The sequence below is a fragment of the Pseudoalteromonas rubra genome (genome assembly GCF_005887115.1).
Taxonomy (GTDB): Bacteria; Pseudomonadota; Gammaproteobacteria; order Enterobacterales; family Alteromonadaceae; genus Pseudoalteromonas; species Pseudoalteromonas rubra_F.
Window position 1 is genome coordinate 57,672 of record NZ_PNCJ01000030.1, and the last position, 46,373, is coordinate 104,044.

Genomic DNA, 46,373 nt, shown 5'->3' on the forward strand with positions numbered 1-46,373 from the left:
TACGTGTTTCAAAGTGATCCGTCAGTACATCGAAATCCCCTGCCACTAAAGCAAAAAGATAAGAAGGCTTTTTAAAGGGATCTTCCCAGCACACATAATGACGGCCATCTGATAATTCGCCACTGTCTACCTTGTTACCGTTTGATAGAAGATACGGCATTTGTTTAGGGCCAATTATTTTTACATTGTAGGTCGTCAGTACGTCAGGACGATCCAGGAAGTAAGTTATCTTACGAAACCCCTCAGCCTCACATTGCGTGCAATAAGCGCCATCTGACAGATACAAACCTTCCAGTGATGTGTTTGCTCCCGGTGAAATGGTATTAACAATTTCAATTTCAGCGCGCTTACCCAGCCCGAATAACTCCAGGCCCGTATCGTGTAACCTATAATTGGTGTGCACTTGTCCATCTACATGCACTGAGTTTAATGTCAATTCAACGCCATCTAGCATTACAGAGCTAGCGTCGCCCTGTGCATTTAGTATAAACCGGGCAGTTACCTTAGTATGCTGCGGATCCAGTTCAAACGTTAGGGAGAGGTTTTCAACTGCATGTGTGGGCGGCTGATAATCATGCAGGTATTTGGCCTGAGGTTTTGAGGTCATGACAATTCCTATTATCAATTTACATTTGCTACAGTGCGTGTGGCGCGGCGAGGCAAAATGAAAAAATGAGTACAAATCAATATCTTTATTGTAGAACGGCCTGCGCTGAGGGCAAAGGGATTTATGAATTACAGACGCGCAAAAACGCCTCAAATTAAGTGAGGCGTTTTGTTTAACGTTGTGTATTGCTAATTACGACGCGTTAGCTGGGGTTTCGGCCTGCTGCATTGACTTTGGCTTAATTTTCAAAATCTTAATACCCAGATATGCATAGACTATTGCCAGGAATGGGTTGATCAAGTTGAAGAATGCATAGACGGCATAATCCAGAGGGTTAATCAACAGTACACTTTGCATATAAGCACCACAGGTATTCCAAGGGATAAGTGGACTTGTAATCGTTCCACCATCCTCAAGGGTTCTGGACAGATTGACACTGCGCAGGCCCCGCTGCTTGTATTCTTCTTTAAACATGCGTCCCGGGACTACGATTGCAATGTATTGGTCAGCTGCCACCAGATTAGTACCAAAACACGTTGCGACGGTTGAAGCGATTAATGAACCTGTGCTTTTCGCAACCTTAAGTATGCTCTTAACAAACAGCTCAAGTAGCCCCGTTTTCTCCATGATAGCGCCAAACATCAAAGCCGTCATGACCAGCCAGGTTGTCGTCAACATGCTTGACATGCCGCCGCCACTAAGCAGATCGTCCATTTTAGCATTACCTGTTTCCAGGCTGAATCCATCAAAGAAAGTAGCCCAAATCAGTTTGAAGTGACTGACCAGCACACCTTCATCAGGGTTGACCTGACTCGCGATTAAATCTCCCTGAAATAATAGCGCCCAGATTGCACCAATCACAGCACCGATAGAGATGGCAGGAAAAGCTGGCATTTTTTTAATCGCCAGTGCAAGTAGAATGATCAGGGGTACCAGATTCACCAGACCAATATTAAAGTTTGTTTCAAGAATTGCAGCGATCTCATCGATTTTGCCGGATTCGCTCGATACATCGGCATTGAAACCCATGATGATAAAGATAATCAGGGCAATGACAAAGCTTGGTACTGTGGTCCACAACATATGCTGAATATGCTCGAACAAGTCACTACCAGCTACCGCAGGCGCCAAATTGGTTGTTTCTGAAAGCGGTGATAATTTGTCACCGAAATAAGCACCGGAGATCACGGCACCGGCGGTAACCACCGGATCAAGTCCAAGACCATTGGCGACACCGAGTAACGCCACACCTATCGTTGCAGCTGTGGTCCAGGAGCTTCCGATGCTCATTGCCACAATGCCGCAGATCAAACAACCCGCAGCATAAAACCAGGAGGGGTGGATTATTTGCAAACCATAGTAGATCAAGGTTGGTACAGTGCCCGAAAGTAGCCAAGTGCCAATTAATGCACCTACCATGAGTAGAATAAGAATCGCACCTAAAGAGATGGTTATCCCTTTAATCATTGCCTCTTCGAGTGTTTTCCAGGTAAAACCATTCTTAAGACCTATCAGCGCGGCTGTAAAGGTAGCAAATAGCAGGGCTATCTGGTTTGGCCCCGAAGAAGAGTTATCGCCATACAGGTATACTGCAGCACCTAATAAGCTGACCAATACCACAATAGGAATAAAGGCATCTAAATAGGATGCTTGTTTTTGTTGTCTCAAACCAGAATACTCCTTCGCACTTAATGGAGTGCTTTATTATTATCTCTGTCGGGTCAGTTCAATGTTAAGCACAACACGTGAATCTGCGCCCAAGACAGCGCCAGGCATATTCCTGCCCGACTATTTTTAATATTGCAGCTGACAATAATAACAAATTTCCCACGCACTGGTAACGAAAAAAGGCGCTCAATGCGCCTTTTCATAGTTTAGCCTTCTGTACGTCTTATTTGCAACCAGAGACTCAGTCACTTGCCTCGTTTTTTGCCAGGCGACCATAGTTGATCATATCTTGTGTGATCAGTGCTGCTTCTTCCAGGTATGGGTCCAGCTCTGCGATGATATCTGGTACATCGTCCAGGTCTTTCACCGGCTCCTGACCTAAGCGCTTAAGGCGCTCATTGGTACGCTTCAGCGCACGCTCGTCACGCTCCTCACGCTCTTTCGTGCGCTCAGCTTCAACCAGAGAAATCGAGATATCGTCTTTTTGGGCTTTATATCGCGCAATGTCGTCGTAAACGTAAGCAAACTCTGGCTCTTTGGCTATTCGCAAACCATGGCGTTCATTCAAGTACGCAATGGTTGGATTTAAATCATCCAACTGTTGATACTTAGCCCTGACAATACTGTCCCAAGGCAGAGCATTATCTTCCTGGCTCTCGCCCCACTCTGCTGGTTCAACCGCAGACGGTAGTAAAATATCCGGAATTACGCCTTTGTTTTGTGTACTGCCGCCATCAATACGATAGAACTTGGCAATAGTATAGGTAATACTGCCTAGCGCGTTGTCGAACAGATCATAGGTTTTTCTGAGGCCTCTATGTTGCTGGACTGTGCCTTTACCAAAAGTCTGTTCGCCAATAACCACAGCACGCCCATAATCCTGCATCGCTGCTGCAAAGATTTCTGAAGCAGACGCACTGTAACGGTCAACCAGTACAGTTAATGGGCCGTTATAATAGGTTACTCCATCACTGTCTTTCTGCGCCTCAACACGGTTGTATGCGGTATGGATCTGGACTATCGGGCCTTTGTCTATAAATAAACCGGACAACTGAGTGGCCTCATACAGGGAGCCACCACCATTCTGTCTGAGGTCAACGATAATCCCATCAACATTTTGTTCTTTAAGCTTTTCAAGCTCTTTTTTCACATCTTTCGACAGATTATTGTAAAAGCTTGGGATCTCTATCACGCCTATTTTGCTGGTGAGATCTGAGTATTTAGCTTCGAATATTTCCGATTTTGCGGCTCTGTCCTCAAGGCGTATCTTATCTCGGACGATCTCAACCACCTTAGGTGCACCGTGAGTATCACTTCCCTTAAGGTACTGCAGCCTTACTTTGGTCCCTTTAGGTCCTTTGATGAGATCAACGACATCATCAAGACGCCAGCCAATCACATCAACAAATTCTTCGCCATCTTGTGCAACACCTACAATGCGGTCATCTGGCTTAATCTTTTCCGTCTTATCAGCTGGACCGCCAGGTACCAGGCTGCGGATGATGGTGTAATCTTCATCGTAACCAAGTACTGCACCGATACCTTCAAGTTCAAGCTCCATATCCATCTTAAACTGTTCGGCCCGACGAGGTGATAAATAAGAAGTGTGGGCTTCGATGCTACGTGCAAAAGCATTCATTACAATTTGAAATGCATCTTCATTGTTGGTCTGTACCAGACGTTTGATGGTATTTTTGTAACGCTTGGTCAGAACTTCTTTGATACCAGCCCAGTCTTTACCTGTCAGTTTTAAGCGCAGCGCATCAGATTTAACACGCTGTCGCCAGTACTCATCCAACTCGGCCTGAGTCGTGGCGAATTGCATGTCTTCTCTGTCAAATACAAATTCGTCTGGTTTATCAAACTTCATTTCTGTATCTAACAGAGAAATTGCATAATTAAAGCGCTCATAGCGACGTTGCATACTGTCGTTGAACATAGCAAAAGCAAAATCGAGCTTGCCCTTTTTTAAAGCGTCGTCGAATTGCTTTTTATAGCCTGAGTACTTGTCAATGTCAGACTGCAGGAAAAGAGACTTGTTGTAATCGAGGTTTTCGATATATCGGTCAAATATCTGCTCCGACAACGCATCGTCTAGCTTAAAGCGCTTATAGTGTTCACGAGTAAATTTACTGGTTACCCTTTTGGTTGCCGTCGCATGCTGGATTTCAGGTTCCAATATGGGAATATCTTTTTCCGTCACCGTCTGTGTTGCAGCTGAACACACGCCAGATACAAACAGTGCGATTACACCAACTAAAGGTAACTTATTACTCATACACGACTCCTTAAAGAATAAACAGGCTTTCTGCTTTGGTTTTAACTTGCATACCTGTCACTAACTCAACATGCACTTCATCTTTGTTGACTTCTGTGATGGTTGCATTGACCAAAGCCTGTCCCAACTTCACTTTAACCTTATTATTTACCTTGACCTCATTTGCTGGCAGAGGTTCAACTTTCCCTGAACTACGACGCTGTTGCTGCTCAGGCTTAGCATTAACTTTAGCGTTTTTATTCCCGTGGCGGTGCTTGTTATCACCACGTGATTTGTAAGATTTTGTGTCACCATCGCGACGACGCTCGCCACGACCATCCTGTCTGGGACGTTGAGGCTTTTTACGTTTAGCCATTTTTGCACGAGATTCTTCCAGTGCTTTTTGCGCATGCTCTACGTGCTCTTGCTCAACCTTTTCAGCATCGTTACCGTCCAAATCAACACGAAACTCATTGTTGATAACGGCTTCTAAATACCGCCAGGAAGAAGTGTACTTACGTAAAGCCTGTCGAACCTGAGTCTTACTGACCTTGTCAGACCCTTCGATTCTGGCAGCAATATCTTTAAATATGCCAACCTTGAGCGGTTTAATACCGTCTTTTTGTTTAAAACACTGAGGAAACTCGGCGTATAAAAAGTCGAGAACCTCTTTGATATCTTTTAGCTTGTTTGTGGTTTCCATGTCTAAACCTATAGTTCAATATTTTCATCAAGAGATGACTGAATGTAATGTGTAACCCAGTCGACGAGTTCATCATACTCGGCTTCGACAAGCGCCAGCTCGCCGCGCAGATGTTCCCATATTCCATTTATAATTAAATCGATTTTCTCACATTCCAGGTCATCGGGAAGCTGATCCCAGGCTACGTGGATAAGCTCATTCAGCGTCTCTGCAACTCGCTCTTCTTCCCCTTCCCAGTCTCCCACATCAAAATTGGAAAACAGGTAGTCCTGAACGTTGAGTAATTCTTTCATTTACAATGTACCTTCAAAGCATTTTACCAGTGCTTCCAGGCCAAGTTTATCTTCATCGTCAAACCTAGCCAAACTCGGGCTATCAATATCCAATACAGCAAACAATTCACCATTTCTCATCACAGGAATGACAATTTCAGAGTTTGATGCAGCATCACAGGCAATATGACCATCAAAACTGTGTACATCTTCGACAAGCTGGGTCGTTAACTCAGCGGCAGCTGTGCCACAGACGCCTTTGCCTAATGGGATTCGAATGCAGGCAGGATTGCCCTGGAAAGGACCTAATACGAGCTCATCTTTACCATCTAATAAGTAAAAGCCAGCCCAATTTATGTCTTCCATTGAGGTAAATAACAGGGCGCTGAGGTTTGCCATATTGGCGATGTAGTTGTGCTCATCGCCAATCAGGGCCTGAGCTTGTAGGCTGAGAGTATCGTAGAACTTTTTCTTCTGCATTGCGGTCATTCAACAAATTTACATAAGAAGTAAAGGTACTCTTTCGTGCAGCTAAATGAAACCTTTTAGACAGAAAAACTATTAAATTAGTGTAAAACAACACCACGCTGTACAAAAAGCCATCAGGCATTCTGAGCATTGCGCCGCAAACTGAACAAAAACAGCCCACCCCCCAGCGCCGCCATCACAGCATTGATTATAAAAACCATACCAGAGCTTGCAACAAACAAGTAGCTAAACAGTGCGCCTCCGAGCATACCCGCAGTCAAAATACCCGAGTAACTTAGTTTATTATGACGTAACAACATCATATAAGCTGGCAAAACAAAAAACGCCATAGACAGGCCAACGATGTGGGCATTGGCTACGGCCGTCATGAGTATTTGAAACAAAATCTTACTCTGGCCACTTATCAACGCATAATAGCCTCCGAGCAGTATGCCAACGATAAGCGGTGATAGTAACGAATATGCCACCGCTTTTGCCACTTGCCTTTTGATCATCTCTTTCACCTTTATAACTTTGCACAGAGATATTCAGTGTTGACGCGAAACACAAGTATCACAAGTCAACTTTGGTCGTATAAGCTTATCTTGCTGCTATCATCGCCCACAGCAGCATGCACAACAGTAATGCAAACAATACGCCCGGCGTCATCAAGGAACGTACGGCCGCCATCGCGAAACCAACTACACGCGCCTGGCGATAAACCACACGCTGAGGCAACTGCCAAGAGGTATTCTCAATTTCATCTTTTAACAATTTTAATCCCTGCGACAGGGTATCAGCACCAAGACGTACCAGGCTGCCCGCTTCCGAATAGGCAACATTGATATCTCCGGCCGGTAATGCTCCCATATTGTCAACAAATGCTCGTGTTATAAAATAAACCCCCAGACCAAGCAGTACAGGCCATGCACTACTCCAAAAGCTTGTCACAGTCAGTTGAGTAGCCCATGCGTCATTGGCTTGTGGTATCAAATAACTCAGCACTGTCACCAATACCAATAATGCGCCGTACGCACCTATCTGAAGTACATCAGGTTGGCCAGTCGCCGTTTTTGGTCGCTTTTGTGCAATCAACTGTAAAAATCGCATCATCAGCCAGGTGGTTCCTATTGCTGTCAGCGGTAGGACTGTTCCCATAAGCAAATCCCGCTCCACGACATCCTTTAGCGCGGCCTTGGCAACCGCACCACTGGTTAGTGGTAACCCGGCCAGTGCGGCGGCGGGTAATGCAGCAGCCAGCCAGCAAACCCAGCGATACTTGTGCCATGTTAACGTGCTATTTATGCCAGCAAAAAGAAACAGTGCAGACTTGGCCAGGCCATGATTGACGGCATACAACACAATTGCAGGCAGCAATAAGGACCACAACTCGGGATATTTCAGCCCAACGCCCACAGCCGCAATCAAAATGCCCATCTGGCTCATCGTTGAGTATGCCAGTAAGGCTTTAGGATTATCCTGTGTAACCCCTACCAGAACACCAAAAAATGCAGCAAACAACCCGAGCACCACGAGCACAGAACCAAAAGTTGCAAAGGCCACCTCACCAAAAGGAATAAATTTAAGCCACCCCAGCAGACCGGCTTTCACCATAACACCGCTTAGCAGTGCACTGGCTGCAACAGGTGCCACCGGGTGGGCCATTGGCAGCCATACGTGCAAGCCAAACAAGCCTGCCTTTACCCCAAACCCGGCAAGTAAAAACCCGATTGCCCAAGCCGGATAAGTTTGCTCCAGATTTCCAGCTGAGGACGGATCAATTGATCCAAATGCCAGACCTGCGAGTCCTGTAAAGAGCAACAGCTCTCCCAGTACAGCCCATTGCATGTATGATTTGCCCGCCTGATGGGCTTCATCCGTATCAAAGTGCACAACCAGGCCGTACGAAGCCAGACTCATCAGGGTGAAGAAGCTGATAAAGCCTGAAATATCCTGGGCCAGCACAAGCCCAAAATTACCGCACATGGCTAGCAGGAAAAACAGGCAGAACCTAACTTTGCGCTCATCAGCTTTGACAAAATTAACGGCAAAAACCGCAGCCAGCAGCCACAGGCAAGCAGCAAGCAGAAAGAAAGTCGATGTCGTATCGTTTAGCGTCAGTACACTGCCAAAAAATAACCAAGGCGTGGTGTTGGTACCTTGTCCAGAAATTGCATAGGCAAGCAGCGCGATACCTGCCGATAAAGGTAAAAACCAGTGTGCTACCTCCTGCATTTGCTTGCGCACCAGCAATAGCGCACACAATAACGGTGCACCAAGCGCCAGCCATATTGCAGGAATTTGTTGCGAACTGGCTGCCAGTATTGATACAAACTCACTGCCATATTCTCGGGCTGCTATCAGCTTCACCCAATTCAGCGGGCTAAACTGAGCATCAGCAAACAAGCCTGCACTGAGCGCCAGAAGTGCAGTCACTATGGGTGGTAGCATGAGCATCCAATGCGTTTCTAGCCGCCCTCTGGGTTTTTCTTTTGGCCAGGCCCCCTGCTGTGGTTTAAACCATGCCGCGTATAAAATAGGCAGAAAGTAGATAGCATTGAGCAAACTACTGATAATAAGTACCCCCAGTACCCAATAAAAGCCTGCCTCAAGTGCACCAGTGCCCAGGTACCATTTTGAAATAAAACCCGCAGCGGGCGGTATACCAATCATGCCCAGCACTGCCAGGCTAAACGCCAACATGGTTAACGGCATTCGTTTCCCGGCCCCATTGATCTGACTAACCTTAGTGACACCCAGTGTTTCTGCAATGCTACCGGCGCAGAAGAACATGGTGATTTTCATCAATCCTTGATGGACCAGGTGTGCAATCCCACCAATTGTCGCGATTGGTCCGGCAATGGCTGTACCGAGTGCAATATAGGAAACCTGACTGACCGTTGAATAAGCCAGCCTGCGTTTAAGATCATCCTGAAATACAGCCCGGGTAGAGCCATAAACAATGGTCACAGAAGCCAACACAGCCAGAATAATGGTCAACCCAAGCTCCTGAGCAAATTCAACTCCATAGACATCATAAACAACCCGCACTATGCCAAATGCACCCGCTTTAACCACGGCAACCGCGTGTAACAATGCACTCACAGGGGCTGGTGCAGCCATGGCAGAAGGTAACCAACCATGTAACGGGAACAATGCCGCTTTTACCCCCAAGCCTATAATTATGAGGGCAAAAATCACTTTCAGGTGCAGTGGGTCTAAATGGGGCATGGACGCGAGGATCCCTGTCGCAGTAAAGTCCAATGACCCAGCCAGAGCTTTTAACCAAACAACACCGGCAAGCAAACTGGCGCCACCGAGCATGGTATAGATCAGATATTTACGCCCTGCCGCCAGCGAGGCCTTATTCCCCTTATGGACTACCAAAGGATAAGTTGTCAGCGTCAGTAACTCATAGAAAATCAAAAAGGTGATTAAGTTACCAGCCAGCGCGACGCCTATGGTTGCGAACACACACAGGCTAAAGAACCCGAAAAAGCGGCTACGATTAGGTGATTGTTCCAGATAGCCAATGGCATAAATCGTCGTTAATAGCCACAAAAAACCGGATAGCGCAACAAACAGCAAAGACAAAGCATCAGCATGAAGAACCAGATCCATGTTGGGCAGCAAGGGCAAACGCGTTTCAAAAACCTGCCCCTGGTACACACCCGATATCATCACTAAGATCAGGCCTACACAGCTGCCGGCCCCAAGAAAGTTCAGGGTTTTTCTAAGTATTGGCTTGTTGTCGCTGACAAAAAATATCGCAACCCCGGATACCAGAGCGCTCAGTAAAATCAATAAAGGCAGAGTACTTTGCCACATCATTCGCCGCCTCCTATCGCTATCAGGTCAATAATCAGGTCAGCATTGAAACCCAGCGCCATAGTACACAGGGCCAACGCCAGGCCGCTGGCAGGCATAGCCACTGGCACCTTCTGCCAGTTATCAGGGGCAATGTAATCAGACGCCTGCTCCGGTTTAATAAATGCCAGGTCCAGCACTCTGAATATCGCCAATGCTGCCAGCAGGCCGCCCATAAGAATGATCACGACCCACCACCACTGGTTAGTATCAATGGCAACATTGAGCAATAACCATTTGGCGATAAAGCCTGCACTGGGTGGCAGACCGATTAAACTGCCTCCAGCTATCGCAAAAGTGAACAAGCTCAATGGCATATACTTTGCCATGCCCTGCAGCCTAGCAATGTCGTCATGGCCAAGCGAATGTATAATGTTGCCAGCAGCAATAAACATCGCAGCCTTGGCACAGGCGTGAGCGACAATAAAATAAGACACCGCGGCGAGCGCACTTTGATGCTGGGCAGCCAGTTGCGATCCTGAAGCCCCTTCGGTGCTCATCAAAAGTGGAAATAGCAAAAACAGATAACCAATTTGCGCGACGGTCGAGTATGCCACCATCAGTTTTAGACGCTTTGTTCTGAGTGCCTGCACACACCCCCACAGAATAGCTATCCCTCCTAATATGCCCAATAACATTAACGCTTCATTGGTAACGGCGGGTGCCAGGATCTCCATCCAAAATCGTACCAACAGATAAAACGACGCTTTGACAACCAAAGCGGACAAAATAGCACTGACTGGTGCCGGTGCACTGCCATGAGCATGAGGTAACCAAAAGTGCAATGGAACCAGGGCGGTTTTTAGCACCAAACCCACAGTGATTAACGCCAATGCTGCCCAGCTTAATGGATTGGATTCAGCTGTGGCCGCAAGCTGTGCAAAGTCTAAAGTACCATAGACGTGATACAACAAAGCCACGGCAAGCAGATAACAAAGAGACCCCAACAGACCCACTAATAAATAACGCAACGCTGCCGTCAGTCCCGCTTTATTGCCACTTAACGCGACCAGAGCAACCGCTGCTAATCCGATAATTTCGAGTGTCACATAGACATTGAAAATGTCAGCAGACAGGAATAACGCATTGATCCCCGCCACCAACAACCACCACAGAGGCCAAAAGCGCACACGCGCAGGTGATGCAGCGAAATAGTAAGCAGAATAAATGGTCAATACAGTGACCAAAAAAACGGTCAATGACAGTAACAGAGCTGAAAACCCATCCAGGCTTAGCGCAATACCCAAAGGAGCCTTCCAGCCTGCAAGGGCATACCTGATTGGTGTCGCGAACTCAGTGCCTCCAGAAGGCAAATTGGCCAGAATAATCGCCATTACACACACCAGGCTCGATGCGCTTAGCAATCCAACCAGCACTTGCGCATGTTTGGTACTCAACAATACCGAGAAAATAGCCCCAATCAGGGGGATCGCAATCAGCAGGGGTAGTAAAGAAGCAACGTCGAATACTGGCATTAAGCGTCTTCCTCAGGCTTTTCAAGTGCGTTGATCCGAACCACCAGAGACAACGCCATTGCCGTACCTGCGACCGCAACCACGATCCCTGTTAATACCATAGCGTGTGGCACAAAATCTGGTGTAGCGCCGGATGAGGCATTAGCTATAAACACCATAAACACCCCCACACCACAAATATTGATGGCGAGTATCTTCTTAACGACGTGGGTAATTGCCAAGACACCAAACAGACCAATACCGAACAGTGCAATACCAAATACACCATACAACAAAGCTTGCGTCATAAGTGCTTCTCCTTATCACCAAGATTTGGCTGTGGGCCCAAAGGCTCAATCTGCAACGCACAGAATAGTAAAACCAAGACCGCCGCTATGGTTAACGTCGCCGCCACTTCTATTACCAGAATTAAAATCCCAGACATGGCTACCGGATAGGCCAACGCGATGCCACTGGACAGGATGACTCCGGCACCGACCAATAAAAACATGGCTAAGCCAATCACTAACAACAGGCGCGCGGTTGGAGCATTGAAGTTAAAACTGTGATGACCGGCAAGTAGCAGCAAAATCCCCGCGCCTGCCAGCAATGCTCCCGCCTGAAACGCACCGCCTGGCAATGAAGCACCAGTCCAAAGTAAATATCCTGATGTAACGACTATCGCCGGTAACAACCACCGAAGGAAGGCTTCAAGTACCAGACTCCGCTCTCGAGGTTTAGATACTGTAATAAATGGCTGCTGGGCGTCTTGTAAGCCAGAAGGCATCACCGCCAGGGCAACAATCAACAGCACCGCAACTTCCAGCAAAGTATCATAACTGCGAAAGTTAAGTAGCACGGCCGTAACCGGGTTCTCTACCCCACTTTGCTCGAGGTTAGAGGCAACCAGTGTCACTAGTGGTTGGTCTGTCGGCTGAAACTCGACCAGGGACATAGCCAGAAACAGACAGACTGTGGCAACCACTAAACCAACAATGAACAAGACGCTGCTGGGCAGACCTCCTTCTTGTTGTGCACTGTCACTTAACGTCATGTTATTAAACATAAGTTACCTCTTTTGTTATTATTTAACGCAGTTTTATTGGTTGAGCTGTCGACGTGTGGCGATGAGCAATGCGCCAGTCAAACCCGCTCCAATCGCCGCCTCTGCGATGGCAACATCCCACGCACCCAGCCTGACCCAGGCAAGCGTGACTAGCAGGCCCATGCTGATAAACAACAAAATCGCCTGAAACAGGTCTTTAGCAGTGAGACACAATATTGCGGTTACTAAGGCCCCAATACCCAATAGCAGGTCGATAAATAATTCACCGCTTATCATGTACTTCCTCCTGCTCCCCCAGCCTACCTTGGCATTCTGACGGATGTTCTTCTTTCTCCAAATCTGAGTGACTGGCTAGTAAATAGCAAGAGACTGCACCAGCTAACATCACTGCGACCCAGATCAACAACAGCTGAATTGCATCTGCCACTTCTACAACCTGAGGTAACACCCCCAGTACGACAAACCCTAAGCCCAGATTGTCGGCCTTGGTCAGCGCATGCAGCCGGGATAACTCATCTGGAAAACGCCACAGACCAACGCCCCCAGCAATGAAAAAGAACACACCGAGCGTCACCATAACTACACTGTACCAGTCAAAAAGCGTCATGATTTAGTGTCTCCCATTTTGACTAAAATGACCGTTGCGGTCGGAGCCAGCAGGGCCAATACCAGCGCTACGTTGAATAAAGCACTTTGCTGATACACGACTGCTAGCAGCGCCAAAATCGCAACGCCTATAGTGCCAAACAATTGCAGAGACAGTATCCGATTGAGCTTTGACGGGCCTAGCCAGAGCCGCCACAGCCCGCCAAGGAGAACCAGCGTTAAAATTGTAATAACCAGGTTTAAATACTCACTCATAGTTGCTCCTTCAAAACCGGCACTACTTGCTTATCTATTTCTAAATCAAACAAATAGGCGATCTTTTGTTCACAGTCAATCACATCCCGATAATTGCTTTCATTTACTTCCAGCATGTGTACCAACAAGGAATCACCATTCAGTTGGGCACTCAACGTGCCTGGTAACAAGCTGATCAGGTGAATAAACCACAGCTGTGTATGGCCCGAAGGCAAACGTAGCGGATAGGAAACCGTCCCAGGGCGCATTTCAATGCGGTGAGCAAAAGCCAGCCGCGCTGTTTGTATCCCCCCTTTCAACGAGTTAAGCAAAAAATACGGCAGCAGGCGCAACAGACGACCATAATGCAGTTGCCCTGTTACAGAATGAACAGGCTCAGCTGCCGCGTTATGAAAAAGACGCATGCTCATCCAGACCGACACAGGCACAACGAAGATACCTATTGCCCAGGAGGACCAAACCCCTTTTGTGAGCAGCAGCCATAAAGCGCTGAATATCACAGCCCGGTTAACCAAGGTCCGTTTGTCTGAATTGTGAGAATGCGTCTTTTTATTCATACTGATTCACTCACTCTGTTGGTATTTGAATCTGAGGTTGGCTGTGGTTCTTTGTTGCGACTGCGCAGGTGCTTTTCAGCTCCGACAATCAGGGAGATCAACCAACCACAGGCGATAACTCGTAACCAGGCCTCAAGTGAGATAGGCGCACTCTGGAACCAGTCGTTCATCAAGGGCAGGTAAGTAAACAGCAACTGTAATGCCATCATCAGTGCGATGCCTATCCAGATCCAGCGGTTTGAAAACAAGCCAACCGAAAATACCGACCGATCCAACGAGCGACAGTTGAACAGGTAAAATGCTTCACCGACCACGAACATAGCGACTGCGACGGTTCTGGCTTGCGCTTCAGTCGCGCCCCACATTAATTCAAGCTCGTATAAGCCGAAGGCCGTGATACACAATAAAGAGGACACCAACAAAATTCGCCACATTAAGATCCTGTCAATGATAGGTGTATCTGGGTCGTAGGGTGGACGTTCCATAATGCCCTTTTCTCTGGGCTCAAACGCCAGCATCAAACCGAGTAAAATGGCAGTGGTCATGTTGACCCATAGAATATGTACCGGCAATAGAGGCAATGACACGCCAAGTAACACCGCAAGCAAAATCACCAGGCCTTCACCACCGTTGGTTGGTAAGGTCCAGACAATAAACTTCTTCAGATTGTCAAAGACACCCCGACCTTCCTCAACAGCAGCCCGCACAGTGGCAAAGTTATCATCGGTCAGCATCATATCCGACGCATCTCTGGCCACTTCAGTGCCATTGAGTGCCATTGCAACACCAATGTCGGCCCGTCTGAGCGCGGGCGCATCATTCACACCATCCCCCGTCATGGCCACAACATGGCCTTCAGCCTGTAACGATTTCACCAGTTGAAGTTTATTTTCAGGGCTGACCCGTGCAAACACATCATTATTACTGGCAATATCTCTGAACTCATGCTCCGATAGGTCACCGAGCTGATAGCCCGTAACGGTTTTTCCTGCGCTTTGTGGTTGAATAATCCCGAGCTGCTTGGCAATACTGGTGGCAGTCAGCGCATGATCTCCGGTGATCATCTTGACCCGGATCCCGGCTCTGTGACAGGCAGCAACAGCTTCAATGGCCTCAGGGCGAGGCGGATCTATCATTGCCTGTAGCCCCAGAAATACCAACTCCTGAGCAACATCGTCATGACTCAGGCTCGTTTGCTCCAGACTTGTCGCTTTGCTGGCAAAAGCCAGTACGCGCAAGCCTTTAGCAGCCAAGCGTTCGGCTTGTTGCTCTACCACCCCCTGTTCAAGAGGAATTGAGGCGCCCTGCTCATTAAGCATAAACCGACATTTAGGCAGAATACTCTCGATAGATCCCTTCATATGGATTATACGCGTGTCGTCGACGTCATCCAGGGTGGCCATATACTGGTATTCTGATTGAAACGGTATGCAATCAACTCGTTTGGCATTCAGGCTTTCTGAGGCCATATTGGCTTTACGTGCAGACACCAGTAATGCTGCCTCGGTCGGATCACCACTGATACGCCACTGTGCATTTCCGGTATCCGGTGCCAAGAGTTGCGCATCATTGCACAGCGCACCAGCTCTGAGTGTTGCATAAAGACCAGGCTGGGTATTGGCCTCAACTGTGGCTGACTGTAACTCAGACTGCGGCATGTGAGTTTGGATCTCACCTGCGGGATCATACCCATTGCCAGATACTGCATAGAGCTGCCCGCCACTGTAGATCTGCTCTACGGTCATCTCGTTTTTGGTCAAAGTACCTGTCTTGTCGGAGCAGATAATGGTAGTACTGCCCAGCGTTTCAACCGCGGGTAGATTACGAATAACGGCTTTACGTTTAGCCATACGGGAAACGCCAATGGCCAGCATAATCGTGACTGCTGCAGGCAATCCTTCCGGAATAGCCCCCACAGCCAAAGCAACCGCCGCCATAAAGGAATCAAGCAGTGGTTGTCCGTGCAAATACCCTATCAGCAAAGTAATCGCTGCAAGACCGACAATCGCATATAACAAGACATGACTAAATTGCTTGATGCGTTTGGTCAACGGTGTGTCCAGCGTTGGCGTCGTCGCGATCAGCTCGGAGATTTTACCTATTTCGGTGTTATCACCAGTTTCAGTTACTACCCCAACGCCGGTACCATAAACCACCAGCGTCGATGAAAACGCCATATTCTGGCGGTCTCCCAGCAACGCTTCTTTGGCAAGCACCTCGAGGTTTTTCTCAACAGGCACGGATTCTCCGGTCAGTGCCGACTCATCCACCTGTAAATCTCTGACCTTCACCAGGCGCATATCCGCGGTTACTTTATCACCGGCCTGCAGCAGTACAATGTCGCCAGGCACCAGCTGTTGAGCAGCAATGGTCGTTTTTACCCCGTCACGGATCACGTTTGCGGTTGATTTGATACTGCCAGACAAGGCATTGATGGCATTGATTGCTTTGGACTCTTGCACAAAGCCAATGATGGCGTTAAGTAGCACCACCGCAAAAATGACGATGGCGTCGACCCACTCCTGAAGTGCCAGCGTCACCACCACGGCCGAAAGCAAGATGTAAACCAATGGCTGATGGAATTGCAGGGCAAACCGTTTGATCGGTCCGTCTCCATCGTGTTTAGTAATGGCATTTGGCCCAAACTCTGCCTGCTGCCTGTCGACCTGTTGCGAAGATAACCCTCGCTCCGGGTCGGCCTCGAACTGCTTGAGTACTTCTTCTGAGTGTTGACTGTGCCAGTCTTTCAGATCTTGCATAAAACACCTCGGGAGCTAGTTGTATTAACTTCATACTAGGGTGCAGCAATGCTATGTAAAACTCGAATTATTAAATTTAAAGCGTCGAAAAATACGAACTGTAATTTTGGCACAAGCTTGATCTTTTGCCACTTTGATCACGTAAGTTATATGAATAAAGACGATTTGGCTGCATTGAATATCGCAGCGATAGCCGGGTGCCGGATTTTTCGCTCTGCTGAAATCGCATAAAACTTTTGTTTTATGTTTGGCAGCTCACCCACCGGGCGAACATGGAACGCATCACACACATTTTGAGCAATGGTGCTGGGCATAAAAAACAGCCCCAAACCAGACTGACCAAACGATTTCATTAACGCACTGTCGTCAAACTGCGCCACAATATTGGGGTGAATATTTTGATCGCTTAGCCAAAAATCAAACTCTTTACGGATCTCATGTTGCTGTGTCGGCAGTAATAAAGGTGCATTATTAAGCGACATAGGAAAATTCTTGGCGTATTGCCTGGCAAGTGCAGGGGCCGCTAAAAAGGTAATACTGCTTTCTCCCAGCAAATGGTTATACGCCTTAACACTGAACGCCCCTGTAACAGGCACATCACTCAACACTAAGTCAACTTTATGAACCGCCAAGTCAGCAAGCATACTGTCTACAGGCCCTTCCAGGCTGGTTAGGCGAATATCCTGTTCGATATGCATAGCAGGCTCAATAATCTTATGGACTATGGTTTTGGGCAGTACGCTGGAGGCGCCGACAATAAACTCTGCCGGGCCCACAGCACTGTTGCCTTTTAAAACATCACTCAACTCATTACCCAACTCGAAGATTTCATCAGCATAACGTAATACGACCCTGCCGGTGTCGGTTAGTCGCAGCCCCCGCCCCTCTTTTTGCAAAAGCTCGTTACCAACTCGTTCTTCGAGCAACGACAGCTGACCGCTGATGGTTTGCGGGGTAATATTCAGTTTAGCACTGGCCTTGGCAATACTGCCTTCATGCGCAACAGCCCAGAAGTACTTTAAGTGTTTGTAGTTAATGACATCCTGCATAGTGCTTCCTCACAATAAACAACACTTCGAATAATCCGAACTGTAGTATATAGAACAAACGATTTCACTTAATTCTTTTCGATTGATACGCTTGATAAGGTAGCACGATCACATTACAGGCGACGTTTAAGCAGATAAACGAACTTTAAATCAATCAATGAGAGTAAATTATGTGGGTAGATGTGTTTTCATCCCATAGTGACGCGACAGAAGCCGAAAACAATCATATAGATGCACAAATCAGGCTTATGCTTGGCCGCTATGCAGGGCAAATTGACAAAGTCGAAGTTTATCTTTTGACGGATGAAAACCAGTTAGACGACATTCAACAAGTTCACTGTACGATTCGAGTCGGGCTGAGGGGCTATCAGCAGGTTGAAGTGAATGAAGTGGCAGATAAAGCATCCGATGCAATTAATGCCTGCGCTCACCGGGCTAAACGTTACGTAAAACGCGCACTGAGACTATCGGGTTAGAAACTATCGCAAAATGAAGTAAATAAAAAGGCCGCAAGTCTGAGACTTGCGGCCTTAATATGGCGGAGAGATAGGGATTTGAACCCTAGATACGCTATTAACGTATGCCGGTTTTCAAGACCGGTGCTTTCAACCACTCAGCCATCTCTCCAAAACAGATTGTATAAATCCGCCAGTGAACCTCACTTGGCAAATTTTCGTAAAATTAGTGGCGGAGAGATAGGGATTTGAACCCTAGATACGCTATTAACGTATGCCGGTTTTCAAGACCGGTGCTTTCAACCGCTCAGCCATCTCTCCGCAGCGGGGCGAATATTAGTGAATCCTGACGCCCTTGTGAAGCTTTTTTTTCGCTTTTTTGTTTAATTGGTTAAATTTCACTTTATTTGTACAAACATCGGACACATTAAGAGGTTTTATGGTCAATAATCGGGAGTTAGAGAACTTTTAACACAGTTTTAGGGTCTACTGATCCAGAAAGGTTTGCCGAGCGATTTAACTCTTGGTAATCTTGGCCTAGAATAATTTTCGGAACATTGTGTTTCTAATAAGGAGCTGATAATGGCGTTCAATCACTCGTACACTGGCCAAAAAGTGGCTATGTCGACGGTCGAAACTAACAAGGTGCTTAAAAACACCTACTTCCTACTGGCAATGACACTGGCATTTAGTGCGATTACTGCTGCCATCTCTATGACTATGGCACTACCGCGCTTTACCGGTCTTGTCTGTTCACTGGTTGCTTTTGGTCTTTTGTTCGTGATCCAGAAAAAAGCGAACTCTAGCTCAGCGATTGGCTTGGTTTTCCTGTTCACGGGTCTTCTTGGCTTTGGCTTAGGTCCATTGCTTAACCACTACGCCGCAATGCCAAACGGTAGCTTGCTGATTGCACAAGCGCTGGGTTCAACAGCGTTAGTGTTCTTTGGTTTATCTGCTTACGCACTAACAACCAAGAAAGACTTCTCCTTCATGGGTGGCTTCCTGGTTGTCGGTATGCTGGTCGTGATTGTTTCTAGCCTGGTTAACCTGTTTATCGGCAGTTCAGTTGCCTTTATCGCGATTAATGCCGCTGTTGTATTACTGATGTCTGGTTTTATCCTGTATGACACCAGCCGCATCGTAAACGGTGGTGAAACAAACTACATTCTGGCAACAGTAAGCCTGTACCTGAGCATCTACAATCTGTTCACGTCTATCCTTGCGCTACTTGGCTCAAGTGATGACTAATCTGCTCAGTTTGCTAAAATAAGCCCCATTCGGGGCTTTTTTTATGAGTAACTTTTGAGCCAGTACGTACTTTCCCTGCACAGCGATGTCAGTGACCACGACGCATTGCAGCATCTGCTGCGATTCGCTAATGCTTTACAAGCACAAGATCACCAGATTGAATGTATCTTTCTTTATCAGCAAGCCGTTTTGTTTGCCAGTCAGCATTTCAGCCTGGCCAGCGATGAACTTCAGCCAGCTCAGGTATGGCAATCCCTGCATGACGCGGGTATTGCGCTCAAGCTATGTGTTACAGCGGCAGAAAAGCACGGACTGGATACCACACAGTGTGCTCCTTTTGAGGTTGCAGGGTTGGCGGAATTTGCCATGTTGGCAACCAAAGCAGATAAGTGGGTGCAATTTAAATGAGTGAAAACATTCTGGTGATCAACCACACCGCTCCTTTCGATGGTGCACATATCCGCGAAGGGCTAGACATGGCACTCATTTTTGCTGCGCTGGATCAGAATATCTCCTGGCTTTTCAAGGGGCCGGCCATATTAGCCCTAAAACAAGGCAATGATGCATCCGCACTGGGAATAAAAAACTACTTTAAACAGCTTAAAACGCTGGAGATTTATGATGTTGAGCAAGTCTATGTGTGCGCCGAAGCCATGAAGCGCTTTGCGCTTACCCCTGACGACCTGAATATCGACGCTCAGCTTCTGTCTGTCGACGAACAGCAAACTTTGCTGTCACAACAAAGTAAGGTGGTCAGTTTATGAGCCTCCCCACATTACATATTTTTTCTAAGCCGCTGAGTTACTACCATGACGTATTCAGTGCAGGCTTGCTCGCTAAGCAGGATGTGATACTGCTCACAAGAGACGCCTGCTATGATCAGGCAGCATGGCGCGCACTGAGTACTAATCGTACTTGCATGCTAAATGTTTGTGCACAGGCACGCGGTATCAGTGCGCAGAATCATATCGAACCGCTCAGCGACCAGCAGTGGATCACGCTGGTTGAGCAATGCAATAAAACTATTACGTGGTAACTATGCTCGTTTTTCAAGACAAACAGATCGAAACAGATAAAGAAGGCTACCTGCTAAATCATCAGGACTGGCATAAAGAACTGGCGCCATTGTTGGCGGAGCAAGAGAATATTACGCTCACAGACGCACATTGGGAGGTCGTCAACTTCGTCCGCGACTTTTATGAAGAGTACAATACCAGCCCGGCCATTCGTATGTTGGTTAAGGCCATTGGTCAAAAGCTGGGTGAAGACAAAGGTAAAAGTATCTACCTGTATAAGCTATTTCCGAAAGGTCCAGCAAAGCAGGCGACTAAAATAGCCGGTTTGCCAAAACCGGCCAAATGTATCTAGCGCTTTGTATCGTTATGGCTGTGTGGCACGCCACAGCACACTGATTTCCTCAAGCGTGGCAGGATCGTCAATAGTCGACGGCACTGTCATCGCTTCACCATCCACCAGCTGGCGTAAGTTTTTGCGTAATATCTTTCCGGAACGTGTTTTTGGTAACCGCTCTACAACCAGAATTTGCTTCAGGCAAGCAATTGCCCCTATTTTGCCCCGAACAGACTGAACGAGTGCTTTGCGTAACTGTTCCTGGGTAAGTTCCACGCCATCTTTAAGCACCACCATAGCCACAGGCACCTGGCCTTTTAGCTCATCTTTAGCCGCAAATACGGCACATTCGGCTACAGCGTCGTGCGCAGCAACGACCTCTTCCATCTCTCCGGTCGACAAACGATGACCAGCCACGTTTATCACATCATCCGTGCGTCCCATAATAAACAGATACCCTTCTTCATCCAGGTACCCCCCGTCACCTGACAAATAATAACCCGGAAATTCAGACAAATAGCCTTGTTTAAAACGACTGCTATTTTGCCAGATGTTACTGAGGCAGCCAGGCGGTAAAGGAGTCTTAATTGCAATTAACCCATGCTCATTAGGCGCACAAGGCTCGCCGCTCGCATCCAGCACATTCAGTTGATAACCCGGTGTTGGCACCGACGCACTGCCCGCTTTAGTCGGCAAAGGTGATAACCCCATTGGATTTGCGGCAATGGGCCAGCCCGTTTCGGTTTGCCACCAGTGGTCAATCACCGGCAGGCGCGTGACAGATTGTAGCCAGTCATAGGTCGCGGGATCCAGGCGCTCACCCGCAAGAAACAAAGATTGTAATGAGCAGGTATCATAGTGCGCAAACAACTTACCTTCCGGGTCTTCTTTCTTAATGGCACGAAACGCAGTCGGCGCGCTGAACAGCGCATTCACCTGATATTCCTCAACCACGCGCCAAAATGCACCTGCATCCGGAGTCCTGACCGGCTTGCCCTCGTACAACAAAGTTGTGCACCCAAACAGAAGTGGGGCATATACAATATAAGAGTGGCCCACAACCCAGCCGATATCAGATGCAGCCCAAAATACCTGACCCGGTTTCATACCATATACCGTTTCCATACTATAATGCAGCGCTACTGCATGTCCTCCCTGCTCGCGCACGACGCCTTTTGGCGTGCCAGTCGTGCCTGAGGTATATAAAATATAAAGAGGGTGCGTTGCACTCAATGGCACTGCTTCAGCCTGCGGGGCCCCTGCAACCAGCTCACTCCAGTCAAGATCACGCGGCGCAGACATCAATGCTCGGTATTCAGAACGTTGCCAGACAATCGCATGTTCTATTTGATGTTCGGCCTGCGCCAAGGCTTCATCCAGCATGGGCTTGTATTCAATCACCCGGCCAACTTCAACACCACAGGATGCACTCAGCACCAGCTTAGGTTTTGCATCATCAATGCGTACCGCAAGCTCTTTGGGTGCAAAGCCACCAAACACCACAGAATGAATTGCCCCGATCCGTGCACATGCCAGCATGGCTATTACAGCTTGCGGGATCATCGGCATGTAGATCACCACCCTATCTCCGGCTATCACACCAAGTTTACTGAGCGACCCGGCAAATGTACTGACTTCGTCCAGCAGTTGTGCATAGGTGTAATTCTGTTTTTGTCCTGTCACAGGTGAATCATAAATCAGTGCGACTTGATCACCCCTGCCCCCATTTACCTGATTATCCAGTGCAAGATAACTGGTGTTAAGTTTGCCATCTTCAAACCAATGGCTCAGTGATGCCTCGTCGTAGCTGACTCCGATCTTAGGTGAGGTATGCCAGTTGAGCCGACCTGCCTGATCGAGCCAGAATGCTTCTGGGTTTTGCTCAAATTGTTCGTATGCCCGTTGATAGGCCTGATATGCAGTTGTTGTCATAATGATTTCCTGTTGGGCCGGGCTTGGCAGGTATGAACCTCTGCCAACTGGTTAAAACCCGGTTAACGACCGATACCCTGTTAAACATAGAATTACTGAAATAAAGACAACACTAGACATTGGTCGATGCCAGGAAAGAATTTGATCTGCCGCAAACTTTCGGTTAACCGAAAAAGTTACAGGCCCTCTGCCGAGGGCCCAGTTAGATTGAGTTTATTCATCAACAGGCCAGGTATAAGGGACCGTAGGCACGGACAAGCCTCGGTCGGTTATAGATTCAGCTACTGTCTTGCTTGGGTCGGTTGGTGCCCACAAGTCCTGATTAAACACCAGCGCCGCATCTTCCTGAGCGATATCACCTAATACCCCACTGGCATCAATATCAAACACAAAGCTGCCTGTGCCGTCATAGCTGCACGAAGCCGTTGGTGCATATTCAATATTCGCTTTGCTGCCGCTGCCGTCATAGGTCGCCGTAGCAGTGTCGTACTGGAAGAATTGGCGTTGCGTGAATGCCTGCATGCTGTGATCGTTTCCCGGGCCAGCCCAGTTACAGATAAAGCCTTGGATCAGCCCGTCGGTGTCCTCTATTTGCGACCCGTAGCCAAAGTGCGCTTCGCCATTATCCAGACTGGGGGAGTTAAACCCGATATTAAAAATTCGACTGTTGCTGTCGTTAACTCCGGCCTGCCAAACATAGGCATATTGCCCGGCCAATGTGGTCAGGTCAAAGTTCGCACCAAATATCGAAAAGTTCTCGCTCCAACCATCGGGGTTATCGACGTTGTGATACTTGTTGTTCACATCAACCTGTTTATCAGTATTGAACATACCACTGTTACCGTGACCACATAGGGTGACCACTCTGGCTTGTAAGGACATGTTGTCTCCAGCCCGCTCGTAAGCCAATGATCCTGCTCGAGTGCGCTCGTTCTGAGAACAATTTCCGCCGGGAAATTCAATGCCACTCACGCCCTGCTCGCCTTCAACCAGATAAGTCAGGTGACCTGAATAATTCATCAGATCGGCGCCGGGAGTATGAGCCATAGAGAGTGAAATATCGTAGTCGGAACCACTGACTGTATAAGTGAGCGAAATGGTATATTGCCATTCACTACCAGCACGGGTGATAGCGGCAGTGCTGAACGTCACACCAGAAACGCCTTTGGCATTCATTTCACCGGTTACATCAATACTGCTGCCATCTGCAGGCAGGCTCATACCAGAATCAAGCGCCGCAGAAACCATGCTGGCTAAGGTCATCAGGCTCATTCGCGATTGATCCCTCAGACCACTCAACAACGCGTTGGTCTGAGCCACTGCACAGGCATTGCCATCACTGTCACTTTCCAACCACAGTCCTAAATCGCCGCCCGGTAAAGTACCGGAAGCTGAAGCCGGGTCGGTCGCATCCGGATGTCCTGTATAGGCCACCTGAGGCCCAAAACAACTGGCATTCGTGCTGTTGCGATAGAACGACTGAACTCGAAACACATCCAGTAAAGGCACAGTGCCATTGAGTATGCGACCAATCCGCTGTGTCGACCATAAATAGGTGGGAACTGACGGCCCGTACTCTACCGCAGGCCGGGCGCCAAAACCACGTTCCACCTCGTTGCTGCTGTCACTGAAAGGAGATGATGCCATTACCTCTCTGGGGAAATAGGCGCCACGCGAATCATCCGGTTCGTTCTGATCAGCACCATCATCCGAGCCGTTGTCGCCAGACCCTGCATCACCCGAGCTATCTCCTTCAGAACCGTTATTACTGTCCCCCGAACTACCATCGGATGAATCATCAGAAGCGGCTTGTTGTTGATCCTGAGCATTGGTGCTACCAGGTTCATCGTTGCCTGACGATGAACACCCAGCCAGTAACGCCAGTAAAATATAAGGAATATATGTTTTCATAGTTGCATACCTTGTTGTCTAACCCGTTTTAAAGGTAAGCCAAAAATACCAACAGCTCAAAAAACAACCACCCCGAAGTGTGAAATTATGTTTGAACCTTTTGCGCTAAAGCTTTGATGTTTCTGCTTTTGCACAAAGTTGGCAAAAGTATGTATTCTTATTTAGATTTCGGAAAATAGACTAGCGTAGTGATTACATTACAGTTTGTTGAGTTTTACAAAACAAAAAACTGTAAAAGTCAAAGAACATAAATTGAACAACTTATTACAATTAAAGCTATGTGTTATTTACCTTATACCGCTTACTCATCTGCAATCAGATCGCCTGATTGCACTCCGATTGCTGTATTGCAATATGTATCAGTTCAAATAAATCTGCCATTGGTTCTTCAACTTTGTCATAGTCTTTTTCTTTAAGTAGCCCATCAATTTTCGTAACTGTCTGATAGATGTCATGGCAATCAAACATAGCAGATGTACCTTTGAGCGCATGAATAGACCGCGCCAGCCCATCAAAGTCGTGATATTTCAGCTGGTTTTGTAACTGTACAAGCTGTTCATGCAGTCCTGCTATGTACTGGGATTTCAGTAAAGAAAACTCTTCGTCAGGTAAAGCGAGGTCCTCTTCAACCGTGATGTTCAGGTAGTGACTGACTTTCTTTGCAAATTCAGCTCTGTCGATAGGTTTGGCGAGGTGATCGGTAAAGCCAAGCTTGAGATAACGTTCTACCTCATGGCTCATGGTATTTGCCGTTAACGCTATCACAGGCGCCGTGCAACCCGTTGCCTGAATAAAATTAAATGCCTGTTCACCGTCCATCACCGGCATCTGGATATCCATCAGGATCAAGTCAAACTCGTCATCCAGTACAGCTTGCACAGCAAGCTGACCATTTTCAACGGCCGTAACACTCAACCCCATTCTCTCCAGAATACGCGTGATCAGACGGCAGTTGTCAACATGGTCTTCGGCCAATAACACTTCGCCTTTTAACGACTCGGTTTCATAACTTTCTGACTCTGTGCCTGGTTCCTCAGATTGGTGAATTTCTGAGAAAGTATTTAGCCATTTGGTGCGCTGCGTGGTATACAAGCCCACAGACAATGTAAAAGCAGTCCCTGAGCCGACTTCGCTCTCAACGGTGATATCACCATCTAGTTTCTGCGCCAGACTCTTCGATATATTTAGTCCAAGACCGGTACCACCATATTTTCTGGTCGTTGATGAATCAGCCTGATGGAAGGCGTTAAACAGTTCTTTTTGCTCCGCAGAAGTCATTCCAATCCCAGTGTCCTGAACCCGAACAGACAAGGTGTCCTGAGTGCAACTCACATCGATAGAAATTTTGCCTACCGAGGTAAACTTAAGTGCATTGGAAGTCAAGTTTAGCAATATTTGTCGCAGCCGAGTGGGGTCAACTACAATATAATCAGGCAATGGAAAATGATAATTTAACTCAAATTCCAGACCTTTGTCTCTGATCTGTTTACCCAGTAGTGATTCAACATGAGTAATGGATTGGAATAAGTTCGCCTCAATGAGTTCAACTTCCAATCGATTAGCCTCTATTTTAGACATATCTAGAATATCATTAATCAGCCCCAGAACATGGCGTGAGTTTTGCAAGATCACCGAAATCGCATGGTTACGCTCATGAGGTTTGATATCACCTAACATGATACCGTCTGCGTACCCTATGATAGACGTCATCGGAGTACGAATTTCATGACTCATGTTGGCCAGAAAACGGCTTTTTGCTTCACTGGCGTCACGCAGCTCCGTCGCTAGCTGCTCCAGTTCATAAGTTCGCTTAAGGACTTTTGCTTCAAGATTTTTATTCAGCTCTATGTTTTCTTCATTCGTCAGGCGGTATTTATCTGCAACCGCAAACGCCAATAATAAGGCATCCAGGGCGGTGCCTATCAACCCGATTAAATATAAGTTGATCGCAATTGGGGGGAGTAAGCCGAGGTTGGTGAAGTTCCCAACCATATTTGGAATCGCCATACACACATAAGCCAGCACAAAATAGCGCGCTGGTTTAAAGCCTTCCATTAGCCGCAATATGCCAACGTAAAGCCCCATACACAAAGCTGACCCCGTGGCCAGCGTTGCCCACAAAAAGCCAAACCCAGGAAACAGAATACAAAATGGTGCGCCAATCGCACCGATCGCGCCAACCCAAAGCGATGCCGTCGATAAGGAGGGGTGTGTTTCCTTAAGCTTAAGCAGTTGATTATAAAATAAAACATTAGTAATCGGCGTCAGGGCAAAACCTAGCCAATGCAAGTGAGCTGAATAAAACCCAAAGAGCTGATCTGAGATGTGAAAGAAGTGACTCCAGGCAAATACCCAGGTTGCCGCAAACATCGCATAATAAAGATGCGTCATGTCTTTTGAGCCAATGTATATCAGCAAATTGTACAAACCAAGTACAATACCGACACTAAAGCACAAGGACATCAAAAGGTTGTCCATGGTAACCTGGCGCTCAAATTCCTTTACAGGTATAAGTTCCAGCTTAATTGGCGTATAAAAATAGTCACTTTCAAATAAAGTGACTATGTAATACCTCTGATTTGGTAACAGATGGATTTTGTTGCCATAGTGAAATGGGTATTCGTTGGCATGCATACCGCCCGTAAAGAACCGCTCAACCTCCGTTTCAGAGTAGATTCGCGTCTCTACGTTGGATAACACCGTGTTATAGGGGTAAAGCACCAGGTCCTGATACCTGGAGTGATTTTCAATTTCTGTTACTAACCAGTACCTGCCAGAAAACAACGCACGTTGCGTTTGTTCCGCTTGCATACTTGCCCACTGTTCTACCTGAGCAAAACTATCCGGGAACCGTGCGTTATTTTCGGCTGATAACACTAAGCCCTTGTCATGCAGATTATGCCCGCGTTGTGTTCCGTCGAACACATATACGTTTGCGCTGACAAAAAAAGTGCAAAAGCACAGTAACATTGTAGTTAATAGTCTAAAACTACCCATTTCGGACCTTAACTTTGATAACTCAGATCAAAAGCCCGGCTAAAACCGATACGAAAAATCAACCCCAAGACGTCTCCCCTCTCCTTTAAAGTCTTCCAGCATACCCAGAAATGCACTAAGATCGAATTTTAAATGGCTGTATTCTTTATCAAATAGGTTCTTTCCCCAAATACCTACTCGCCAGTCACCCTGTTCAAAGTGCACACTCCCTCGCCATAAAATATATCCAGATTGCATTGCATAGGCATTTTGATTTTGGTCGAAGTAATATTCTGATTGATAGTCAAACCCAACTATTGACACTAACTCTCCTTGCCAAAGTGGTAAAGAGTGTGTGAGATCCGCATTAATGTTCCACTCTGGAGTGAAGGGCAAACGGTTGTCTGTTAATACATTGCCAACTGGGTCGGTGAATTGATCAAAGTTCGCTTCGGGCACATAACCCGCGGCACTTCTGAACTTAAGAGACTCACTCATTTTATATTGTACTGCTAACTCTGCGCCATATATTGTAGAACTACCCACATTCTCAAGCAGCTGCAATGGCGGAGCACCAGGCACAGTGGATGCCTGATTCATAAACACCTGTTGGTCACTATAATCGTAGAAGAACAACGCGCCGTTGAGCGACAGGTTATCGGCATTGTTGTACTTTACCCCCACTTCATGGGCATATAACTCTTCCGGACCATAGTCTGCCAGGCGAGCCTGCTCTTCGGTCGCGAGTAAGCCGCCATTGTAGCCGCCACTTTTAGTCCCATTGGCAAAGCTATAATAGAGCATTAGTGGATCTGAAAGCTGATAATTCCAGGCCAGACGACCAGACAGTCCATCATCCTCCACTTTTCCATTTACCCGATAGTAAGGAATGGTCACACCATCAAGCTGTGCCACATCTAATATAGTATTTAGCCGGGAAACAGAGTCATAATCGACAGTCTCATCGCTGTAACGAAGGCCCACTGTAATACGATGTGCGTCGTTTAGTTGCCACTCATACTGAGCAAAAACCGCTGCTGACTTCACAATAATTTCATTGTCGTAGAAAAAAGTATTTGTCAGGGTTGTGTCTAACAGACCACGCATGTCACGTAAAATGTCATTAAAGTTGTCCTGATATATACGCTCTTCAATATGAAATAAGCCCAGTGTCAGGTGGTCTCTGTCTATGGTTTGACTGTATCTCAATTCATTGGAGAGGATTTCATTTTTAAGCCCGAGCTCCCCTTCACATAATCTAGCTGGACTACCATCACAGTTGAAGGCATGGCGCCTGTCCAGACGATTAAAGCCATTTATGTAGGTCAATTGCTGACTGTCAGATAACTGCCAGTCTCCCTGGACTGTCCAGCCTTTATAAATTGACAAGTGTGGTGAATTATTATTTACACTAACAGCCCAATAATCAGAACTGCCATCATTAAAACCAAACGCATCGTAGCACCCAGCGCCTCCCGCTTCACTCGGGGTACAACGAACTCCATTTGCAGGATCTTTGTAAATACCTATACTACCAACTGGTTGGACAATGCCATCCCAGTGACCATATTCGAGCTTTGCATACAGTGAAAATGCATCCCACTCAGCCAAGTAACTGAGACGGAGGTCTTGCTGTTTTAGACCCGCTTCTGGAGAAGGCTCAAACAAGTTGTAGCTCGTATATTCATAGTCAGTATGGTTAAAGGAAAATCGCAGCGCGCTTTGGTCATTCACCCGTGCATTATAGGCCCCCTGAACCCGACGCCACTCGTCAGTGCCCACACCTGCTTTAATAAAACCATAATTCCCGTCATCTGGCCGCTTGGTCCTGACAAGTAATGCACCACCGGTACTGTTACGGCCAAACAGGGTGCCCTGTGGTCCTTTTAACACTTCAATTTGTTCAACATCAAACAAGTTCGCAATCTGATTGTTTGCAGAACCGACAGGTCTGCCGTCTATATACATAGCTATAGGTGACGTATTGGCCGTATTGTAATCTATCAACCCAACACCACGAATATTCAAAGCAGGTGGAGTGCCTTCCGCTGCGTTCTGGCTGACCTTAAAATTGGCGACATATCCACCCAATTCGCTGATATCTTTAATGCCTTGCTGGGTCATGTTATCGCCATTGAGTGTGGCGATTGAGATACTCACTTCCTCTAGTGTTTGCTTACGTTTTTGCGCATATACCTCGATGACTTCCATACTATCACTGTTTGCAAAAACACATACGGGAGAGAGAAAAACCGAAATTAATGATATTGAGATCGCTGAGAGTTTAAACATATCCGTGCTCTTTTTCTGCTTCACGCTTGTGCTTGTTTGAGTATAGTCTAAATGTAAAGACCTCCAACAAAATTGGAGGCCTTTTGTATATTCTATCAGTAGTTAGCTAACGCTGTTACCTGACCAGTTACCTGACCAGTTACCTGACCAGTTAACTGAGCCAACTTAATCAGGTTTAAATCCATCCTCCCCACTGATGTTTTCCGGCAACCCGCAAATTGCACGCGAAGTTTGCATACCAGCCATTACCGCGGCTTCTACACACCCGGCATTTACGCCCGTACTGATCCAGTCTCCTGTCAGGTACAAGTTTCTAAACACAGTGCCGTCCGTTGGTAACCTGTACTGACTGCTATCGACAACCGATAATACATAGCGCTCACTGGGGTCAACATTCACACGCCAGTACTGGCTGTCAAATCGTTCTTCACCCTGCGCAATGCTATCATCATAGAGTGTGTTCCAATTGTACTGCCCTGCAGCATTGTAAGCATTGGGCCACAGCGGTTTCATTTCAGTCGCCAGTTTGTTAATCGCATTGACTTTAACTTTGGCCTTTTGCTCAGCGGGGAAAGCATGATCATGGCTAGGCGGATATTCCTCACAGCCAAATGCACTACAAAAATACGCGATATTTTTTGGGCCGTTGGCCGACCAGTCTTCGCGAGGTAACAAGAAAGACATCGCAGCCCAGGTATCAAATGGTTGTGAAAAGCCACTGAGTATAGGCCGCTCTTCACTGGGCGGTGTGTAGTCAAACCCGAGCTGCTCGTCAGTTTGATTTAGCCAAACCTGAAACGCTTGCGTTGCCACCGTTTTAACTTCACTGCTTTGCAACCTGAGCCCACTATCTAATGCCAACAGTTGAGGACACAAATGTTCCAGTCCGCCCACTGAGATGCCAAAGATCACTTTATCGAAATCTTGCCCTCGCTTCAGTGATAGTCGGGGTAAAGGAGTACCAAATTCAGCTTCATAAAGTGACGACCAATTACTCCAGAATGATTCCAGATTGACATTGTGCTGTTGCAACAACGCAGCCTGCGCATCGTCTATCTGCTCATAGTTAGGCCGATCCGGCCAACATGGTAGCCCTTTTACGTCCACAAACGGGTCATAGTGAGCATTTTTCAGCTTAACTTGCTGCGTCATTGTGATTTCATCAACCACATATTCACCGTCTTGCAATGCCGGGATCAGTTCATCCACTTGATGGAAATACTCAAATTTCACGCCACGCTTACTGAGTAATTCATAGATAGGTGAAAAGATGATGTCGCCCATGCCCGCTTGCATTTTCCACATCACTCCACCACGGTAGCATAGCATCAAACGTAACATCGCCAACGAAGCAACGCCCGCTTCTACATTCCCCTTGTCAAAGTCACCATCGACATAGCCAAAAACCAGATCGTAAAACCCCCTCACAGGAGCCGATTCAACCACATACATTTCATCTGCGCCGTTGCGCTTCAACCAGGCTTTAAAGTCATACTTGTTTATAGCTTCAAAGCCATCTGAGTGGACATGATCCCTAAGCAGACCTATCAACATCGCGATAGCCAGATCGGCGCAAATGTATAAACGCCTGATCACTGGATGGTCGTCCAGCAAATCTCGAGCTTCAGCTCTGAGCCAGCGTTTGAGCTTACGGACAATATACCAGGTCACCAATCGGTCTCGGCTGTTTGACAAGTTCTTGTCTGCTGCCCGCAAGTTGAGTAACTCATGTAGCTGGGTGATCAGCAGTCTGGGAGTAGACCAGATTTCTTTTGCCTCATCTTGAGCGCTGTCAAAAAAATCAGACACTTTGTCTTCCAAACTGTCGAATGCCGCAGTGATCTCGCTCGCAAGGTGTTGCAGCAAACCACGGTCACGGCGCTTTCGAGTTTGTAAGCGGATTTCCCGGTGCGCAGCCTCAACCTCGTCTTCGAGCCCATCAATCCATTTATGAAGCCAGGCAATGGTCATCTGGATCAGCTGCCAAAAGTGCAGATCCAAGGTGCCATCTGCTGGATTACCCGGTACCAATGGAAAATCAATCGGCCAGGTTTCCCACTCATTGTCAATGTACTCCTGCAACACCACAAAACTATGTGGTTTTAGTGCCTGCTGCCAGGTTGCAATCGGCACTGAATTGGGCCTATTGAGATTGTTGTAAACCGTTTCAATAGCCCGAAATGAGTTCACATACGCACCAAACCAAACATGTAAGCCATGCTCCTCGATACGCTCGTGCACATCCGGGTTACGTCCACTTGCCCCTTTACCTCCCAACCGCCAGCCAAGCTGGTATACTGTAATATCGTATTGTTCGTGCCAGTTTTCTTTCTCAGTCAAATAGACCGCGGCGGTCATGGCTGACACTCCACCACCCAAAATTGCGATTTTTTCTTTACTCATTACGTCCACCTATCCCAAATCTGCCTTAACAATCTCGTGTGCACCATCCTGATCAAAGTCCATACATAAGTAATAAGGCAGCTTGGCAAATTGCTCGCCGACTGGGATCCCAAACATATCTTCAAGTGGGAATGCATCAACCTGGTTAAAAGTGACTTTATATTCATCTTTTAAAAAGCCCAGCTTGTGTAGTTTTTTAACCTCCGAGGGTGAATGAACAACGGCGCTATATACACTGTTTGTGGCAAATCCGTCGGGAAACTGCTTGAAGAAGATTTGATCTAGCATTGGGTTCGTGAACCCGGTGAGTAATTGCTTAATAAACTCACTACTAATATCGATTTCACTGGCACTTTCGTGCAGTAGCTCAGCAACTTCCTTACTGATCTCAACCGCCTCTTCAAACCAGGTGTCATCATCAGCAACACGATCAATAGACAGCAGCTCGTACCAGGCCATTTTCTTATTTGGATCATAAGGTTGGAATGTTTCCAGGCTCAGTGAAAAGTGATCAGCATGACGGCGATCTGCAGGCATTTCGTAGCGACACAAATACTTATTGTACCCCCAGGTCTCGCGACCATTGATCAGCGCATTAATGTTATTGACTGTGATGAATGCCGGATACCAGTATAGGTGAGTCATGCGGCTGGTATTTTTGCACACCTCTGCCACCGGTACCCAAATGATAATGTCTGTTTCCTGCATATAGCCATAATTGCTAAACGGTGGTACTTTGGAGGCGATATTTTCGATGTCCGTGAACGTTAGCAGGCAGTGAGAGGAAATGGCTTTATACGTATTGGTTTCGTTCGGGACGGAGTTCAACGTAGCGTCGAAAAAGGCTTGTATTTTTTCAATTTTTCCCTTCACAAAAAATCCGTACATCATTGCATTGAGCATTCTGCACGGGGGTTTAGCAATCGGGTTGCCGAGAAAGTGGCGATAAGGGACAGTTAGTTTTTCAGACATAGAAAACTCCTTCTATTGCGGTGGTGACATGCGGCATCTGAAACACAGTGATACCAAATCAGTTTGCTATCACTGCTCCTTTACATTATCAGTAACCACCACTTCGCAACCTTAGGCTGTACTTCCATGACTGATAACTGGGGCGTGTTAAGTGCCTACAACGATTAAGATGACACTAAGTCTAGTTCATCTTTGATACGCCGATAGTTAAATTTGATCTTTGCCAGTTGTGCCACTTCCTCCTGGCATTTCGCCAGATAATGCCCATAAGCATCACTGTTATAATGGCTCGACAGGCTATTCATAAACCCGTGTTCATATCGGGTGCGAAAACACTCGATATTTGGTTGTTGTTGCAAAATTTCCATTATTGGCACAATGTCAAAATGGTGTTCCTGATAGGGGAAGAAAATATCGACTCGACAACCAGGGTTGAGGTGCAGGTAGTTACGGATCTGCCCAGGGTAAAAAGCAATGAGTTTAACGGAGCTCTTAAGCGCAATAGCTGACAATGCACGCCAGGCAGCAACAGCCCCAGCGCTGAAGGCGATAATGAGATCAGGTTGGTATGCAAGGATGTCATCCAACACCTGCCGCATATATTTGTCATGCCCGACTTCGTCAATAAAGCTCTGGTATACTTGGTTTTCTGGAAGGTTTATTTTGGCCTCAAACTCGCCATAGGGCGAACTGACTTTATAATCCGCCCCAAGGTTTTGTGCAAAGTCCTCAAGATAATCACTATGACCGAATATGTCACCAACGATGAGCGTAACCATAATTTTTTTCTCTTATTTCCAGTAAAATTATTATTGTTACGCCAACCCCTTATCATAACTGAAAAATGCACCGATTGCAGCGTAACTGAGTTTAACTGTCCATGTTCTTTAATTAGCGCAAAACTTTAGGGGAACCTTTTAAAATGTAGCAAAACTTTGCAATTTGTAAAAATAATTTAAAAATAAATATTCTTAATTACCCCTTCTAAAGAGTCGAGCTGTGCAGCCTTTCCTGCGTTTTGAATCACCTCTGCTAAACTGATTAGTCAGGTAACACTGTCGGAGTATTGCGTGAAAGTTTTTTTGCTGCTGTTAACATGTTTTACTCTATTTTGTCATGCACGCACCGATAATGACGTCATATCATGGATCACCATAGATTTTCCGCCCTACTATATCTACTCAGACCGGGACGAAGGCGAAGGCCGGGATGAGCAACTGATTACGCTCTTACATACTTTGATTGATAATCGGCAACATCAGCGCCAGGGGTTTCCCGCAAGCCGCGCCATTTATGAGCTTAGCCACAGTCACTCTGGTTACTGTATGGTCTCCTTATACAAGACAAAAAGCAGGGAAAAGCACATCACCTATACAAAACACTATTCCACGCTAGGCCTGGCACCCGGTTTGGCGCTTCGCAAAGAAACAGCCCGTGCACTGGGTCTGAACGTCCATCAAGATATCTCCCTGGTCGAACTGGTCGTCAAGCATGGACTTACGCTTGGCGTTGCCCAAAGCCGTTCATATGGACAAGCACTGGATCAGCTCATTACACGATTACCACGCGACCAAATTGTTGTCAGGCCAGGTTGGGACACCTTGCAAAGCCTGACCAACATGTTACTGAAGAAACGTGTCGATTTAGTGCTGGGCTACCCCAGTGAGCATTACTATCTGAGTAAACGTCTTGGCACCGACAACCTGACTCAGCTGTCCTTGTCTGGCGTGCCACTTGTCGCCAAAGGTTATATTGGCTGTACTAACAATACAGCTGGTAAAAAACTGGTTCAGCTCTTTGACAATGCACTCATCAGATTGGTAAAAGAGGATGATTACAAAACGATTATGTTAAAATGGCTACCGGATCATTTAAAGAGTAAACTGAATAGACACCTCATCACTGAGACAAATAAACTCAGTAATGAGGTGTACATCGGAGAAGACCGAAATTAAAACGCCTTTAGCGATTTTTGTAGAAGTAACTTTCTTTTTCAATCGTGATGCCGGCATCTTCTTCAGCTGTCACGATAAAGTTAATGGACGTTGCAGTGCGACTAAGATCGTAACCATCAGCGGTAACAGTTACAGGCACTAGCAGCATTTGCCCCGCTTCAATCTTAATAGATTCGGGCGCCGAAAGAGTCGCGTGCTCTATCCCACTTATACCGATCCGATAATGCAGAACCTGCTGCGTTTTGTTGATAATGCTCAGTGTGTAAGGGTTTTCAACCAGTCCTTCATAGTTTACTCGGTATAACGCATTTCGGTCACGGATCACCGAAGCTTCTATAGGCGTACGATTCATCGCCCAAATCACCATAGTGACAACAATCATGGCGAATAAGGCCGCATAGCCAACCAGCTTAAGTCTGAATGGATTGGTCTTTTTGCCAGATAGTGTATTTTCACTGGTGTACTTGATAAGTCCGGTGCCATAACCAAACTTGTTCATCGTCTCATCACATGCATCAATACAGAGCCCGCAGTTAATGCATTCGTATTGCAATCCGTTTCTGATGTCTATACCAGCCGGACACACTTCAACGCATAAATTACAATCAACACAATCACCTAATCCCATGGCTTTGTGATCTGCCTTGCGCTTTCTGGGGCCTCGGTTTTCACCGCGTGCCGCATCGTATGAAACGACTAAGGTGTCTTTATCAAACATCACAGACTGAAAACGAGAGTAAGGACACGCTACATTGCACATTTTCTCTCGCAGGAAACCGGCGTTTCCATAAGTACAAAACGCGAACAGGAAGACCCAGAAACTGACCAGGCCAGACCATTGCAGAGTAAACATCTCGATATAGAGTGTTTTTGCTGGTACAAAATAGGCCATGAAAGAAGTAGCAGTAAAGACGGAGATGAGTACCCATACGGCATGTTTTGCCAACTTTTTAGAGACCTTTTTACTATCCCAGTTACTTTTATCCAGCTTAATCCTTTGGTTTCGAGTCCCTTCGATCCGATGTTCAACCCAAGTAAACATCAGCATCCAAATCGTTTGTGGACAGGTGTAACCACACCACACCCTACCCAACCAATTAGTTACAAAAAACAAGCCAAACGCGCCGGCCATGAATACCCAGGCCAGGATCATGAAATCATGTGGTAATAAAGTCACGCCGAAAATACGAAACTGCTGAGAAGCCACGTCCAGCAACACTGCCTGCTGGCCTTTGTACGGGATCCAGGGAATAGCAATGAAAACCAACATCAGGAACCAGCCCAGGTAGCGACGGATCTGCTGAAAAGGTCCCTTTTGCTCACGGATATAGATCGGCCCGTCCTGCTTATAGGGCTTAATGATCATATCTTCTTCTTTAATATCGAACTTCATAATACTTGCTTATTGTCAGTGAAACACACCCATACAATTTGCAAGTTTCAGACCAAACTGAAAGTTTTTAACACACTGTTTTAATTAAAATTTTAAAATCACCAAGAAAGCAATCTCGTGATATATCACGAAACCTCGCTATATTTCGCGTTCTCTTTGAATGTTTAGCTTTTTCATTTTAGATCTCAGGGTGCTTTCTGGCATACCTAGCAGGGCTGCAGCACCTTGCTCACCTGCTACACGCCACTGGCAAAGATCAAGCACCGTTACTATGTGCTCACGTTGAGCATGTTCAAGGGATAAATCCTGAGCTACAGGGACGCCACTGGTATTAGCTGCCAATGCCTGGGTCAGCCTCAATGTTCTGCCAGTCGTTAAAATGGCTTCGCGTTCCAGAATATTTTGCAATTCGCGGATATTACCGGGCCAGTCATACGCCTGTAGTTTTGCCAGCGAAGACTTGGCAATGCCTCGCAAATGCTTGCCTAAACGAGCATTGAGCCGGGATAGCATATTGGCACACAGTAGTGGAATGTCCTCCAGACGTTCTCTGAGCGCGGGCACTTTGATTGGAAAGACGTTCAGCCGATAGTATAAATCCATCCTGAATTCGCCTTTTTCGACCATTTGCCATAAGTCTCTGTTTGTGGCAGCTATGACACGAATGTCCACCGAAATCGTTTTGCTACCGCCAACACGCTCAAACTCCTGCTCCTGCAGCACTCTCAGTAGCTTACTCTGCGCTTCCAATGGTAATTCGCCAATTTCATCCAAAAACAATGTGCCCTGATGTGCCAATTCAAAACGCCCCTTGCGTCTTTCATTCGCCCCTGTAAACGCCCCTTTTTCATGGCCAAATAACTCAGATTCCAGCAAACTCGGCGAAAATGCTGCGCAATTAACCCGTACAAAGGGCTGTGTGTTACGCAGGCTCAAACGGTGCAGGTTACGTGCGACCAGCTCTTTACCGGTGCCATTTTCACCCAAGATAAGGACGGTACTATCAGTCTGGCTCACCAGCTTGATCTGCTCGAGCATGGTCTGAAAAATATGACTCTGCCCTACCAGCCCCGAGTCTTGCCAGTCTTCATTGATCTCTGCAAGGAGGTAACTATTTTCCTCTTTAAGCTGTTCAGAAAGTGTCTGAACCTGTTCAAGTGCGTCCCTCAGTGCCTGCTCAGCTTCAACTTGTTTGGATATATCGCGAAATATCGCGACAGCACCTACTATCTGCTCATCCTTAAAAACCGGTGTTGAGGTATATTCTACGGCAAAGCAACTGCCGTCTTTTCGCCAGAATACTTCATCGGTGACATGACGGGTCTTGCCGTCAAACATAGTGCGATAAATCTGACAATGATCAGCAGGATAAGGTGTGCCGTCTGCATAACTATGGTGGTGATACTGATGAATTTTCTTGCCCAGTAAATCATCCGCTGACCATCCGGTCATTTTTTCAGCAGCCGGATTAATAAAAACCGCATTGCCGGACAGATCAAATCCATAGATCCCTTCACCCACTGCATTAAGCAACAGGCGGGGATCATTCAAAAATTGTGCAATTACTGAAGACATAGCTTACCTCGTGACATTTCACGAGCTAATTTACCACGCCAGTCGTTGAAGAAAAACCGAAATACTAACTCTTAAATAAGGACAGTGCCTGCGCATCAAAATGACTGAGATTGGGAAACAGTTCTGTCAATTCACTGTCGGCAAGACCAAACCAACGTGCAAGCGGCGCAAAATATTGCTCGTTACTGAACGCAGGGATCAGACGCCCGCCGCCAACATCTTCATTGCCATCAAGTCGCTGTGCCATCATGGCTCCGTGAACATCCCCTCCATTCACCGCGCCACCCAATACCAACTGGTTGCCCGCCCAGCCATGATCTGTCCCGTCACCATTAGAGGTCAAAGTACGTCCAAAATCAGACATAGTAAATGTGGTAACCTGATCTGCCAGGTTAAGTTCAGCCACTGCACTTTGAAATTCGACCATGCTTTGCGCCAGTCCTTCCAATAAAGCCGGATGGGTTGATTCCTGATTGTCGTGCGTATCAAAGCCGCCCATGGATACGAAGAAAACCTGTCGTTTAGCACCGAGCTGAGACTGAATGCTGATGGTTTTTGCAACTGCAGCGAGTTGCGCAGACAAGCTGGATTCACCAAATTCGGTGGTTAAAGTCGGTGCCTGCTCAAGTAAGGTATTCATATGCAAGGTGTGATCAATAGAGCCATTCAACCTGCTCGCATAAGCTGCAGCCAAGGGGTGTGCCGCCTCACTAAACAAAGTTTGCATAACACGCCGCACATGTTCAACACGCGGTTCATAGCCTCTCAATGCATTGATTTTACTGATCCCACTTTTACTTAGCGCAAAAGCACTGGTATTAGTACCTGTTTGCCAGGGATTAGCTCCATCAATTGTAATATTACTGCCAAATACCGTCCCTTGATCCAGCCTCTCTAACAACCTGGCACCCCAGCCGGTATTCAGAGTCTGCTTTTCCTGACCATGCATCCAAGTCGCTTGCTGATCATTGTGAGAAAAAAGATGCTGTGGCAGTGGAACGCTTTTAGCTTTGTATTGTGTCAAAGACGTCGGCGTAATTAACGTACCGACCCCCCCGACGAAAGCAAGCGATTGCTGTTCAAAATGCGGCTGCAGTGCATTCAATGCCGGATGCAACCCCACTCCCCCTTCGAATTCACTTGTTGAATTGAGAACCTTCGCTCCCTGCACGGCCAGATTTTGTCTGCTTGCTTCATACCAGGTTCGTGGCTCACCACTTAGCGGCACCAACATATTCATTGAGTCATTGCCACCATATAGATATACACACACCAGTGCTTTATAGTCAGAAAAACTGCGCGCCTGAATGCTGCCAGAGAGGGCCTGAAGCTGCAAACTGGTCAGCGCTGCCGCAGACATGCCGCCTTTCAGGCACAATGACAAAAAGTCTCTTCTGCTTTTGTTCATCTTCTTTGCCTCCTAATACTGCACATTAAATTCAGGTGATAACGACACCATGAACAAAAGCTGCCCAACCCTGTCTGCTGCACTCTTATTACTGAAGTATTCGTCCAGCTCAATCAGGGCATTTCGAGTCGACTCTGACATATTGCCAGCAAAATACAGCACGTTGTATCTGTTAAGCAAAGCGTTCAGACCGTTTGACTCCAGCAAAGTAATATCACTGTGGCCATACAGGTAAATCGCTGATGGATTCAAGGTCGTGTGACGCTCAGCCATTCGCCATATTAGGTCACTATATTGTTGGTTTAGAGTGCCTATCATAGCTGCATCATTGGCTATCTGTAATTCAGGCGCAAATAACCCCTGAGCGCTGAGCTCTGCCGGTTGGTGATCAGGCCGGAAAAAATTAAATACTGATGGTGATAACATCGGACCCTGACCATACCTCTCATCGAGGTTCCAGGTGAAATAGTTACCTTCTTCGCTGTGAGCATTCAATGTGCGCCACATCTGAACACTTTTTAACAGTGGCTCCTTGATTTTACCCTGATAAGCAAGTACCGAACCATATCGTCGGGCTTCGTCATCGAGGTATATTGCGCGGACCACCGCGCTCAAATCCCCCCTAACACCGTTTCCGTTGTCACTAAATACCTCTGCTACCCGTGCAACATACTGAGCTGAGGGATTAGAGGTGATCAAACGCTGGATCAGTTGCTTACTGATAAAAGGGCCCACATTAGAGTGGTTGAATAAGTTATCCAGCGCCATCTGCATAGACTCTTCAGGTCCAACTCCGGCAGGGATCACGACACCATTTAACAGCGTTTTTTCGAGTGCGGAGTGATATTCAGGAAATGCCTGCATAGGCAGGGAGAAGTTCCGGCTCGGGCGATTCCAGCGTGCTGAAAAAGCAAAGGTCCAGCCAGTAAAAACCCGCGCAAACCCGGTTATCTCCTGTTGGGAATAGGTCGCAATGGGCTGATTATCTTCTCCCAGTTTCACGGAGCCATCCTGGTTGAGCATTTCAAGCCCTATGGTGAACAGCTGCATGACTTCTCGCGCATAGTTTTCATCAGGGCGGATATTACGTTCAGGATCTGCTTTTTCGTTACCCAGATGACTCAGGTAAGTCCCCATGACAGGAGACAAGGTTACGGCTTCCAGCAAACTGCGGTAGTTACCAAACGCATGCTCAAGCAACAAATCGTAGTATGCCAGCATCCCTTCCGGTTCTCCTTTAAGCGCATTGTTTGCGTCCGATACCACAAATATTTCACTTAAAGCGAAGGCAACACGCTGTCTGAGCTGGTCGTCGGCATTTAAAGTGGCCTTCCACCAGGCATCTATGCGGTTGATTTGATACGGGGTATCCCTATCTGGATAGTTATCAAGTAATGGCGAGTGATACGTTGCCGACAATGCCATTTGGTCAGCTAACCACTGCTCTTCACTCATGCCCGTTGCTGCATTCACTTCTTCGAGTGTCGGTCCCATCGTGCCCTGGTGCAGGAGCATGGCGGCCTGAATATCAGACATTGCATTGCTGGCGTAGACCTCGATTTCTGTCGTTGTTTCAGCGCCCTGAGCACCTGTCACGGTAACTGAAAATTGATAGTTATCACCTTCAGCCTGATAAGTTTCGGGTATCGTTACGGTGAGGATTGGGCCGGTAACATCGCCCAGCTCTACTGGAGGCCCACTAAGTTGTTTCCATAGGTAACTAAATGAGGTGTCCTGAGGATCTGCAACATTTGCAGATAAAGTCAAAGACGCGCCCTTAACGACCTCGGGTTGAACAATAGAGACTTCTACTTCAGGAGGCGCATTGTGTGGCTCGGAGTCGCCGCTACCCCCTCCCTGATCACCAGATGGGTCTACTGCTTCACCAGTATTGTCATCTGCAGGCGTATCGGTGCCACCCGAGGGTTGCTGGGCGTTGTTTGCATTCGCTGTCGTATTAGATGAAGCGTTATCAGTGGCGGTGCCACTGTCAGAGGAGCCACCGCCGCAGGCAACAAGAGTTGTCAGGCAAAAAGCGACCAGACTAAGATGTGCATTCATAATTGCAGAGTCCACAATGACACTTAATACTTTTATAACAGTAGTAAGAGAAAATACATATACTAAATTACTATTATTCTCTAAACGCCTTCATACTAGTCTGGAAGTGTTTCTTAAACTGTTTCGCCAGCGCTTGTGGGTCCTGATAGCCGACCTTATACGCTATCTGCTCCTGAGATAAAGTGGAACTAGCCAACAGATGTTTGGACTTCTCCAGCCGAACCAGGCGAACGTAATCCATGGGCGTCATGCCAACGTGTTGCTTGAAGCGTCGAATCAAACTACGCTCTGACATATACACCGCACCTGCCAGGCGTTTCAGACTCAAGGTCTCGTTAAGCTTTTCTTCGATAAGTGATTGTACCGCTCTGACTTGTTCATCTGCATGATCCAGTAGCACACTAAGCCTGATAAACTGATTTTGATTTGCCGACTTTTGCGGAATTGCCAGCCAGGAGGCTATTTGCTCCGCGACCTCTTTTCCTGCCATATCGCTGATAAAGGTCAGGATCAGGTGTAAGTAACTGTGTGCCGCCCCGGCTGTGTAAACGTTATCACTACGAAACACTATTTCATCTGCTTTAAAGTCTATATGCGGAAAGTACTTGGCAAAAAATGGCGCTAACCACCAACTCGCAGTAACCCTGTGTTCATTAAGCAATCCTGTTGCGGCCAGATAAGCAACACCGCAACAGCCCGCTAAATGATAACGGCAACCATTGAGTGTATTATCAAGCCCATTAAGCGCCTGAGTTACCTGTCTGCATTGCTCCCATAACGTATCAGGCCCGCTGTACTGAGCCCCCACCCAAACAATGACATCGTAACCTCTTAGCTCAGTCAAAGTGGCATCACAGTGAATCGTCAGCCCCTGGCTACTGGCAACCTGAAGCTCGCTGCTCAGTGCTGCAATTTTCCAGGTGAAAAACTGCCTGCCCATTACCTGATTGGCCACGTTGAAGATGTCTATTACACCAGTTAATGCGCTGGCGAATACTTTAGGAGGACACAAAAGTACAACGTGCATGTCATTTTTAACCTGAAATTAGTCAATATTGACACAGTAACTTATCGCTTGCCTCAGATAAAGTAAAACCAGTCTTAATTAAAAAAGGAACAACCCAATGTGGATCCATATCCCAATCTTTTTCTTAGTGTTACTTTACACCTTATTGTGGTTTACCACTGCCACCTTGCGTATTCGGGCAGTCTACCAACGGAAAATATCTCTGACAGACATACGCTTTGTCAGCAAAGAAGGCTTTCCTGAACGGATCAGGTTACTGACCAACAGCTATGATAATCAGTTCCAGCTGCCAGTCTTGTTTATTTGTCTGTTACTCCTGCTGCACATTCAGGGGATTCAAAGCCAGATTTGGTATGTGTACAGCACCGTATTTGTTGCTGCGCGATACTGGCACTGCTACGAGCACATCCTTGGGCACAATCTGAAAATGCGCACTCTGGCTTTTGCCCTTGGCAGTATCATACTGTTCATTGCCTGGTTTACTCTGCTGTTCCAATCGTTTTAAGTAACCCTTTGTTTTTGGGCTAGTCATATGCTGAAAATGCCATTATGATCAGACTGATAGAACAGCCACAGACACGTTCTGTGGCTGATGTAGTCTCCATTCATTCGGAAATATATTCAGTGGCTAATTTTGCAACTCACTTTAAAGTATCCGTGGTGGTGAGCGCCGCCGCTTCATCCGTTATACTGGCAACCAACCTGGCCAATCTTAACGATGTGTTGGTGTTATTTATCGTAGGTTCGCTAGCCGGACTGCTCCCTGACCTTGATGCCGACAAATCTCGCTCTTTAAACAGTTTGTTTTCAATTTTCGCGCTTTGCGCCGCAATCAGCCTGCCCCTGGCCATCGAGTTTAATTCATTGCTCAGCATTTGGTTGTCTGGGATCGGCATCTATTTGCTTTTCATGTACGCCCTGAAGCCCATCTTCGAAAGCTATACCATTCACCGCGGCGCAAGCCACTCACTATTGTCTGTGATAATGTTTGCCGTCATCGCTATTAACATGCCCTTATTTTTGGGTAAAGCGCTGCCTTTTTCACTACTATGCGGTGTAATGGTCACACTCGGCATGTTGACCCACCTGACCCTGGATGAGTGTTACGCGGTGGATATTAATAACAACGAACTGAAATCTTCGTTTGGCAGTGCACTTAAACCGATTGCAACCAGTGCTCCGCTGGCATCAACCCTGCAATTAGCCGTGGTACTGCTGGGCAGCTATTTGCTCCACCCCTATTACGAGAGCATACCTGAAGTTATCCAGCACTGGCAAAACAGGCTATCTGATCTGCCTTTACTGCCGGATCTGGACACGCTAAAACAATTTTACTAAGCACACATGAGTTCAGCAGCTGCATTTGCCGCTGAACTCTGAGATTATTGCTGAATTACTGACAGGTATAACTGGGGGCTAAGCCTTTTGCAACTTCCCACTTTGCAGTGAGCAATGAAGCCGGGCCCTTGCTATCATGAGACAGCTCCCAGTTCATAATACCGCCCGCGTTTAGCTTGGCATACTCAGTTTTTGCCCGTATGGTTGGAATACCGTTGTAATAACTGTTGCCATCTGTATCCCGACAGGCGTTCGCTGGGTTTTCCTGCACCAGTGTCCGATATGCCTTCCAGGTTGGGCGCGCATAAAACGGCACACCTAATACTGTTTTCTCTTTGCTCAGGCCACGGCTCTGCCAGTATGCAATTGAGTCTTTGGCATACTGCATCGACGCATGGTTGCCATTGTTCGCGTCGTAAGCCATCAGGTTCAGAAAATCGATATCCTGGAATACAGACTCCAGAACCCCACCGCCTGTATAGCCTAGCGCAACAACAGCAGCGGTCAGGAACTTACCACGAGCACGTAACTCTGCACTTAACTCCTTCATCAACAGTGCATAGTTATTAGCTGAGGTGCCAGGATCCGGATATTCCCAGTCCATATCTACACCATCCAGGTTATGCAGCTCTACGAAAGCCATTACTTCGCGTACAAACGTCGCGCGACCTTGTGCTGACGCCGCAAATGTTTCAAATGCGCTGTCATCGCCACCATTCCAGCCACCGATAGCAATGCCAACTTTTACATTGTTTGCATGCGCTGAATTTACCAGCGCTGTCATTTTGTTCAAATTTTCAAGCGGCTGAAGCGTGCCATCCGCGTTAGGTAATAAGAACGAGTAATTGATATGCGTCAGTTTATCAAACTGGATATCACTGACAGCCCCCTGCCAGCTTGGGAAGTAGCCGACAATTTTAAAATTAGGATCACCCGGAGGGAAATCATCGGCAGCGACTGTAAAGTTTACAGCGCTGGACTCCCCTCTGCCGCCCGCGGCATCGACTGCAAATACCTGTAACTGATGGCTACCTAGTCCTTGTGCTTGCCAGGGTACAGAATACGGCGCGGTATTGTCTGTCGCAATCAGCGTTCCATCGATAAAGAATTCAGCCCGCTCAATCGCAACACTCTGCGGATGAGAAACAGATGCTGCCAGATCGACCGGCGTCCCGATAATAATGCTCGCATTGTTGCTCGGTGAGGTCACGGTTACTTGTGGCACCGGATCAGTTGCATCGCAATTACCATCCTTATTCCATACAGCATAAGTCGTTGAGTTATTCGCCGGGTTTTGATTCTGAGTCCACCACTTTGCGGTGTAACTCACAGACTGATAAGTGACTGAGTCCCCTTTGGTATACACACTCTGAGCCTGCCAGTCAGTTAAGTTACTACAGTCAACCGCAAGCGCGACTTCCATTGCACCAAGCAATGGCAGCGCCATTAATAAATTTTTATATTTCATTACCTTTTCCATGTTGTATTTGTCGGCAAACGCAGGCCGCACCGACGTTTAAAGAGTTGATGACCTGCCCTCCCAGAGTAACAGAGCGAACAAAAATCATACAAACAACATATTCTGCGACCTTAGTCTAAGAGCAAGCTGTAAAGGCGCATCTAAGCGACAGAGTGATAGGAGGCGCTTTCAGTGAACACAGATCCACTTGTGTTGTAAAAAGGAGCATGTTTGAGTAGGTGTATTTGCTATGCGTACAGTATGGTTTTCCTGCAGCGGCTCCAGGTTTACCTGCTCTACAACACCGTCGTCATCCGGCACACGATACGGGATCCATTTAAACCAGCTTTTCAGTGCTGAGTAGGTTTGTTTCGGTGTATTTGTCATACGTACGGAGTGGTCTGTTGGTAGATCCCGCATCAAGTGCGGGATGACGGCAGTGTGGACTTGTATGAATGGAGAAATACATGACACTTCGTCAGAAATCGCTCTATATATCATGAAAGCAAGGAGTATGTTTGAGCCGGCGTATTTACTACACGTAAAGTGTCGCCTTCCAGCAGCGACTCCAGGTTTGCCCTGCTTTACCACACCTCCAACAGCAACTCCGTCGTCATCCCGCACGCGATGCGGGATGACGGTAGTGTAGACCTGATGAATGGAGAAATACATGACACTTCGTCAGAAATCGCTCTATACATCATGAAAGCAAGGAGTATGTTTGAGCCGGCGTATTTACTACACATAAAGTGTCGCCTTCCAGCAGCGGCTCCAGGTTTACCCTGCTCTACCACACCTCTAACAACAACTCCGTCGTCATCCCGCACGCGATGCGGGATCCATTTAAACCTGTTTTTCAGTACTGAGTAGGTTTGCTCCGGTGTATTTGTCATACGTACGGAGTGGTCTGTTGGTAGATCCCGCATCAAGTACGGGATGACGACAGTGTAGGCCTGTTTGAATGGAGAAATGTCAGCGTTCTCACCTAAAATATTTTTAAACCCAAACGCAAAAAGCCCGACTCTTTCGA

General features: G+C 47.0%; 41 protein-coding genes and 2 tRNA genes (1 of these 43 only partly in view). 9 read left to right on the top strand and 34 right to left on the bottom strand.

Annotated elements, in window-relative coordinates:
* The 17 genes from pepN to nhaR form a co-directional block, all read right to left on the bottom strand.
* A protein-coding gene (gene pepN / locus CWB98_RS18220) for an aminopeptidase N (protein ID WP_138546147.1) crosses the window boundary here: on the bottom strand, positions 1–607 show its start. 1,985 nt of this gene lie to the left of the window's left edge; 607 of the gene's 2,592 nt are visible here — the first part of the coding sequence; its start codon is at positions 605–607; its stop codon lies off the left edge, out of view.
* A gap of 192 nt (positions 608–799) precedes the next feature.
* Positions 800–2,275, bottom strand: a complete 1,476-nt coding sequence (gene nhaC, locus CWB98_RS18225; protein ID WP_138546148.1) for a Na+/H+ antiporter NhaC — start codon at positions 2,273–2,275, stop codon at positions 800–802.
* A 241-nt stretch (positions 2,276–2,516) separates the two neighbouring features.
* Positions 2,517–4,553, bottom strand: a complete 2,037-nt coding sequence (gene prc, locus CWB98_RS18230; protein ID WP_138546149.1) for a carboxy terminal-processing peptidase — start codon at positions 4,551–4,553, stop codon at positions 2,517–2,519.
* Between the two features lie 10 nt (positions 4,554–4,563).
* Positions 4,564–5,235 carry an RNA chaperone ProQ gene (proQ, locus tag CWB98_RS18235; protein WP_054017147.1) on the bottom strand — a complete coding sequence of 224 codons (672 nt, stop codon included), beginning with the start codon at positions 5,233–5,235 and terminating at the stop codon, positions 4,564–4,566.
* Positions 5,236–5,243: 8 nt separating this feature from the next.
* Entirely contained in the window at positions 5,244–5,528 is a 285-nt protein-coding gene (locus CWB98_RS18240) for a hypothetical protein (protein ID WP_138546150.1), read from the bottom strand.
* Positions 5,529–5,987, bottom strand: coding sequence for a GAF domain-containing protein (locus CWB98_RS18245; protein WP_054017184.1), 459 nt, complete (start codon positions 5,985–5,987; stop codon positions 5,529–5,531).
* A 122-nt stretch (positions 5,988–6,109) separates the two neighbouring features.
* Positions 6,110–6,487, bottom strand: a complete 378-nt coding sequence (locus CWB98_RS18250) for a hypothetical protein (protein ID WP_138546183.1) — start codon at positions 6,485–6,487, stop codon at positions 6,110–6,112.
* An 88-nt stretch (positions 6,488–6,575) separates the two neighbouring features.
* Positions 6,576–9,806, bottom strand: a complete 3,231-nt coding sequence (locus CWB98_RS18255) for a complex I subunit 5 family protein (RefSeq protein WP_138546151.1) — start codon at positions 9,804–9,806, stop codon at positions 6,576–6,578.
* Entirely contained in the window at positions 9,803–11,317 is a 1,515-nt protein-coding gene (locus CWB98_RS18260) for a complex I subunit 5 family protein (RefSeq protein ID WP_138546152.1), read from the bottom strand. The genes CWB98_RS18255 and CWB98_RS18260 overlap by 4 nt, the downstream gene beginning before the upstream one ends.
* Complete coding sequence (locus CWB98_RS18265) at positions 11,317–11,604, bottom strand: NADH-quinone oxidoreductase subunit K (protein WP_138546153.1); 288 nt, start codon at positions 11,602–11,604, stop codon at positions 11,317–11,319. Before CWB98_RS18265 ends, CWB98_RS18260 begins: the two co-directional genes overlap by 1 nt.
* Positions 11,601–12,362, bottom strand: coding sequence for a hydrogen gas-evolving membrane-bound hydrogenase subunit E (gene mbhE, locus CWB98_RS18270; RefSeq protein WP_138546154.1), 762 nt, complete (start codon positions 12,360–12,362; stop codon positions 11,601–11,603). The genes CWB98_RS18265 and mbhE overlap by 4 nt, the downstream gene beginning before the upstream one ends.
* Before the next feature lie 33 nt (positions 12,363–12,395).
* A complete protein-coding gene (locus CWB98_RS18275) occupies positions 12,396–12,638 on the bottom strand; it encodes a DUF4040 domain-containing protein (protein ID WP_138546155.1) in 243 nt (80 codons plus the stop codon).
* A complete protein-coding gene (locus CWB98_RS18280; protein ID WP_138546156.1) occupies positions 12,625–12,969 on the bottom strand; it encodes a monovalent cation/H(+) antiporter subunit G in 345 nt (114 codons plus the stop codon). The genes CWB98_RS18275 and CWB98_RS18280 overlap by 14 nt, the downstream gene beginning before the upstream one ends.
* Positions 12,966–13,223 (bottom strand): monovalent cation/H+ antiporter complex subunit F, encoded by a 258-nt coding sequence (locus CWB98_RS18285; protein WP_138546157.1) that lies wholly within the window; start codon positions 13,221–13,223, stop codon positions 12,966–12,968. The genes CWB98_RS18280 and CWB98_RS18285 overlap by 4 nt, the downstream gene beginning before the upstream one ends.
* The gene (locus CWB98_RS18290; RefSeq protein ID WP_138546158.1) at positions 13,220–13,780 is read right to left on the bottom strand and encodes a Na+/H+ antiporter subunit E; all 561 of its coding nucleotides are present in this window, start codon (positions 13,778–13,780) and stop codon (positions 13,220–13,222) included. The genes CWB98_RS18285 and CWB98_RS18290 overlap by 4 nt, the downstream gene beginning before the upstream one ends.
* Positions 13,777–16,539: a cation-transporting P-type ATPase gene (locus tag CWB98_RS18295; RefSeq protein WP_138546159.1), complete on the bottom strand. Its 2,763-nt coding sequence runs from the start codon at positions 16,537–16,539 to the stop codon at positions 13,777–13,779. The genes CWB98_RS18290 and CWB98_RS18295 overlap by 4 nt, the downstream gene beginning before the upstream one ends.
* 146 nt (positions 16,540–16,685) lie before the next feature.
* Positions 16,686–17,588 (bottom strand): transcriptional activator NhaR, encoded by a 903-nt coding sequence (gene nhaR, locus CWB98_RS18300; protein WP_138546160.1) that lies wholly within the window; start codon positions 17,586–17,588, stop codon positions 16,686–16,688.
* Positions 17,589–17,758: 170 nt separating this feature from the next.
* Here nhaR and CWB98_RS18305 point away from each other — a divergent pair, with 170 nt between their 5' ends.
* Positions 17,759–18,064: an HPF/RaiA family ribosome-associated protein gene (locus CWB98_RS18305; protein ID WP_138546161.1), complete on the top strand. Its 306-nt coding sequence runs from the start codon at positions 17,759–17,761 to the stop codon at positions 18,062–18,064.
* Positions 18,065–18,124: 60 nt separating this feature from the next.
* Here the strand turns inward: CWB98_RS18305 and CWB98_RS18310 are convergent.
* Both CWB98_RS18310 and CWB98_RS18315 read right to left on the bottom strand, forming a co-directional pair.
* Positions 18,125–18,215: transfer RNA gene (locus CWB98_RS18310), tRNA-Ser, on the bottom strand.
* A gap of 58 nt (positions 18,216–18,273) precedes the next feature.
* Positions 18,274–18,364, bottom strand: a tRNA-Ser gene (locus CWB98_RS18315).
* A gap of 261 nt (positions 18,365–18,625) precedes the next feature.
* Here CWB98_RS18315 and CWB98_RS18320 point away from each other — a divergent pair.
* Genes CWB98_RS18320 through CWB98_RS18340 form a run of 5 tightly spaced genes read left to right on the top strand, consistent with a single transcriptional unit; the run spans position 18,626 to position 20,659 of the window.
* The gene (locus tag CWB98_RS18320) at positions 18,626–19,291 is read left to right on the top strand and encodes a Bax inhibitor-1/YccA family protein (RefSeq protein ID WP_138546162.1); all 666 of its coding nucleotides are present in this window, start codon (positions 18,626–18,628) and stop codon (positions 19,289–19,291) included.
* 54 nt (positions 19,292–19,345) lie between these two features.
* A complete protein-coding gene (tusD, locus tag CWB98_RS18325; protein ID WP_138546163.1) occupies positions 19,346–19,699 on the top strand; it encodes a sulfurtransferase complex subunit TusD in 354 nt (117 codons plus the stop codon).
* Positions 19,696–20,055: a sulfurtransferase complex subunit TusC gene (tusC, locus tag CWB98_RS18330; RefSeq protein WP_138546164.1), complete on the top strand. Its 360-nt coding sequence runs from the start codon at positions 19,696–19,698 to the stop codon at positions 20,053–20,055. Before tusD ends, tusC begins: the two co-directional genes overlap by 4 nt.
* On the top strand, positions 20,052–20,327 hold the full coding sequence (locus tag CWB98_RS18335; protein ID WP_138546165.1) for a hypothetical protein: 276 nt from the start codon (positions 20,052–20,054) through the stop codon (positions 20,325–20,327). Before tusC ends, CWB98_RS18335 begins: the two co-directional genes overlap by 4 nt.
* 2 nt (positions 20,328–20,329) lie before the next feature.
* Complete coding sequence (locus CWB98_RS18340; protein WP_010386021.1) at positions 20,330–20,659, top strand: TusE/DsrC/DsvC family sulfur relay protein; 330 nt, start codon at positions 20,330–20,332, stop codon at positions 20,657–20,659.
* Between the two features lie 12 nt (positions 20,660–20,671).
* Here the strand turns inward: CWB98_RS18340 and CWB98_RS18345 are convergent, their stop codons facing one another.
* The 7 genes from CWB98_RS18345 to CWB98_RS18375 form a co-directional block, all read right to left on the bottom strand.
* The gene (locus CWB98_RS18345; protein ID WP_138546166.1) at positions 20,672–22,573 is read right to left on the bottom strand and encodes a propionyl-CoA synthetase; all 1,902 of its coding nucleotides are present in this window, start codon (positions 22,571–22,573) and stop codon (positions 20,672–20,674) included.
* A 213-nt stretch (positions 22,574–22,786) separates the two neighbouring features.
* Positions 22,787–24,484 (bottom strand): hypothetical protein, encoded by a 1,698-nt coding sequence (locus CWB98_RS18350; RefSeq protein ID WP_138546167.1) that lies wholly within the window; start codon positions 24,482–24,484, stop codon positions 22,787–22,789.
* A gap of 315 nt (positions 24,485–24,799) precedes the next feature.
* Positions 24,800–27,481 (bottom strand): ATP-binding protein, encoded by a 2,682-nt coding sequence (locus CWB98_RS18355; RefSeq protein WP_249364718.1) that lies wholly within the window; start codon positions 27,479–27,481, stop codon positions 24,800–24,802.
* 39 nt (positions 27,482–27,520) lie between these two features.
* Positions 27,521–29,752, bottom strand: a complete 2,232-nt coding sequence (locus tag CWB98_RS18360) for a TonB-dependent receptor (RefSeq protein WP_138546168.1) — start codon at positions 29,750–29,752, stop codon at positions 27,521–27,523.
* Positions 29,753–29,917: 165 nt separating this feature from the next.
* Positions 29,918–32,155 carry an NAD(P)-binding protein gene (locus tag CWB98_RS18365; RefSeq protein ID WP_138546169.1) on the bottom strand — a complete coding sequence of 746 codons (2,238 nt, stop codon included), beginning with the start codon at positions 32,153–32,155 and terminating at the stop codon, positions 29,918–29,920.
* Between the two features lie 9 nt (positions 32,156–32,164).
* Complete coding sequence (locus CWB98_RS18370; protein ID WP_138546170.1) at positions 32,165–33,127, bottom strand: acetoacetate decarboxylase; 963 nt, start codon at positions 33,125–33,127, stop codon at positions 32,165–32,167.
* A 164-nt stretch (positions 33,128–33,291) separates the two neighbouring features.
* The gene (locus CWB98_RS18375) at positions 33,292–33,906 is read right to left on the bottom strand and encodes a hypothetical protein (RefSeq protein WP_138546171.1); all 615 of its coding nucleotides are present in this window, start codon (positions 33,904–33,906) and stop codon (positions 33,292–33,294) included.
* A gap of 291 nt (positions 33,907–34,197) precedes the next feature.
* Between CWB98_RS18375 and CWB98_RS18380 the strand changes: the two genes are divergently transcribed.
* On the top strand, positions 34,198–35,082 hold the full coding sequence (locus tag CWB98_RS18380; RefSeq protein ID WP_138546172.1) for a transporter substrate-binding domain-containing protein: 885 nt from the start codon (positions 34,198–34,200) through the stop codon (positions 35,080–35,082).
* 7 nt (positions 35,083–35,089) lie between these two features.
* Here the strand turns inward: CWB98_RS18380 and ccoG are convergent, their stop codons facing one another.
* From ccoG to CWB98_RS18405, 5 genes are all read right to left on the bottom strand, one after another.
* A complete protein-coding gene (ccoG, locus tag CWB98_RS18385) occupies positions 35,090–36,475 on the bottom strand; it encodes a cytochrome c oxidase accessory protein CcoG (protein WP_138546173.1) in 1,386 nt (461 codons plus the stop codon).
* A 138-nt stretch (positions 36,476–36,613) separates the two neighbouring features.
* The gene (locus CWB98_RS18390; RefSeq protein ID WP_138546174.1) at positions 36,614–38,050 is read right to left on the bottom strand and encodes a sigma-54 interaction domain-containing protein; all 1,437 of its coding nucleotides are present in this window, start codon (positions 38,048–38,050) and stop codon (positions 36,614–36,616) included.
* Between the two features lie 64 nt (positions 38,051–38,114).
* Positions 38,115–39,458 (bottom strand): DUF1501 domain-containing protein, encoded by a 1,344-nt coding sequence (locus CWB98_RS18395; RefSeq protein WP_138546175.1) that lies wholly within the window; start codon positions 39,456–39,458, stop codon positions 38,115–38,117.
* 12 nt (positions 39,459–39,470) lie between these two features.
* Positions 39,471–41,519 (bottom strand): DUF1800 domain-containing protein, encoded by a 2,049-nt coding sequence (locus tag CWB98_RS18400; RefSeq protein ID WP_138546176.1) that lies wholly within the window; start codon positions 41,517–41,519, stop codon positions 39,471–39,473.
* A 73-nt stretch (positions 41,520–41,592) separates the two neighbouring features.
* Entirely contained in the window at positions 41,593–42,546 is a 954-nt protein-coding gene (locus tag CWB98_RS18405; RefSeq protein WP_138546177.1) for a GlxA family transcriptional regulator, read from the bottom strand.
* A gap of 97 nt (positions 42,547–42,643) precedes the next feature.
* Here CWB98_RS18405 and CWB98_RS18410 point away from each other — a divergent pair, with 97 nt between their 5' ends.
* The gene (locus CWB98_RS18410; protein WP_138546178.1) at positions 42,644–43,051 is read left to right on the top strand and encodes an MAPEG family protein; all 408 of its coding nucleotides are present in this window, start codon (positions 42,644–42,646) and stop codon (positions 43,049–43,051) included.
* A gap of 44 nt (positions 43,052–43,095) precedes the next feature.
* Complete coding sequence (locus CWB98_RS18415) at positions 43,096–43,884, top strand: metal-dependent hydrolase (protein ID WP_138546179.1); 789 nt, start codon at positions 43,096–43,098, stop codon at positions 43,882–43,884.
* 55 nt (positions 43,885–43,939) lie between these two features.
* On the opposite strand, the gene CWB98_RS18420 is transcribed toward CWB98_RS18415, so the two are convergent.
* The 3 genes from CWB98_RS18420 to CWB98_RS24260 form a co-directional block, all read right to left on the bottom strand.
* A complete protein-coding gene (locus tag CWB98_RS18420) occupies positions 43,940–45,352 on the bottom strand; it encodes a glycosyl hydrolase family 18 protein (protein WP_138546180.1) in 1,413 nt (470 codons plus the stop codon).
* Positions 45,353–45,532: 180 nt separating this feature from the next.
* Positions 45,533–45,730 carry a hypothetical protein gene (locus CWB98_RS18425; protein ID WP_138546181.1) on the bottom strand — a complete coding sequence of 66 codons (198 nt, stop codon included), beginning with the start codon at positions 45,728–45,730 and terminating at the stop codon, positions 45,533–45,535.
* Between the two features lie 197 nt (positions 45,731–45,927).
* The coding region (locus CWB98_RS24260; protein ID WP_212751149.1) for a hypothetical protein at positions 45,928–46,373 on the bottom strand (446 nt) is incomplete at its 5' end.

Bases quoted from the DNA above. Each gene is read 5' to 3' on its own strand.
- prc (WP_138546149.1), bottom strand. From the start codon at position 4,553: ATGAGTAATAAGTTACCTTTAGTTGGTGTAATCGCACTGTTTGTATCT.
- proQ (WP_054017147.1), bottom strand. From the start codon at position 5,235: ATGGAAACCACAAACAAGCTAAAAGATATCAAAGAGGTTCTCGACTTT.
- CWB98_RS18240 (WP_138546150.1), bottom strand. From the start codon at position 5,528: ATGAAAGAATTACTCAACGTTCAGGACTACCTGTTTTCCAATTTTGAT.
- CWB98_RS18245 (WP_054017184.1), bottom strand. From the start codon at position 5,987: ATGCAGAAGAAAAAGTTCTACGATACTCTCAGCCTACAAGCTCAGGCC.
- CWB98_RS18255 (WP_138546151.1), bottom strand. From the start codon at position 9,806: ATGATGTGGCAAAGTACTCTGCCTTTATTGATTTTACTGAGCGCTCTG.
- CWB98_RS18260 (WP_138546152.1), bottom strand. From the start codon at position 11,317: ATGCCAGTATTCGACGTTGCTTCTTTACTACCCCTGCTGATTGCGATC.
- CWB98_RS18265 (WP_138546153.1), bottom strand. From the start codon at position 11,604: ATGACGCAAGCTTTGTTGTATGGTGTATTTGGTATTGCACTGTTCGGT.
- mbhE (WP_138546154.1), bottom strand. From the start codon at position 12,362: ATGTTTAATAACATGACGTTAAGTGACAGTGCACAACAAGAAGGAGGT.
- CWB98_RS18275 (WP_138546155.1), bottom strand. From the start codon at position 12,638: ATGATAAGCGGTGAATTATTTATCGACCTGCTATTGGGTATTGGGGCC.
- CWB98_RS18280 (WP_138546156.1), bottom strand. From the start codon at position 12,969: ATGACGCTTTTTGACTGGTACAGTGTAGTTATGGTGACGCTCGGTGTG.
- CWB98_RS18285 (WP_138546157.1), bottom strand. From the start codon at position 13,223: ATGAGTGAGTATTTAAACCTGGTTATTACAATTTTAACGCTGGTTCTC.
- CWB98_RS18290 (WP_138546158.1), bottom strand. From the start codon at position 13,780: ATGAATAAAAAGACGCATTCTCACAATTCAGACAAACGGACCTTGGTT.
- CWB98_RS18295 (WP_138546159.1), bottom strand. From the start codon at position 16,539: ATGCAAGATCTGAAAGACTGGCACAGTCAACACTCAGAAGAAGTACTC.
- nhaR (WP_138546160.1), bottom strand. From the start codon at position 17,588: ATGCAGGATGTCATTAACTACAAACACTTAAAGTACTTCTGGGCTGTT.
- CWB98_RS18305 (WP_138546161.1), top strand. From the start codon at position 17,759: ATGTGGGTAGATGTGTTTTCATCCCATAGTGACGCGACAGAAGCCGAA.
- CWB98_RS18320 (WP_138546162.1), top strand. From the start codon at position 18,626: ATGGCGTTCAATCACTCGTACACTGGCCAAAAAGTGGCTATGTCGACG.
- tusC (WP_138546164.1), top strand. From the start codon at position 19,696: ATGAGTGAAAACATTCTGGTGATCAACCACACCGCTCCTTTCGATGGT.
- CWB98_RS18335 (WP_138546165.1), top strand. From the start codon at position 20,052: ATGAGCCTCCCCACATTACATATTTTTTCTAAGCCGCTGAGTTACTAC.
- CWB98_RS18340 (WP_010386021.1), top strand. From the start codon at position 20,330: ATGCTCGTTTTTCAAGACAAACAGATCGAAACAGATAAAGAAGGCTAC.
- CWB98_RS18345 (WP_138546166.1), bottom strand. From the start codon at position 22,573: ATGACAACAACTGCATATCAGGCCTATCAACGGGCATACGAACAATTT.
- CWB98_RS18350 (WP_138546167.1), bottom strand. From the start codon at position 24,484: ATGAAAACATATATTCCTTATATTTTACTGGCGTTACTGGCTGGGTGT.
- CWB98_RS18355 (WP_249364718.1), bottom strand. From the start codon at position 27,481: ATGGGTAGTTTTAGACTATTAACTACAATGTTACTGTGCTTTTGCACT.
- CWB98_RS18360 (WP_138546168.1), bottom strand. From the start codon at position 29,752: ATGTTTAAACTCTCAGCGATCTCAATATCATTAATTTCGGTTTTTCTC.
- CWB98_RS18365 (WP_138546169.1), bottom strand. From the start codon at position 32,155: ATGAGTAAAGAAAAAATCGCAATTTTGGGTGGTGGAGTGTCAGCCATG.
- CWB98_RS18370 (WP_138546170.1), bottom strand. From the start codon at position 33,127: ATGTCTGAAAAACTAACTGTCCCTTATCGCCACTTTCTCGGCAACCCG.
- CWB98_RS18375 (WP_138546171.1), bottom strand. From the start codon at position 33,906: ATGGTTACGCTCATCGTTGGTGACATATTCGGTCATAGTGATTATCTT.
- ccoG (WP_138546173.1), bottom strand. From the start codon at position 36,475: ATGAAGTTCGATATTAAAGAAGAAGATATGATCATTAAGCCCTATAAG.
- CWB98_RS18390 (WP_138546174.1), bottom strand. From the start codon at position 38,050: ATGTCTTCAGTAATTGCACAATTTTTGAATGATCCCCGCCTGTTGCTT.
- CWB98_RS18395 (WP_138546175.1), bottom strand. From the start codon at position 39,458: ATGAACAAAAGCAGAAGAGACTTTTTGTCATTGTGCCTGAAAGGCGGC.
- CWB98_RS18400 (WP_138546176.1), bottom strand. From the start codon at position 41,519: ATGAATGCACATCTTAGTCTGGTCGCTTTTTGCCTGACAACTCTTGTT.
- CWB98_RS18405 (WP_138546177.1), bottom strand. From the start codon at position 42,546: ATGCACGTTGTACTTTTGTGTCCTCCTAAAGTATTCGCCAGCGCATTA.
- CWB98_RS18410 (WP_138546178.1), top strand. From the start codon at position 42,644: ATGTGGATCCATATCCCAATCTTTTTCTTAGTGTTACTTTACACCTTA.
- CWB98_RS18415 (WP_138546179.1), top strand. From the start codon at position 43,096: ATGATCAGACTGATAGAACAGCCACAGACACGTTCTGTGGCTGATGTA.
- CWB98_RS18420 (WP_138546180.1), bottom strand. From the start codon at position 45,352: ATGAAATATAAAAATTTATTAATGGCGCTGCCATTGCTTGGTGCAATG.
- CWB98_RS18425 (WP_138546181.1), bottom strand. From the start codon at position 45,730: ATGACAAATACACCGAAACAAACCTACTCAGCACTGAAAAGCTGGTTT.